This window comes from Candidatus Omnitrophota bacterium (assembly GCA_025453395.1).
Lineage (GTDB): Bacteria > Omnitrophota > Gorgyraeia > Gygaellales > Profunditerraquicolaceae > JAlOQK01.
On sequence record JALOQK010000001.1, the window covers coordinates 229,742 to 272,391 of the forward strand.

1 protein-coding gene and 2 pseudogenes (1 of these 3 cut by a window edge) are annotated in these 42,650 nt (G+C 42.3%); all 3 read right to left on the minus strand.

Translation table 11 applies throughout. From position 1 onward, the window contains the following. On the minus strand, window positions 1-28,519 hold the 5' portion of the coding sequence (locus MUF05_01055; protein MCU0665675.1) for a GNAT family N-acetyltransferase. It extends 16,100 nt beyond the left edge of the window; 28,519 of the gene's 44,619 nt are visible here — the first part of the coding sequence; the start codon lies at window positions 28,517-28,519; the stop codon falls past the left edge of the window. Window positions 28,520-28,633: 114 nt separating this feature from the next. Beyond that, window positions 28,634-30,340, minus strand: a pseudogene (pgi, locus tag MUF05_01060) (glucose-6-phosphate isomerase). Window positions 30,341-30,460: 120 nt separating this feature from the next. Beyond that, window positions 30,461-40,651, minus strand: a pseudogene (locus MUF05_01065) ((d)CMP kinase). Window positions 40,652-42,650: the final 1,999 nt, after the last annotated feature.

Here is a 42,650-nt window from a genome sequence, read left to right on the forward strand (position 1 = left end):
GCAGAATATGACTGTTGAGCGCAAAATCTAATTTTTCTAAATTATGGATTTGGTAGAGGCGGGTAACAGCTTCAAAAGCCGGCAATTTACGGGAAACAAATATAACTCTAAAGAAATACGCCCAAAGCCGCGGCGAACCGCGCACAAAATTATTTGTAATTGCGAATTCTCTGTAAACATTAAAAAATACCTCTGTTTTTTCTTTATTTATTCCGTTTAAGCGATTCCTGCGCCACGCTTTAGAGAAAACTTTCCTAAACTCTACCAAATAATTAGCATCTTTAGCCTGCCTAAGCATATAGCACAAAATCACATCTAACTCCCGAGTATATTTTGCCTTATTCCGCAGCATTCCCCCAATTTGCCCGAGGAAGGTATGGAATCCAGTGAATTCCGGCTCCTCCTCTTTAATTGCAGGCTCATTAATCAGGCCTATTTTCTTGGCATAAATACAAACTGAAGTTTTCTTGCGAATTAATTCCGTTAATTTTTCTTCAATACGTTTATTCCTCTGCCATACCCCGGCGCAACGCATAAGAAACTTTCTATTTTCTGCCCTAAAGATAAAACGCGCTTCTGCCCGGCGCATCTTAAGGAACATAAATGTGAGGCCCAGCACTTCATCGCTATTGCGCAACCTGTAATTTAGCAACAACCTCGCCAAGCCCAGAGAGCGTTCAGCAGTAAACTTTTCCGGTTTCCAAAGGGGATTTAGCTCTTTAGAAATTTCATTGATTTCGCTTTGTAAATTATTTATTTCCGGTTCAACGGCACTTTTAATTTCATTCCTAACTATTTTTATAGCCTTAAGCCATTTTCTGATTAAAACTATCTCGCTAACCCCATTCTCTATGCTATGGCTATTGCCTGCTATTTTTTCCCAGGTTAATCCCCTTTCTTCTGCGCGAGACAATACAGCAGCCGCGCCTTCTTCGCTAGGGACATTCCTATAATTAGCTTTGAGCAACCTGCCAGAAGAATAAGATTTCTCTAGAGAAAAGGAATTAAGCCTTAAAGATAATAATTCCAGCCTTAAATGGCGAATTGCCGAGGCAAGCGGCGCAGCTGCCGCTGATTCGTTATTTTCATCTAATAGTTTTATAGCGGTATTTAATTTATCTCTGATAATCTCGCGGCGTTTTATTTCTCCGGGCTTAAGCTGCGTAAGTTTATCCCTTAATTCAATAAATTTTCCTTGGCAGCCAAGAACAGTTGCTTTCACAGCAGTAAGGTTTTCTTTTTCTTCATCGCTTAATTTTTCTTTCTCTTCAAAATATTTTCTGATTGCTGTACATCCTAAAAGGCGCAAATACCATAATACCAGCATGTCAAGATAGACTGCCAAACGCGCCTGCCCGACTAAAATAACATCATTTCCCGCTTTTACAGCCGTTGTTTTAAATCTTTTTACATTATCGCGGAAAGCATTAAGCTGTTTTAATTTTACATCTTCCCTATAGCACCAAGCTTTTAACGCCTCTACGCTAAGACTTATATTCTCTAATTGCGCTAAACGCTGGGCAACCTCCCTATCCAAGGCAATCCCGCCTAATTGCAAAACTATTTTCTTAATCCGCGCCACGCGTTCATCCCTATCTACTCTCTTTATCCGCCCATTACCTAATTCAATACCCAAATCTGCGCAAAGCGCCTCAAATTTTCTTCCTGATCTTTCAGCATATCTATGCAGCCAAAGGTTTAATGTGCCTTGGCTAAGCCCTATTTTCTTGGCAACGTCTTTTACGCTGATCTTTGCCGGAACAGATTCCTGCGCCGCTTTTTTAATCGCTTCCAAACGCTTTTCTTCCGGCATCGGCCTTCTGCCCGGAGAAATATATTTCTTCCCCGCTCCGCTGCCATCGGCGAAGAATGAATTATACGGTAACCCCGGCTGCCAGCCCATATAACCGGATAAGCGCAAATATTCAAGCGGTGACACTACAAACATATCATCCGGATGATGCCGGATTACGCCATGCCCGCGGCTATCCGGAGGCTTTACAATGCCCGGTGATTTTTTATTGGCTTTATTCAACTTATCGGTTACAGCCTGCATGATTAAACCAAATTTTGCTTTTTGATCAGAAGAAATAAAACCTGCCGCGTTTGCTGCGAATGCGCTTACAACTGTCTTAAAGCGCTCAAGGGTTTGCGCATCATAAACAGCGTTAATTGAGCTGTTAAGTAAAATAATCATCCTGTCGTATGCGCTTTGTAAAACTTCCACATACATAGGCAGTTGCGTTTGTTTTATTTGATACTGGGATAAATTACTCAAAATATTCTGTATTTTTTGTATTGCCCGTTCAATTTGTTCAATCTCTTGCGCTGTGTTCACCTCCTGCTTTAATGCCTTTAAACTTGTAGCGCGGCGCAACAGCTCCGAATGATCTGTCTTTTGCGCTACCGGATTCATTATTTCTAGCGCCTTTCTATATTCTACTATCAATTTATTCTTCTCATTTTTTATCCAATCCGATGTACACTTTTCAAACCATCCAAAAATATAACTCATAACCTTTTCTGCTTCCCTCATATCAACAGCATTATTGCGCACCTTACTTATCATTTCACTGGCAATGGCAATATATTTTTCATTTTGAACCCGATAAAACCTGTTGCGCAGCCAGCAGCCTTGATAGGGCTGAGGCATTTTTTCTATGAATTCTTTAAAAGTGGCGGCTACGGTTAATTCATGCAACACCATTCTCTTATTTGTCCTCTCAAGGCATTCTTGAAAATCTCTAAATTTTATCAGCGCCTCTTTGTTAAGCTTAATTATCTCCCGCAGGATCTGATTTCCGGCAACCCGCATATTCAACTCATCAAGTACTTTTACAAATTTATCCGGGCCTATACGATAGTCTTTAATAAGCCCAAGCAGTATATTTTTAAGAGCAAATTCAGAAAGATAGCCGGCTTGGCCGCTGCCCTGCCCCCCGGAATTCTCCCATTTTATCGGCCCGTCTGCGCCAACACCTTGATGGGGCTGGCCAGAGCTCACCCGGGCAAAAGCGAATTGAGGCGAGTTTTTTTTGAAGAAATAAATAATTCCCGCGAGGATAAGATACGTTACAATTTGCTGACAACTTCCGCCAAAGGCGGGCCCGCCTGCGGCGGGGAAACCACAGGTAACCACATCCTGCCAACCAACAGGCGGGGCATGGAAAAACAGAGCTGAACAAATCTGCTGTAATATAATTAATGTGCCGATTATACCAAGTTTACGGGGACGCCCAGTCTTGCCTTTTACAATTCCAAATGCCTCAATATCCTGCGGACAGTTTTTAAAATAAATCCAGAGCGAATGCTTACTTTTCCCCAAAATCTTAGCGGTTTGATTTCTATCTTTTCCTTTAATTTTTTTTGAAAATTTCTCCAGAAGCTGCCTGATTCCTTTTATGCTCTCCTTAGGCATAAAAGGAATATCCGCCGCAGATTGAACTGCTGTTTCCCGAATGCCAGATGCCAACTGCTGCGCCAATTCTTCGTTTTCCGCGCAAGGCCAGCCATTAACAAGGCCGCTAAGTTCGTGAAAAATAGTTACAAGTTGTAAACAAAGAGGTAAGGAGGCATCCACGAAAATCTGCCCGGGCAGATTAAATCCGGTAAGCCTGCTTCTAATCTTTTGCTTAATTTTGTCAAATGTGCTTTTGTGCAGGAGTATTATGCGTATATCTACCATTTTCTGCTCCAAATCAACCCTGCGCGCCCTAATCAAACATGAAAAAACTTTTTTCCGGTAACCCTCACCCACCTCACGCACGTTGGCAAGCGCGGCGTGGTTTCTGTTAAGCCATTTCAGAAAACATCTCTGCTGCGCAGAAGTCAGCGGCTGGCCGTCTTCAGTGCGGGCTAAATCAGGCGGATTAGAAGGCTTATCGGTTTTCTTTGGCTTATTCTGATTTTTAGGCTTATTTTTATTCGCCGGCTTGCGGCTAAAAAGACAGCATACTGCTAAAACAAACATGCCCAAAAGCCACCCATCAGTCATAATATCCTGATTCAACTTCCAATTGAATCCGGCAAGCAGGATACCGGCAGGGGCATCTAACTTATTAAAAATAACTGATAAAGTTGTCATAAAGGCAATAGAAAATAACAGTTTTAGCGGATGCTGGAACCAAGAGATAAATTTCAGGCCCTGGTGATAATCTTTATTTAATTCTACGGGGGAATTTTGTATTGCCTGAAGGTAAACGGAGAGTTTCCGGGGATGCTTTAAATAATAAATGTAACTAGCAAAACAGGCCTTGAAATGCGAGCCGGTAACAAGCTCATTTAATTCATGCCTGAAGAATTCTTCCAATGCTTCTTCCGGCACAGCGGTAGCAGCCCAAGCAACCTGAATTACATTTCCGACAACTTCGCCTAAATAGGTGCGGTTTTCAGTTAGAAATCTTGAACAGATTGTCCGGCTTAAGAATTCAAAACTAAAATTTTCTACTGACGGGCTATGCTCAAAAGCAGCAAGGTAACTTCTATATTTGGCAAGAAAATATTCCACGCGATTAACAACCTGTCTTTTCTTATACGGAAATACGCCTTGCAATACTTTTTCTTTATTCCAAAGAAAAGTTGCGTTTTTCCCGCTTGTATTCACCCCTACCTTAATATTGTCGGAAGCAGGCAGCGGCTCAACCGGCAAGGTTCCAGGAAAAGTATGCGGGGCTTCCAGCCTAGATAACGCATCAGAGTGCGCAATAATAGCGCTAATTTCTGGATTATTGCCCCAAGCAAACCGCACAAACCCGCCGTGCCAGAAGAAACGCTTCTCAGGATTAATCCCAACCTTATGCAAAAGATCTTCCAGATATCGCCTTTTTATCTTGTTTAACCCTCTAAGATAAGGTTTTTTGTGCTCAGACACCACTTTCAGTAACAGATCATCAATGCGGTCATTGGAAAAATGCACTCCGGATGCGGCAAGAATTAAAAGTAAATAATACGGCTTTAGTTTTTCAAATACCGTATTTTGCATTAAAATCCGGCAGTGGTAAGAATTGTTAAAATGAGCTAAGATCTCCTCTGCTGTCATTCTTTGAAAATCAGCACGATGCGAATTTATATAGTCGGTAAGAATAAACCCAAGGTTAGACGCGGCATCCCCCTTTACGCCGTCTACGCGCAGCATCTTCATTATAATATGCACCAGCTGGCTCTGAACAAAAGATAAAATATCCTCAATACTATACGGATGCGGCGCACCTTGGCCGAGTTTATCTTTCCAGCGCCTGCCTTCAAAAACCCTGCGCGCCTGCGACAAAGAAATGAACCGGTAAAGCGCTCTGCGCGCAGCTACCATATCCTCAAGCTCAAAATAAATTTCCGCGATAAACTGAAGATTAATTAAAGAAAAATACCCGCCTTCAAATAAAGAATCCTCGTAATTACTAACTGCCTGCCGCTTTAACTGCATTGCCTCTTGCGTATTGCCCGAAACCCCTAAGATAAGCGCTTTACTAAATTGTAACTCCGCAAGCCGCGCAAAAACCTGCTGCACTTGGCCCGAGGGGTCATAAATTACATCGCGGTAATTGGGATATTCTTTTTTGTATTCTGCCGCCGCGCTTTCCGCGCTCTTTAATTTTACGTTTATATCACTTAATTCTTTGGACCAGTCTATATCGTAAGCAGCCAACGCCCAATTAAGCCAAAAGCGAACATAAATATTGGTATCCCTGCAGTCCATAAGTTTCTTTTTAAGAAAAGGCTCTGCCGCGGAGTGCCTAATACGGCCTAAACCCTTGATTGCCTCTGCCCGTGCCCCGAAATATGGGTCATCATTAGCTGCCAGCCCTAACATTCTAATAATTTTTTCTTTCTTCTCCTCCGGATGCCCTGCCTGGCCTAAATTATATATTGCTGCCATACGTTCAACGCGGTAGCGCGCTTCCTCTGCCGGATCCCGTATCCCCTTAAACATTTCTTGCTTGCATTCTTCCATTATTTTCTCTGAAATCTCATAAGCGTAAACCCAATTAAATACCGCAAAGCGAAGCGCCGGTAAATACCGCATTTTTCGGCGCTGCATATTGTCTATAAGGCCGGAAAGAATCTGGTCATACTTTTTGGCTTGGTCAAACTTCAGTTTTGCTTGTATTTCCTTAAGGCAGGTAGCATCCAAACATTTTGCTCTTCCACCAGTTAAGGAACAAAAAAGAAAATCAATCTGCTCTATCAAGCCTTCCATTTTCCGCTCAAAATCTTTATTGGTTTTGAAAACAAGCCCCGCAAAACTGCTTATCTTTCCGGAATCTATAAGCTCTTTATGCTCTTTAAGAAGGGAAACGATATTGGCGTAAACGCGGCCGGTAATCCCGCTTGAGATATGCTCATATGAAGTATAACGGTAGCGGCCCTCTAAAAATAAACTTTGCAGTTCTACGCGGCCTAAATAACTTAAACCGATTTGCGCGGTTGAAGAAGGAACAAAAAATACCCCTGCCTTTTTAATAAGGCATCTTTTGGCCTTGGGTGTCGCCACATTATGCGCTGCCTCAACAACAATTTTTCCTTTAAACTTTTGAGCGTAATCAAGGTTAAAACTATGCGGGGATCCGGTTAAAAACAACACATCAGCTCCGGATAGAGCAGATTTATCATTTTCTGATGAGGCGCAATAAATTAACTGCGGATACTCCTTGAGTATTTCTCTTTTGACTTCCGCCATTGGCGCATAGCTATGGCAACGCCTGATACTATCGTCTAAAGCATAAAACAGGCCGTTAGGCAAAGCGCCGTCCTGAACATACATTTCACCCTGATGCGACATATCTTTTGTGCTGTCCCTGCCGACAATCCCTGTAATATCCAACCGGGTTGCGTTTTCGCCAATTTCACGCGGCATTATCGCGTAATCTTGCATCGCCCGCCAAAGCGCCGAGGCATATTCGTTATTGTAACCAAAAATCGCCAAACGCATATTGCCTTTTTCAGCCACATGGCCCAGGTATTTTTTTCTGATATAATCGTCGTGGATTAATGCCCAAAACGCGGCAAAAGGAGCAATTCCCTCAACCCTATGCTCGCCGAAATCCGGGTTAATCCCCGCGCACGGCGGAAGCTCTAACGGCCGCTTAATAGCTTTTGCGGTATGCAAGGCGTATTTGTTAACAACCTCCATATCCTGACGGCTTATGCGCACGCCCGGAGTTACCACATAGCAAAACCCGAGAATCCCGGCAGTAACTAAAGACGCCCCCCATGCCTCTAACACCTGCCTGCGCTTTGAATACTTCTTCATGCTCAGCCGGCAATATGCCCCGCGCCAAGGGCTGACCCCGTTTCGGGAATTATCAATGCTTTCTGACATTAAAGGCACAAAACTTAAAATCTGGCTTTCTTCATTTTGGCTTTTGCCAAAATAAATATCCACTGATCCCTGAGAAATAGTTAACTGCGGATTAGCAAAATTAATATGATACGCTAATAATCCTTTAAAAACCCCTGAAGAAGTGCGCTTATTTGATTCATAAGTAAATGCCAAACGCCAAGATGTATCATGCGGCTTCCAATCCAGCGGCAAATACCGCACAAAGGCATCCGGCTTAAGGACAACGGTCAAAGCAACGCCCATGCGCCGACGATAATCCATATTAGTAGTTTCTATTGCCTTTAATAAATCGCTAACCAATTCTTGGCGAGAAATGCCCTCATTATTTACCGCAAGCAGATCAGCCAGCGCGGACACAGCTTCAATTTCATCTTTACTGCGGCAATTCTTTGTCTTTTTAAATGAAGCATACCCGTTATAAGCCAAATAGCGCAAAAAGCCGTTAATTGCCGCGTGCGGCAAAATAATGGCCAAATACCATAATATAAAATTGTGAATTTTAAGGAAAAATAATATATCCGAGAATATAAAAGTAAAAAGAGAAATAAAATTCTTCTCTATAGAGAAAGCTTTGGAAAATGAATGTTTCCAGTAAATATTCTCGTTGCCAAACATATGCCCGATATGCCAGAGAATTTGCGCAACAATAAAAACATAAAAACCGTTGTAAGAAGCAAAAGAAAAACTTGAAATTAACCCTGTGGCGGCCAGCAACTTGCCGATAACCCAGGCAATGACAATAGGTATTGATTCTACTGCTACCGGGCCCCAGACAGTGCTGTCGCCGTACAGCCACGACATCCAAGGCCATCTTCCGCCAGATGCCTGTAATGCCGCACGTTTCTTTTCTATGTGCTGGACAATGTCACGGGCATTTCTAAGGACTTGGTCCAAGGGCACCTTATTATTAAGTAATTTCACCCCGCCTTCTTTAAGCATATAACCGTTGTTGCCTTCACGCAGAAAAACTAAACTAACCGGCTGACTCTTTTTAGTAACTAAATGTTTGGGCCCTTTATCTATAATAATTGTTATCCGTCGCGGCAGCTGCTTAAGTTCCCCACCTCTTTTTAAATGCGATTTTTCAATGCAACGGATTATTTCATAGGCTTTATCTATATATTGTGTTGATCTGGGCTTAATCTGATCGGCATAAATTATCAAATGCTCTGGCATACCGCTGTTCCAGCCGAATTTTTCAGGATAATTAACCAGCGCGCGCATAGCGTTAATGCTTTTATTCGCGACAGCTGAAATACTGTGTTCCCCGAATTCCGCGGCAAGCATAGTTTTCTCTGCGTTAGAGAAAGCTAAAATATCAATTACATAAGCCCGCGGTTTATGGCGGTCAAATTCAAAACACTGATGCGCGACTTTAGGCGCGTAAAAAGGCACGGCTACAGCTTTAATTAACTGTTCATCTCTTAATATGGGATCAAGAAACCAGATATCCGGCTCTTTTTTATGTATGGCCCTATTCATAAAATTGATAACCCGGCCAGCCCCTACTCCTGATTTGAGAAAACCGATAAGGTTGCCGGGATTAAGATTGCTAAATGCCTTTTCCAGCATAGGAATACGCACAGGGATAGGATCATCTTGGCAAGAAACAAAATACAGCAGATGCTCTGAAGATAGCCCTAATTTTTTAAGCTGCGCGTCAACTAAAAGATGCGTTGAGTCAGTGTCAAAACGAAAAAGAAAATAATCATTCTTTACTTCGCCATCAACAATATGAATGAATAAGAGTTGACCGTGAGAATCAAGTGCCGGTATAAACACGCCTTCTACGCCGTTAAGCGCCACTAAATAATGATGATTGTCCTGCAAATTAAAAAATTCAAAAAGCGGGCTTTGCCAATAGGGGACATGAAATGAGGCAGGCCGCAAGTGAGAGCGCAATTTATCTAAACGGAATTTTTTCTTATAGACAATCCCCTCATCCGGGCACAGGCCGCCTTTATTCTCAGGACCGTTTCCTTCTATCTTATTGATGGACAAAGAATTCTGTTGGAACTGTCCCCATTCTTGCCCTGCCAACGCCAAGGCAGGGGCGAATTTAGGCGAGTATTTTTTGAGCAAATAAATAATCCCGGCAATGATAGAATACATAACAATTTGCTGATAGCTGACAGCTGACAGCTGACAGCTGAATCTGCAGGTAACCATATCCTGCCGTGGCGGTGAATCAGTAAATAGCGCGGATAAGACTTGCGCCAAAACAAGCACCGCGCCGATAATTCCCGGTAAAATAGAACCCAGCCTGCCCGGCAGGCAGGCATCCCCTTTATTTGCTAAGACCTCTACGGCATTAAACGTCTTCTTCTCTACCTTAATATAAACCTTGTTAATCTGAAGCTTGTCGCGCCAATCCTGAAAAGGAACCGGATAACAGTAATACCGGCATTCTTCATCCTCGCCGCAGGGCTGGCCCTTGTTAAGCGTAAGCCATATAAGCTGTTCGCGCTGTATCAGGTTAATATTCCTTAACAATGGATTACCCAACATGGCAATAAAGCCTTTTTCCTTGCTACCTACGCGCACATCTATCGGCTGGCGGTCATTCTCGTTCCAAATAAACGGGCCGGCTTCAAACAGATGGCATTGTTCTATGGATAAAATATTTTGCCCTTTACGGACAACTACCCCGGGGCCAAAAACAGGATAAGCGCTTGTAATATTACCTTTTTCATCCGTAACCATCTCCATGCGTATCCAATCTTTTCCTTTTTCAGACCAAACATAACTAACAAACACATTCTTCGCCCACCAATCCAATTTGCTGCCATCAGGCAGGTCGCGTATAGAACCAAAACGGGAAAGGCTGCGTAATGCCTCGCTTAATAAAACAAGCACTTCTTGCCTGCTAAAATCTTGCGGGAAAAATGTGGTGTAGCCTCTGGATAAAATGCCATCGCGAGGTTCGTTCAAAATATGGCGCGCAAGAATATGCGCTAAAGCAGCAGAAGAACACTTTTTATGATAAGGGATACTGCGCCCGCTTAGACGGATAAAACATTCCAGCCACCCCCGGAAATAATCGGGGTATCCATCTTTTGCAGTTTCTAACTCCCGCAGCTTATCTTTGACAAAATAGACAGCTTTTTCTTCGCCTTCCAAAATATACAGTTTTAGCGCCTGCGCCATTAAAACTTTAGTTTTGTAGATATAGCCGGGATGGCCTGTTGAACCTGCCTTGATTATTACTTCTGCCGCCTTTAAAGCTTCTTCTAACTGCCCCAAAGCAAAGCGTTTATCAAAAATTCTGGACCACACAAAAGACAGCTGCTGCATCGTAACATCCAAAGCTATTGATGCTTCTTCACGTGTCAGGATATAGCCTGCGGGATACAGCCCAAGAACTTCATTTATAGCTTTATCCGCATGATTTTCCGCCTTCATCATATCCCCTATAACTAAATATGCATGAGCTATCTGTTGCAAAACATAGATATGGCATAAATCCTTGGGCAGTTTTTTATATCTGCGTTCCAGCCTTAACAGATTATTCAAGCGGATTAAGGGGTCTGGATTACTTGTCGCATCACTTATTTCTTTCTTGGACACCAAGCCAGGTTGTCCGTTAGGGGGAACTTTTCTCTTCTCATTCTTTATTCTAAAGAACAAATTGTGTTTTTTTATTTTTTTTACCGCTCTCTTATGCTTGAGTATGGGCTTCACCAAAAAATCCAGGCTAACATTATTAACCTGCACAGCCTGCTGACAGACACCAACAAAAGCTAACCTGAATGGATTAAAATAGTAAAGATAATATAGGATTATTAATAATATGCCTATATGTATCGCTGTAATTAATGCGATAGGAACAGGAGTTATACCTATGCCTAAATAAGCAGCGCATAAAATAACAAATGCCAGCAGCAGGCCGCCTTCATTACCACTGTTAAGCCGCGCGCCCACCCAATACCCAAGCGGTATGTCGCTACTTGTGGCCTTGCGCCATCCATATTCCTGAAGCATGTTGCGCGTTGTTTCTTTATCCTGCATTTCTGCGTGATAAAAAATCTGCGGCGCGCCCGGGATGCGATAAGCCCTTTCTATTGAAATTGCGACATCGTTATCCCTACAGCAAAGAATATACTCACAATCAATGTCTGTTTCTTCATCATGCCGCGCCCAAAATTCAAATTCCCTTGCGCTTTGGTGATGCTCTTCTTCAATAAACCCAAGCAAATAATACAGGCTCAATATTTTATAATCTATTTTTGATACTACTTCTTCATTCCAATCAGCAAATTTAGTTACCCGGATTACAAAACGGTTAAGAAATGCTATTAAGTCTTCACCTTCAGCCCGGGCATAACTTTGCGCGCAGCAATTAAGTACAACCTGTCCTTGAAGAGCGCAATAAACCGGACGGCTATCTTGATCCGGGCACATGCCTTGGCTTAAAGATTTTTCTTCTTTAGCCCTAAACGCCGACGGACGGTAAATAATAGGGTATTTGAGGCAAGCAAACCGCGATTTTAAATTAAACCAGAATCTCACCACAGAAACAAACAGGCGCGGCTTCTGCATTTCTTGCAGGTATTGATAATGAATGGAAACAAGATCTTGTATCTCTGCGCAACGCTCTTTATCTACCCAGAAAAATGCCGGCGTATTGAATAAATATTCTTCAGCTTTTTTCTTTAATAACGCCGCATCTTTAATCTTGCCTGCCAACACATACTTATATAGTATCCATAACGCGATATTATTATCAACCATGGCTTCATTTTTACCGCTTGAGCGCCAAGCCAGCGCTTCTACCCATAAAGGAATGCCTGCGCCATCGCAATCGGTAAGAGAAACTCCCTTCGCAGTCAAGCCGGCATAATTTAACCGGGGAGATTCGGCTAACCCGTATAAATCCAGCTTAAACCGGGAGTCCATATTATTGAAACAAGCAATATCATTCTTTATAAATGGCTGATTATGAAAACTCCTTATTTCATGGTCAGGGCAAAGGTTAAAAATAATCTGGCGGGCAAGGCCCGGGCAGGCAGGATAAAACTTAGTTAAAATACGCAAGAAACCGGGATTCATTTTAATTACCGCGTTCAAGCGCTTGTTACCTTTCATATCCAGATAAGGCCGGGCCTCTATTCTAAGCGTATCGCGTTCCTTCATATTTTCAGAACTGATTTCCATTCTCTCCAGCTCAATTTTAAGCTTACTGGCTGCTTGGGAAAGCGAATTAAAAATCATTAGCGCTATACAGCGTTCAGCAGCTGTCAGTTTACGATGAGAATAAATAGGAAGAGAAACTCGCCAAGCGCTAAACTTTTTATGCAGGGATATTTTTATTGCGCTAAACTCCTCTTGCAGCTTTTGTTTCAATTTATCCACAAAAATCTTCTTAACGACTTTTCTAAAGTCTTTAACAATTGAGTTGCAAAAAACAGTTATAGCCAGAAAAACATTTCCACCAGAAAATCCGCAAGTAACTATTTCCGGCGGATGTGCCATAAAATAAGAATACAGCGCAAACGCTAAACTGCCCGCGAAAATAACAAAAGGCAGAATATCGTCTAATTCCACCCGATCTTTTCCAAAGCGCGGAATTAACATGCCGAATAATTCTACTATTTTACCGTTTCCTTTTTCAAGGTAGTCCAATGTCTCTATCCACTGCGTAAAATCTGAATTTTGCAAAGCAATTACCTTTAATAGCGAAAGCAGCTTATCTTCTATTTCTTTAGCGCGAAATCCGCTTTCTCTTTTTTTCCAATCACAGCTGGCACTCTCCTGAAGATCCCAGGCATAAATCCTCAGAGGATTTACTTTAGAAGATTTAAGCGCGATATAAGCTGTCAAATATAAACGGACAATTAAGAATACTTCTTCCTTGTTAAAGCCCTTTAACATAAGCTCTTCATAGGATCGAACATTAAAATACTCTAGAATCTTGCAAAAAGCATTTAACTTAATTAATATATTTTTATCTTGCGCATCCATAACAACCGGGTCTAATATTTTACCCGGAGAAGCAACCGGATTTTCTTCAGGGCCATTTTGAACCTTCATAGAGAAATCAGGCGCCTGAACTACAGTAGTTTCTTTAGCAGAGATTACTGCCATAATATTTCTTGCCTGGGCGCGGAAAGATTTCCGATGGCTCAAACATTTTAAAGACTTAAGCCACTGAGTTTTGTTTGTATCATCGGAAAAATAGGCTTGGACATCTACCGGCTGATGATCAACCCCCTGCTGGTCAATATGCGTGCCCATTCTTAAACCCGCGTTCATGGCTTCAGGGGTAACCACGCCTGAAAGCATTTTTAATGTCTTCGCGATGTAATCATCCGCGTCCCAGCGCGCGTAAGTAGAGTTGTACACCGGAAAGACAAAAAAACAAATCCGGAAGAATTTGCTAAAACGATAGACCCGTTCCAAACTTTGCCTTATCTTGTCCAGCCTTGCTTTATCAATTTGCACTTCAGAAAGGAATTGTTTTATCGATTCGGCTTCAAGAATGGCGCCCCCTGCGGCAAGCTGAGTAATTGCGCTCTCTTTTTTCTTACGGCGTTCATAGTTTTCTCTAGTATGGTTGATCAGCCAGCGTTCCATGCGCCCACGGGTAAACTGTTCATACATTTCATCCGGACGGGTAAGTTTCAACAGATAACAAACAAAACCTCCTATGGCAACAAATATCCCAACCTTTAATACAATATAAAATCCGGCAACAATTTTTTCTAAAGCTGCTACGCGTTCTGCGGTTAACTGTTGAAAAATTTCCTGGAATATGTTTGCGGGATTACCAACCAAAACGTCTTTGAGCCCTGCTATTTGCTGTCCAGCGTATGCCGCCTGAGCGGCGTAACTAAAGATTATAGTGATGAAGATAAGGCTCCCCAGCGCCAATTGCAACTCTGCTGAGTTAGCAAACCATTTAACTGCCGCGTTCGGGCGCAAGAAGGTATCGCGCATCCCTGCCTTTTGCGTTGCCCCCACCCAGGCGTTTTGGGGATCTGGGACATCGGTCATTCTGATTACGCCAAAAGAAAAAATACTCGGGCTGACCGCGTCGTAAAGCCTTTGCCCGTTTTCCACAATGCCTGTATCTATTACCCGGATATAACGTTCGCCTAAATTTTTATTCGCGGCTTGGATATTAAAAGCGCGGACTAATTTCTTATCGGATTTGGTAAATATTCGGGTCGCCTGCCTTAAATCTAAGGCCTTGATAAGCTCTTCTGCCAGGGGAGTATATTTCTCATAAAGACAATTTGTGTCAAAAGGCGCTGCCTCTCCTTTTATTTGAGAGATAATTTGTTCATTGATAAGAGGGGAATTACTATATAAAAACATAGCCGCAAAACACCAGCCGTTTATTCCGGCTGTATTCATCTGCTGTTGTGCCTGCGCAATGACTGCGGGCTGATGCATAAAATAATAAACTCCCGCGGCTATAGCAGCTAAGGCGGAGATAGCAAAAAGCATAAAGAAAAGCGGCAAAATCAAGCAGCCCTTCAAAGGCGCAAGCCTAATCTCTTCTTCCGCAATCTTCTTATAGCGCGGGTCTTGAGAAACTAATTCTATATACCTTGTATTCTTTGCATCCTTCTGAACCTGCACAATCTTTTTATTGGCAGAGCTTATTTCAATAATTTTACCGAACCTGTCTAAAGATGGGGTTTTATCATTTAAAAGCGGCTCATAGATCTGACTTAGTCTTTGTTCGTTTCTGGAAATACCCGTACTCTGCAAGATTTCATGAACAACAAACTGTGTCATAACCGCTACGTCAGAACCCTTAATATAGGCACTATCTATTGCCACCGCGAATTCCGCGTCTTCTCCACTTAAGTTACTACGGAAAAAGCTTACTGCGGGAAGAAGCGTTAGCGCCTTTGAATCTTTGGCCCGAGGGAAACCCTTGTTTTTTGTTTCTATCAAGAATATACGCAACTTAAAGGTTATGTTCTTGGCTTGGCCATCCCCAATTCTTTTTTCTAAAGTAACTTCCCCTTTGTCCAAAATATCTGCGGCTCTGTTCAAATTATTAACCTGCTTCTCATATGCATTAAACGGCCCTAATTTGGATAAAGCACCTGTGGCATTCCTGATCTGATCAACCATAAACACATAATTCATATCACCCGGATCGACACTAATCGTAAATTGCTTACGCATGTTCGCGTTAAGCAATATCTTCATTACATAATCTTTGGCGGTTTTTAAATCCTCTGGGGTGGCCTCCAGATCAAGCGGCGCGCTTTTGGCAGAACCATTGTGTTTTCCATACTTTTCATCAAACTTCTTCCAGAAACCCTGCCCGAAATTCGGACGGCATTCACGATCATTACCATTTATTATCACCCTGAATGTATTCGGGCCGTACCTGCCGTCAATCACAGTTTGCTTTCCATCGCAATTGGTATTCTCAAAAGTTACCACCCAGGCGTCATCTATTCTTGGCCCGTTGCTAACTACTGCTTTCTTCTTTATCACAGGCACAGGAGAATGGTTGGTTGGTGTTGCCGAATTTATCTTCTCAACAGGCAAGACTTGCAGATTCTTTTCCTTGGCGAATTCCTGCAATTGGGCAAGGCCTGTTTTCTGGCAAGCGCTAACAAAACATTTCCACTTGTTAGCATTGTTGCAAATTTCAGAATAAATCTTAATTAAATCCTCCCGATTGCCGGGATGCTTTAAAGCAGAAATTAAATCTTCAACGAATACAGGATTTATTTTAAAATTGCTTCCGGATAAAATATTATTCCAATTACCGCTATTATTTATTAATCTTACGGAAAAATCATTGCCTTGGTATTTACCGCTAATTTCAATCATACGCGTATCTTTACCTGAAGCCCCAGTTTTCACTCCATCCTTATTTATACTACAAGACAAATCATACTCCGCTTCAGCCTGCACAGGCTCTTCTGCCTTAAGCGCTTCTATTTTCGGCTCTTCTATTTTCGGCGTTTCAACCACAGACTCTTTCACTTCTGCAGTTTCTATAACAGGCTTCAGCTGCTCTACTAAAGGCTTTGGCTCTTCTACTACTGCTACTGCGGGCTTTTGCTCTTCTACTATTACTGGCTTTTGCTTTATTACTTCAGCTGCTGCATCCAGATCATCTTTTTGCATCAAAAATTTTACTAAGGCATTATCATCAATCGGCCCGTCCGGCAGCTCTTTACTTTGCTCAACCATGCGTTCCTGCTCAAGAATTCTTCTCTGCGCTTCTGCGCGATTTTTCTCAACAAGATCTCTCTGTATTTTTATGCGATTGCCCTCATGAAGCAGATCTTCAGGAGAAATCTTGCCTTCAGTAGCGCCCATTACATTTAATATCCATTCATCCCTATTCAGCCCATTTTCATGCTGTAACAGGGGATCTTTTATGCCCTTATCAATGTCATTCTTAATCCCGCCCTCATGCACCAAAGAAGTAAAAAGCGGCGCTTTATGGCCTTGATGGGCTTTTGCCATAACCGAGAATGGTAAAATAGGCACGCCATTGCCGTTGTTGGTTGCGCGGGTAGTTTTACCACCGACGTTAAAATATTTTCCTTTCTCCATTACACCAGGCAGTTCAACAACAATAATAACCTTGGCGCATAATTCAAACGGTTTGTCGACACGCGTGTTAATAAATTCTCTAGCCTTCTTGTATTCCTCTAATAAGGCTTCAATAGTTTTAGCATGATCCTTAAGGTATTCTGGATTAAGCTTGCCATTAGCATAAACTTCTTTTTTCCAATCAATGCCGTTATCGGTTTTAACTGTCGAGAATAAGATAAATGTTCCTTTGGCCTTAAGCATTTCCATGAAGATTTTATATTCCCCATTCCCAAATCCCAGATCACTGCCCCGGTCTTGGCTTGTGTGGCTATTTTCAAATTCCAAACGCGCCCTCAACACGTTAAAACAAGGCAGAGAAAAGATTTCCTTGTTGGCAGGATCTGCGAATGCTAATTTCCATTCTTGCCAATGCTCCGTTATCTCACGCGCAACAACAGAAATATGCCTACTATTTTCCGGCTTGCCAAGTTCTTGGGCCAATTTCTCAAAAAATGGGGAATCTTTGGTCCCTGGTAAAAGCACGTTCCATATAGGCTTCACCGTAGTAACAAAAGCAGAAAAATCGTTTAGGCCGTACTTTCCTAATATTGTGATACAGTGTTCTTCTTTCTCCTGACTTCCACCTGTGACTAAACCTGATCCAAAACTAAGCTTGGTGCTACTTATATCTACTTTCCTTATTGTTACCGGCAAATCTTCATCTTTCTTGCTGAATACAGCCGGTTTCGGTTTACGCGGACGATATTCTCCTTGAGACTCCTGATGGGTTATTTGCAATAAAACGCTAAACATTTCCCGCGGCAAATAAAACATCGTCCTCTCGGCACTGCTATTTATTATTGTAATAACCATATCGGAACCAACAGGCTGGATTTTCTCTATTACATACTGTGGCATTTTACTATATTCTTCTTTTATACGATTAGCCTGCGCATCATAAATATCTTTTGTAATCTTTTCTTGCTCAAACAATACGCCTAAAAGACAAGTTTCATTTTCTAATCCTTTTTTATGCTGATCTAACGCAGATAAATGCTCATTAATAGAGCTTATCGCCCCTAACTCATGGACCCAAGGCACCAATACAAGATGCGGCATTTTAGATTTTATGGCTTGCTTAATATATGTAAACGTAATATACGGCACGCCTTCGCAATGCGTTGCGCGCGTCTTTTTATCATTGACAACAAATCTGCCGTCCTGTTCATCAATCATTCCAAAAGGCAACCCTATAACAACACGCAATTCTTTAGCCAAGTTAAATGGCCTAGCCTCCAGGCTATTAATAAACTCATTTAAATCATTTAAGAGGCCTATTAGCTTTGATAATCCATCTTGCGCTAAAGAAGAAGCGCTTGTTATTCCGTTGTGTTCAACTAATTTAGATAATCTCCATTTACCCTCTTCAAGAATAAAGGAAAGATATTTCCCTTGTTCATGTATCGCCTGCATCAAAATATTATAATCATTTACATCTAACCCCCAGTCGCTGCCCCGATCTTGGTTTGGTTTATCTTGCGGCTTGGGATGATTGGGAAATATTACTTTTAATGCATTTATTAGCGGGATATACGCAGCAATTTTCTGCTTGTCGCCCTTATTTTCAGAGACAAATTTAACAGTTTGCGGCCACATCAACTTCTTAAAACCTGCCATTAATTGCTCATACGGCTTGACTTGACCAAGCATTCTTTGTGCTTCCTGCGCGATATCCGGATTTTTCTCTAATTCTCTGGCCTTAACTAAAAATTCCTTGTAGGCAATCATAAATGGGGCAACTTTAAGCAAAAATTTACTTATCTCAAAATCTGCCATGTTGTTGGTAAATGAAGCCTGAAAAACTTTAGACTCTTGAGCCAACTTTGCTAATGAAGCAACCAGCTCCTGAATAAGCGGCGCATACAAAACCTCCGGCTTCTTGGTTACGCTGGCGTTTAAATCCACAGCAATCACTTCCATCTCATTTGATGCCGCAGTAACAGCCGGATCAACAGCCTGTGGCTTAATTTCTTCGGGTTTTTGTGTTTGCGCGGTAGCTATCGAGATTGCTGCCTCCTCTATCTGGGCCGGCTGGCTTGTTGTTAAGCCAGATGTTGCTATGCCATTTTCAGGCTCATGTTTATACTTCTCTTTATCTTGCGCCAAAAGCTTATCATATTCTTCTTCTAGCAGACTTAAATTATTATTATGTTCCTGCCGCCATTTATGGAATAATTCTTTTCCTTTATCTTTCTTAAACTCTTGCGTCATAAGCTGCTCAAGCTCTTTAATCATTTTTTCAAGCAAGAGGTATCTATCATAGTATTTACCAGCGTAGAATACATCGCGCTTTGTTTTCATAAAATCTAAACACTGCGGAATTTTATTCGTGATTTGCCGCTTAAGCCGGGTAATCTGGGCGGTGTCCTCAACCCTTATTTCCACTTGAGCCGGTTGTGCCGGCTTCTGCGGATAGGTTTGTTTTTTGGGCTTCCCGAATGCAAAAAAGGAAAATCCCGCCATTGCCGCTTCCGTGTCCCGGCCCAAGAGCAACCAGAGTCCGATGATGCCGATAGCGAGGAAAATACAAAAGAGTCCCTCTATGGGCATAGCAGATTCATCTGTAACAGGCACCATCTTAACCGCGCCTTTAGGTTCAATAGGAATGTTGTCCCAAACGAGGGTTATTTTTGTACCGGTTGTGGCGGCCTCTTTAACTTTAAGCAAATAAGGTTCTCCTGAATCGCCACGCTTTAAAAGCCACCAAGCGCCGCCAGTTTTTGCTATTGCCCGAGAAACAGACGCAAATATTTGATGCATACCGTTGCCGCGTTTGGACTGCATTGCACCGCTATGAATCATATTACTATTTAATAATACTTCTGTTAAATTAGCTATACCCGGGCCATTATCCTGACCGACTACAATAAACGACTGCGTAGGCTGTTGCGCGTCTTTCTTCAAAATAACTTTAACCTCTCCGCCTTGTCCATGCTGCATAATGTTACTAATAAGCTCGCAAAAAGACTCGCCCACACATAAAGCCACCTGTGAATTTTTCTGCATGAAACTTACGAATTCTTGCTTAACAAAAGCTTTAATATCCCCCATATCTTTCTGGGGAGGAATCCGTAATACATAAATACTGTCTTCTTGAATATTATTAATCGCATCAACTTCTTTCATATTTATGTTTTCTTGAATAACTGTAATTCTATCATGCAGGGCTTGGTTAAACTCTCGGGCAAATTCAAGAAGAAGCTTATATTTTTCTTCTAAAGGCATCCCGGCTTTTAATCCTCTCTTGATTGAAAAATCTTTTAACCAAAACAAAACCTCTTCCGAAGCGCTTAAATCACTAAGCAGGCCGTGGAAATATTTATAGTAGTCGCTGAATTTATGCTGCGGTTTCTTGCCTTGGGAAATTAGTCCGGAAATAGCATCATAAAAACCCTGCGTCCCAATACAGGGGGCCTGGGCCTGATTAAAACTATTATTAAGGTTAAAACTGAAGGGCTGCACACTATTTCTGCCTGTGGAAAGGATACCAACGGCTTCGGTGGCGCTTATTCTTTCAACAAATCTGGAAACCATCTTTTTTATCAAAATCCTCTGGCTTAAAACCGCCTGCCCGCGGCACTGCCCGGTAACAATGTTACATTTGATAAGAGCGGTAAACAGAGAATTAAAGATCAATTTCCGGCGCAGGTCATTATTTTTCCAAACCCGCCCGAACTTCTCAATTGCCGCAAGCAGATTCTCCTCGTCAGGCATGCCATATTGGTCAAACTCAACGATAAAACCATTACCTGTTCCTTTTGCTTCATCAAATTCCTCAATTATTTCCGGCACTGCTCCGTCCCTAACTCCGATTAAGGCCGCGCCGCAGGCCATCATTGCCTTCATAAAGCCTGTGGCGGATGCTTCCATCTTATTTACAGAAAACATAATAAAAGCTGACAAGCCGCGCAGAATCAACTTTGCCACTGAATAATCATATTTGGGTATCTCGCCTAATCTTCCATTTAATCTGGGGTTACTATTACACAATCTGCTTATAAGATCTCTGACCTTATCAGCAAAAATAGATTCAAATTTACGCCCGCCAACCAAAGAAACTATCCTTGACTTAATAAACCTTTTCTGGCGATTATCATCGCCTGCCAAAGCAGAAATAACCCTATCCGCGCATTTATAACCTACCATACGCCGAAGCGCCGCGGCAATCGGCCCATCCCAAACTTGTATATCATATGATGCCAGCCAACCTGACAAGTTTTGGCGCTGCTTGGCTAATATCGACTCAAGCTCATCAAGAAACGCCTCTTTATAGCAATGATTCTCTTCAAATTTATGGCGCAAGCCTTCATCATCATCTTGCGCAAGCTCAAAAAACTCTTTATATGACTTAATAAGCGCTCTTAATTCTTTTGACTGCCAAACATCCGGATGCACGCCGTTAGTGATATGGATGGAATCCATTTCTTCTTCCTTGGGCATAACCTTACAAGAGTGCTCTGGGTGCGTAAAGATTTCATTTCTTAAGATACGAGTTACTTTCTTGGAAACCCCTAAGATCATATCCGAACATTCAGCCGCCAAATAGGCAAGCTGAATACGATCCCCCTGCGCGCAGATACTACGGTATTTTTCTTTGATCCGCCACTTCTGGAAGAAATCAATCGGGAACGTCTTCATCCCTGCCGGGACTACAGTATGGTTTATATGGATAACAAGGGCATTCTTAAATGCCGGATCATCTCCAAATTCATCATCACAGGCCTGCGGAATCATTACCGCGGTATACATTTCATTCCCGATAATAATTAACTGCTCATTTACCTTTGCTTTTTCTTTCAAGTCCCTTAGATGCCTTAAAGCAACCTGGCGCTGAAGGTGCATCTGCATCCCCTGTTGATTGAAATCATCAGGATATAGTCCGCTAAATACATACGCCTTATCGCTTGTATCGTTATAATTAAAACCGCCATCCAGAAGATAAAATACACGCATTCCATTGGGAAGAGTATAAGAATAGGCTTGCGTCTGAACATTGCCCGCTTTCTTATCCCATACTGAAAGATCAGACTCACAAATAAAATCTTCTTTTTCAAGGCAAGAGGTTAAGATTTGAATAAGCTGATCATCCAGCTTCCAGGATACTCCGTCAGCATTATGGATCCAACTGCGGTAAATCGGCATATACATAACTGTATCAATGCCATTATCCTGCCAGCCACGGCCTAAGTCCGGCATAAGAGCCCCCAAACCGCCAGCGCAATTTGACTGGGAAAGCCTGCTTATAAGGTCATTTATTTTCTCATCCGGATATTCTAAAGAAACCATCTTTTCTCTTACCTTTGCCAGCAGCTCTTGAGGAAAAGCCATTTCTTCCTGAAAAGAAACTACTGTGCTTCGGCTTACATCAGGAGCGTGTAGCGCCGCGAAAGAAATAACCCTTTGCGGCAGCTCATGATCAGCTACTAACTCAAACTGGCTGGTTAAGCTGGAGGGAATTTCTTCTATGCGCATCAACGCAAGGCGCGCGCGGGCAGTAATAAGCAATCCTAAGAACTCATCATTTTCAAAACCGCAGATTTTCTTGGAAAGTACCTCTATGCAGGCATCAAGGATTTTAGGGTTGCGCAAGAGATAACGCAGGCTATGGCTTAGAGCCGGCTCTTCTTCGCGCTGTCCTTTTAAGTGAGAAATTGTTTCGTGATAGTAATTAAAATAGCGGAATAATTTCAATGCTTGCGCGTGCTCTGAGTTATCGCGCATTAAACTATATGTATACGAAGTAAAGTTATTTTGCCACTGGCCAACAGCTAAAGACGAATCTATCTGAGGAACAAATATTACAGTAAATTCTTCTAAAGGCGCATCTTGGTTACCTGGAGGAGAACACTCAAGGGTAGATAACCACTCTATGTAATCTTTCCAGAAAGATTCTATTCTAAGAGCTGCCATGCCAGCAAGCTCAACCGGTAAATTATCTATATCGCTTTGGTCAAAATCAAAATTAAAGAGCGTAAAACCTCTGCCACTTGTGTTTGGCGCGATACCAAGCTGAATCTCAATCCTGGGTAATTGTTTTTCCTGATCATCGGGCTTGTTATGCATAGGAGAAAAGTTAATTGGAAGCGTTTTCATTTTGGGCGAAATAAAAACGCCCCTGCGGGCAACATTATTAGTTGCCCGCCCAGGAATTGTTATTGGTATTAAGCGCGGCGTTGATTTTCTCCCTAACAAACAGCCCCATCTCATTGCTGAGCTCAAGCCAGTTACCAGAGCTTGTCTGGCCTTGGACATGGCCGTCGTTATTGACGATAAAATGGTATTCGTGAAACCATTGAGGATAGCGCGCGTTAGCGAAGATGCAGTCCTGGCGAGGCATGATAAGGGTAAACTCAAGGTCCTGTAGGCTTTGCATGCTGCCACCTCCTTTTTATTGAAATGCCGGGACGCCTTCTTTACGAAAGCAACGATTGCACCCCACCAGCCACGGAAGGAGAAGCAACCTGCCCCGGCATTTCGGAAAACTATCAATAAAACTATTGTTAATATAGGCATAAGAATAACCGGATAACTTATAATTGCCCACAATACCACCAACACGGAAACCGGCTCAAAAGAAAAGGTGATTTTTGACTGGCTATTGCAAGAATTATCTGCTATATCATCAATCCACTGCCATTTTTCTTGAGAAGCTACCAAGCTATTATCAAGCTGTTTCAGTATTTTCTCTTTATCCTGTAAACAGCTGCTTTCAGAAAATACAACGCGCACTAAATTACCCGCTGCCAGCTGAAATTGACCGACGAAAACAGCTAATATATTTTCCGGAAAAGAAACCCACTTACTGCCATCGTAATATTCAAACCTGACTAAATTTGGATTAAGCTCATAGATTACTGATGCGGAAAGAATATGCAAATCTTTACCCAATTTAAGCATTCCTGTAGGCTTTTGTTTTTCTCTTATGGAGAAACCTGCCTGTTCTTTAATATTAATGCCGGACTCTTGGGCGATTATATCTCTAACACCAGAAGCTACTGAAGATAACGCGGTGTTCAACTCATTATAGAATGTTTCATCTATGTTCTCGTGGACAGAAGCAATTATATTATTCAATAAAACGTCAACGCCTGTAAGATCATCCCTGCCGGAGTGTAAAATGCTTCTCCAGGCCACATACTTTGGAATAATCTGCGCTGGCATACTTAAGAAAAATTTAATACCCTTGTTTTCGGATAAACAAAAACGCGCTAACCAAAATTCAGGCATCTTCGCCAAATCTCCGCATAAAGATACTTCCACGCCTTTTTGAATAGCCTCAAGACAAACATGATGAATTTGCCTGACCATCTGCGGAACAACCGCATTGTAATAATAGTCAAACTTTTCCCTGTCCATGCGGTTAATACCATACCAAGAGCTTATTAAATCATTGCTCCCGATGCTTATCCAGCTGATGTTATGGCCTAAGATTTCAGAAGATAGAAGCTCTTTCAAAGCCTCTACCGCTTGTTTTGTCTCTACCATAATGCCCCATTTGAACATATCAATATCGGAATAATTCTCTGCGTCTTTTAACTCCCAATCCATAGCTTGGGTGATAAGGCCCTCTATGGCTTTTATGTCGCCAGAGCTTTCTACCATAGGAAACATCACCCTAAAATTTTTATGCCCAAACCAATAAAGGCGCAAATAAACACGTAACTGTTGTACAGCAAGCGCCCTTCCTAAGGGATGCTCCAGATAGAATTTATTGCCCTTATAACGGCTAAATATAAATTGCGGGCATTTATCTTCAGTTACATCAAGCACCCTAAAATCCACTTCTAAACTGCTTGCCTTTAGCACTTCCTGAACACTGTTAAAGATATTTTTCGTAGAGGGAATAAAGATACCAGGATAGAAATACATTTCCGTGCGGAATAACCCGGCGCGTGAAGCTGCGTTTTCTTCCGCTTGCTTTAATTGCTCCGGAGAAATAACGTTGGCGCGCGGCAGGATCGTGTGGCTATCGGCAGCTTCCTTAAGCTTAGTATTATAATAAATATCTTCTTTCTGTTCTTTTTCCATCAAAAGAGAAAACTCCTCTTCCCTGATAGATGTTGGATAAACATATACTTTGCCGGTAGAAAAAATAAGCGCTTCAACATTTTCCCCGGAGTTAACTAAGCTATTACAGCTATTCCTCTGGGCATATCGTTTATCCACAATAATCACCGCAACCCCATCTGACTGGGCGCAAAGCGCGTAATGGCATTGAGTGGTCCCTTCAGAATTGATAATAGCCTTTAGCCTCTTGCCGTAGAACTTTTTTATATCATCATATTGCACAGGCGTTAATATCTTATCTAAGACCAGAATAACCGGCTTCTCTATGTTTGTAGACATACTAAACATCGTCTGGAATTCTACCTTACGGATAATATAATCGGCAATACCGAAAAATTGCTTCTCTATGCCATTTAATATATACTTTTCCTTCTCTTTACGGGAGACAATACCCAGGGAGCCCATATATTTATCATATATATCCATAAGTTGGCTAAATTGAGACAGCGTTTCCGGAGCTAAAAATGCTTCTTCCAGAAAAATAGACCTGTAGCTGTGGTGGCCAAAATCTTCGGGCTTGCCATAATAATCATTAAGCCTTTTTAAGGCCTTGGACAAATATTCACGGTTGATCATAAACCACGAAGCAATAACCTGGTCTTCATCAACAAGATTGTAGCTTTGCAGCTGTTTCAAGAGCTCCTCGGTAATCGCAATAGCTTTAACAAATCTTTCCTTATTCTGTTGATAAATAAGATCGCACAACTTGCTTGAATTGCATTTGCTTTGGCAGATCAACTCCCAAAGCAAATCTTCTAGAACATTGGTGGCCTCTGCGCAAAAATAATCCAAAAGAGTAGTTTCGGCCTTTGAATCCTGCAGCATGTTTATTTGATCAACAACATACCCGATTGACCATTTTGCCTGGGGCTTCACAAACACTTCACAATGTAAAATGCTGGAATACACTGGAATCCTCTCGGAAAGAAGCTGAATCGATCCCATCCCCCTTAAAAATGGGTCTACTACTGTTTTTACTGCTTGGCACAGTGAAGATCTTTGCTGCTCTACAAATAAATCCTGATCAGGGATAAACTGTTCCGGCATAAAGTAAATCTCTGCCCCTGAGCATATTTGAAGCGCGCTAAAAATAGACTGATCGGCGCTTTCTACTTTGCGTATAATATCCCCTTCTAAGCAATATGACTCTAAAATCTCTCTGTCACCGCCGATGATGAAACTTTCGTCTTCTAATAATTTTGCGATATCTGAAGACCGCTCAAGCTTATTTATATTGGCAATGACTTTATCCATAAAAGAAGAAATAATGCCTTTTATTTTCCCGGATAACTCATCTGACGGCAAACTAGCGAAACGTCTGCAGATATAATCAAGATTATTCAGGACTGTTAAGACATGTATGAGCAGGCGGTCGCGCCTGTCACGCTTAACGCGCACCAAAACACCATGGAGCGATTTAGAAATATTACTGCTTAAGATCGGCACTTCACGCTCTGTGTTTTGAAAAGGCTCAATTATTTCTCTAATATCCTGGTATCCTGCAACTTGGACTTGTTTAATGCGCGCCATACGGTGGGTCGAGTTTTCTTCAAGCTCCGCGTATTCATGCGCGGAAAGAACGCTTAGCGATACCTGAAGTTTTTCCTGCGGGAAAAGCTGCAGCCATTTCTCATAGGCTTCTTGCGTAAATACGATACTCAAAACTCCGTATATCTGGAATTTAGTGATATAAATATTCGGCGCGCGGGCAGGCTGCGTTTTTAACAACATGAATTGCACGGGCATAGGAACAACTCCGCTTTGCGTGATATTTCTTGCCTGCTCAGGCAGAACCAATTCGTATTGGCCCTGATCAATTAATTTCTTCACATCTTCACGAGCCTCTTGCGAACCATTGCCAAAGAAGCCTTCTGCGGCAGATGCATCTTTATTAGGGGCAGACTTGGCAAGACCGGAATAGATATCGATGTTTACCATAGTGCCTAAGACATCGCTTTTTATATTAAAATTATGGTAAAATGGGTCGTTTTCTCTGCTTAGTATTGATAAACCTAAACCGTGCGTATAAGCTGTAGAGTAGCCGTGCTTTAAAGCTTTGGCGATATCAACTATCCCCGGGCCTTTATCCATGCAAACCAGTTTGATCCCGCGCAGAGCGCCTGAATCATCATAAAGATACGCCATAATTAAAATACCGCGCTCGGCAAACTTCCAAACATTGCTTCCCAGTTCTCTTGCCGCGAATTCACCCTTAGAAGACATGTCCAGATTATTCTTACACGTCAACATCCCGCACTGCTCTTCTGCTTTATGCACACCTTCTGTGATTTTATCAAGGTAAAACGCTCCGTCTCTGGTTAAGGCAGTATCAAAAACTATCTTCTGCCCCAATTCTGAAGCTATTCTATCAAACGTAAGCTTAGAAATATGTTTTTCAGGATTATCCAACACCCAAAATTCAACGATGGTTTTCTCTTCTTTAAGCCCATCGAGCATCTGCTTAGCCGCCTCAATATTCCCGTGCTTCAGCGTCTCCCAAACTTTATGCAGGAAGTCTGCCTCGGAAACTTTATTTTCTTCTATGGGCGCGTACCGTTGAAAGCCTAACAATTTATAGCCATCTTTTCCGGTACGAATATTAGCTGACTGAATAAGGTGACTTTGCGGCGGGTTACCCCTTAATATAAAAATTACCCCGCCGACACAAAACGCAACACCTAAAATAGAAATTATACTCAATGGCTGGCCAAGGAAGATTACAGAAATCAACAAAACAAATATCGGCGAGGTATTATTAATACTCTTGGCAGTTGACGTCTCAAGATAATCCAATGCCCGGTAAGTCAAAAGAAGAGTAATAACGCTGATAGCGGCAATTGCCAAAATCGGCAGATTAAATATCAGTGAACGGCTTTGAGAAGCTAAACTAGTTAACAACACCATTACCGGCAGAGAAACAGGATAAGCCAAAAATACCAAATCAGTGGCTTTTATAAAAGACCGGGTTCTTTTCTTGACAATTTCCGCCAATCCATAAGCTGTACTGGAAATTGAAGCAAATAACACGCCCAAGGCACTTACTTCTCCGGCTTTATGTGCCCCGGCAAACCAAAGGCTGATGCAGACACCAGATAAAACAATGAAAATCCCTAAAGTCTTCTTGAGCGTTAGTTTTTCTTTCACCCCTAAAAACCCTCTAGCAGCGACAATAACCAAAACCACCGGTGAGCTCTTTACGATAATTTCCGTAATTAAAGCAGAATTATGCCGCAAAGAAAGGTAATCAAATGGAGATGCGATAATCTGCTGTAATAATATCCCCAGAGCAATAATAAAAAGATAATTACGGTTATGCGCTAAGAATTCTTTTGGCTTAGCGAATGAAATTAATAATCTCTTTGTTGCTTGGCGCTCGGCAGGATACAGAATAAGACATATGGCTTTATAAATAGCCAGGCCAAAAAAAGCATAGAGATAATAATTTACCTGTATCTGTAAAGGCGTAATACCGCTCTTAATCAGCGCCTTGGCGCAGAAAGGCTTAATCGCGATTAAAACCGCCGAACAACACACCATTAATGCTCCTTTGTATTTACCCGGTATTTTCCGCCAAATACCTTTTTGCATACCTGTCCCGCCGGTGTTGTCTGATCCGCCGTTGTCGACAGACACATTCTTTGGAGTATTCGCCATTTCTTTATAAGTATTGATAAGTCCAGTCGTGGAAGAATCATGCCCGCTTACATCGGCTGTTGATTCAAGCTGAGGCAGAATGTTGTTTGCAAGCTTTTTGCCAAGTTGGACACCCTCTTGGTCAAAACTATAGATGTTCCAGATGACACCCTGAACGAAGATCTTGTGTTCATACATCGCGACTAACATGCCTAGTGTCCTCGGGGTGAGTTTCTTGGCCAGAATAGAATTAGTCGGACGATTACCTTCAAAAACCTTAAAAGGCGTAATCCTGGCGATTTCTTCATCGCTCAATTCCGGCTGACTGTTCGCTCTTCTCTTCTCATTCTCTTTCCTTAAATCCTGAACAACTTCCTGTGCGCTCTTGCCTTGCAGAAGGGCTTCTGGCTGCGCAAAGAAATTCGAAAGCAAGATCTTGTGATGTTCATCCAAAGCCGCTTTCAGTTCCGCATCGTTATCAAGCTGCTGAGAACTCCTTTGAGCAAAAGCAAGAAAATCTGCGGGGACAAGTTTTGTTCCCTGATGCATTAATTGATAGAAAGCATGCTGTCCGTTCGTGCCCGGCTCTCCCCAGACGATCGGGCCTGTCTCATATTTCACGAGTTTACCGTTACGGTCGACAGATTTGCCGTCAGATTCCATGTCGCCCTGCTGAAAGTATGCGGCAAAACGATGCAGGTGCTGATCGTAAGGCAAGATGGCGTGTGTCTGAGTTTTGAAGAAATTGTTGTACCAAATCCCCACTAACGCCAGGACAACAGGGATATTTTTATCAAAGGGCGTATTCCTGAAATGTTGATCCATCTCATAGGCTCCACACAGCAACTCTTTGAAATTGTCAAAACCGATATAGCAGGCGATGGAAAGCCCTATGGCCGACCAAGAGGAGTAGCGGCCACCCACCCAATCCCAAAATTCAAACATATTAGCCGTATCAATTCCGAATTTTTCGACTTCCTTCTTCGCTGTGGACACCGCCACAAAATGCTTTTTAATGTACTCCTGATTCTTGGCCGCTTTTAAGAACCACTTACGAGCCGTATCGGCATTCTTCATGGTTTCCTGTGTGGTAAAAGTCTTGGAAGCAATGATGAACAGCGTAGTCTCTGGATTAAGGCCGACGATCGTTTCGGCAATATGCGTTCCATCAACATTAGAGACAAAATGAACTCTTAAATTTTTGCGCGCGGCATAGCGCTTGAGAGCCTCAACAATCATCACAGGACCGAGGTCTGAACCGCCGATGCCAATATTGACGATATCGGTAATGATCTTGCCGGTGTAACCCGTCCACAGGCCACTAATAACCTTATCTACGAAAATATTCATCTGCGCTAGGACGCGATTCACTTCCGGCATGATATCTTTTTTATTCACATAAATAGGCGCATTGGATCGATTCCTTAGCGCAATGTGGAGAACGGCGCGCTTCTCTGTTTCGTTAATCACGGCGCCCGTAAACATCGCCTCGATCGCATCCTCAAGCCCAGCCTCTCTAGCCAAATCAATGAGCGTATCCATCACCTTTGAATCAATCCTGTTCTTTGAATAATCCACTAACAGTTCGCCAATACGGATGGAATACTTGTCAAAACGCTTCGGATCCGCCTCAAACATATCACGCATATGCTGCTTCTTCATAAATTCAGAGAGTACTTCAAGTTTTTTCCAAGCCGCGGTCTGGGTTGGGTTGATTTTTGGCATGGTAATTTCATCTGTCCCGCCGTTGTCGAGACTGCTTACTACATAATTTTTAAGAGATAATCTCTGAAGCTGGGCCTTGCAGGAAGGACAAAACTGCGCATTTGTTTTATCAAGCTCAGCTGCGGTTTGGCTCAAGCGCATCACGCAGGCAGGATTTTCGCAGTGTAGACGGGAAGTGCCGGGGTCAGTAAATAACTTGCCGATTAAATGGCCTGTTTCATGAATAATATTTTTAACGATACGTTGTATAAATATATTGTTATTATAATGCTGAAATCTAAACCCTGATAAGATACCCTTGTTTTTACCCAGTAGAACGCGTCCAAAGAGACAATTCCATACTGTTCCTTTTTGTGTTATGCCGGTTATGTCTGCATCGGTCAGATATAAAGTGGGGATATTTTCTTTTGTCCCTTCAAAAAGATACGGGAGAATGTATTGCTGGCGGACTGCATCAAAATATCCGCCTACATTGCTTACCACTTGATCAATTTGAATTGGGGGAAGAACTTCTATGTTAATCTCAAAAGGAAATGCCTGCTGGATCCCGGGGATGACATATTGCCGGATTAAACTTAACAACTCCTCTGCCTTGCCGGGAATTGAAACAGCGGGAATAATTCTTAAAACCGGAGGGCCGCGAGAATGCCTCGTATTCAATAACGCGCTATTTGGCGCAAAATCATCAACTGCCCGGTTTTTACCCGTTTGCCCAATAATATTCAAACTATAGCCACCATTATCAAGCGGGGCTTTTAAACTCTGTAAAAATCCGGGAAGATATTCTTGATAGCAAACATTGGGCTCCAGAGAACAGGCTATATTTTTTATGCTGCCATTTACATTAAGAGCGTCTAAATCTATTATTTTTCCGCTAAATTTTCCTTCGGCATTCGTATTCATTACGATATTAGAAGGCTTGAAATCGCCTATATAAAATTTCTCAGGAGAAAAATTCAACAGGCCTTTACATATCTCTAAACCAACAAGTATAGCGCGGCCTTTTTCTTTTGAAGTTATTTTTTCTTCATCCAAGATTTTATTTAAATCTAACCCTTCCACAAACTCTCTAAAAACAACATTGATATCATTTCTAATCAAACGGGATGGGTCAATATAATGCCAAGGCTCAAAAGAATGCGTAATCGCTATATCTGCCATACGCGGCCGATAGTCCTTTATCCATACTGAATTGCCTAATTTGCATACATAGGGGCAATTAGCCTCTGACAACTCTTTCCATAATTCTATAGATTTTTCAATTCTTCTCTTATCAAAACCTGCGCCAATAGGGTCATGCCTTATTGTGGATAAAGCTACGCCGAATTTTCTGCCTCCAGTTAAACTGACAGTAACTCTATAAATATTCTTATTCTGTCCACTGCCAAACCAACGCAGGTAAACATTGGATAAATCTTTCACCGATAACTCAATATTAAATAAAGTTTCAAGCGCTTTGAGGATAAATTCCGGATCTTCCAAGAGAGTTCTTCTGAGCTGATGTAAATCTTCTGTTATATCGCACCGCGAAGCAAAATCAGCCAGGTTTTCCAACTGCTTGGCAGAAAACTTATCAATTTTTACCAATCGCTCTAAACAGCCTACTACCAACCTCCTAATTACCCAACTCTTGCAATAAATTAAATCTGAAACCCGCTGGATATCTTCTGCATTAGCATCTTTGGGATTCTTATTAATTCTGGAAATTAGACTTAAAGACGCTATTTGATTATCTGTTTTTTCTACATAGCGCAATAAATCACTTGCAACCTGCAGGCCTAAGCGTTCCTGCAGAATTTTATATAAATCCGGGAATTGCCGCGGGATTCCGGCACCAGTTAGAATAATTGCTATCGCCAGCCTTGAGAGGCCCATTTCTTTTCTTTCATGCATTACTTTCGCTACTGTGCAATCGTTATTTAAATAAATCTTTATCTTTGCCTCATCCCAACCCAACTCTCCCCTAGTCTGATCCGAACCATTGCCTAAAAGCTTGTCCTGCATCGCGCCGTTAATTTCAATGTTTATAGCCATATCTTTTTTTGAGAAATAAATTGCTACTTTATCGCTTAAACGCTTATCGCCATTTTCAATTTCACCTGCAAAAATGACTTTATATTCCTCGCCGTTTAATTGTGTAACTATTGAGCGCGCAAAATAATTGACAAAGCCTTCGTTTCCACTAAGAGAATTTCTTTTAATGCCTTTTTCTCCATCATGAGCAGCACAAAATTCTTCTATGCTTGGCGCATTATCAATAATACCCTTAAACGATACAGAAGGCATAACGAATGAAATAAAATCCTCTTTTTCATTTAGTTGTAAAGAAATTGTATTCGAATTAATTATTTGGCGGTTATCGTTTACGCCTTTATTTAGCCAAATCCATGTTTCTCCTTTATTAGAAGAAAATTTGTAAGTAAAACGGCCAGAGAAAAATTCGGGCAATTCTCCTTCAAAACGGTATTTCCCATCGCCAAAGTCATTTACTATGCGCATCGGGATTTCAAACCATGTCTTTGGATTATCCTCTTGGTTGCACCATAAACGCAAAAGGATTTGTTTATCTGGATTCGTTATTTCCTTATTTAACTTTACAGTGAGGTAAGCTCGGAGGTCTCTCTTATTTTCATATACTGTAGTTTGCTCTTCCGGATAGTAATCGCCTTGCCACTGAACGCGTATAGTTTCCCCTGCAGACTCAACGAAACCGCCGTTATCTAAACTATCTTTGGGAAAATTAGAAGCAGTGGATTGCATACATTTTGCTACTTCCTGTTTAAAGTATTTTATAATTGTTACCCGCGTCCCAATCTTTTCTCCCTTGTTATCATCAATATTCTCAAAAATGATTTCATCACTATTCTTCCCCGCATAATATATGCCAAGCAACTCGCCGCTTCCAGTTGTCGTATTGAAATCACCTTCGTCAAAACGCTCGCCATAGCGCCTTTTTAGCCATTGCACTTCTTTATCAATTAAATTTAAACTATGCTGTGGGTTAAAGATTGTTGCGCCTTGATCGGTAATGCTGATTTTCATCCTTTCATCATTCACAGACCACTGAATCGTTACTTTCTTGTTCTTATCAAATTTATTACCGTGTTCCATCGCATTTTTGAATAATTCATGGAAAGCCCAACTTAAACAATTGACTGTGATTTGTTTGTTAAACCAGAGGAAGAATGAGCCGACTAATTCCTCATTGCTGGAAAGTTCAATAACCCCTTCTTTCTCCAGCTTTAAATCTTTAAAATCTTTTTCAGAAGTTATGGCGATTAATTGATTATCTTTAGGGCCTGCGTCAAAGGAGCCGCCGTTGTCGAGAGAAACTATTTCTCTTAAAGCTCCGAAATCTGCCTCGGGGCTCATGCCAGATTCAAAAACATCCCTGGCATCAGTTGGCGCTTCTCGCGGCTGCAGAAATACTTTCCCCAGTGTATCTCTGCCACGGGTATAAACTTGGGTATTTTGATCATGTAAATAGTTGCACACTAAGGTATCTACTGGGATGCGTCCGTTGCGCTGTTCATCTTTGATTTCAAAAACAAATAAAACGATGCCTCTACCAGAAGACGAAGACGCCTCCAAATTCCATTTCTCCTCTATACAATAACCCGAAGAAAGAATCTTTTTCATCTCCCGAGATAAAGCTTCTGATGCGCTAGGACTAATTTCCATTAAAACTACAAGTTCGGTCCAATTTTCTTCTTCCGCAACCCCCTGCCCCCAGCCTTCATAGGGATTATAAATTAAAACCGAGCGTCGGCGATCCTTTTGAAAAGCTAAAAATAAATCGTGCAACAAAATTGCCTGCTCTTTAAATCTTGGCCTTTTCCGATGCTCTTTGACTCCCCGCGGAAGATGCGTATGCGCCCTCCTGACCATCTTAACGAATGTCTGGGCAATATCCGGCCTTTCCTGGCTAAGCTCAGCTATTTCTGGGAAGGCGCTCATGCCAATATCCCAGCTATCGCACTGTCTGATAAGCGCATCCAGGTCTTCGCATGTCAAGGCATTTAAGGTATTGCTTAAGGCACGGCTGGGGGCAACAAATAATCCGTTACACATCCTGCTTATAAATTGATCTTCCATGCCTAATGCTCTGCCTCTTGAAAGAAGCGAACTAAGCTCTCCTGCCCTTCTAAATATCTGCTGGTTCCAAATATAGTGGCGCAGGCTCCCGGAATGAGCCCGAGAGGAATCTAATGGGCCGATAAGGCAATACTTCAAGAAATCCTGCTCATCGACATTATCAATATCTACATTTTCCTGCTGCAGGCCTCTTGCTAATTCGGCGTTTGCGGTATGCTCGGGAATGCCCCACTTGTTTAGAATCTCCCGGCGGGAAGCCTTTCTTCTTAGAAATATATACTGCATATCACCCCTGAGATAATCAAATATGAACAATAACCTTAAACCGGTGAGAGTGTTAGCTAAACCATGCCCCCCCTCAATAATAAGGCGGCAGAAGCTCCAGGGATTGGCATCATCAATATATTTAAATAACTCTTCAAGATAATCAAGAAAACCCAGGATAATCCGGTCCTGGTCGGTAAGCTGACTTTCCCTGGCTTGACTTAAGGCCTGGTGGAATTTATCGAACTGGATATCTCTTAGGGCCGCAACAGCCTGATTAAGGGGTTGGTTAAGTAGCTCAATGTTTGGCACTATCTCGGAAAGCATGATTTTGATGTTTATACCGAAACGGCGCATAATACCCTGCAGTCCAACAGACATACTCGCCCATTGGGTATGGGCTGTTTCTATGTCCTTGAACATCGTTTTTAAGGTTGAATCAGGCATATAGGATTCTTGATTACGGAACTCGAGGCAGAACTTATCCAGTCTGCCCTGCCAAAGAAGCTTGATTAACCCCCGGGATTCTGGACTGATGCCTGCCGGCTCAATGGATACTATCAGCGCATCCAAATAAGTAGCCAGGGCCTCACCCCATCTCCTTTCGGTTTCACGGGATTCAGCGCTTATCTTTTCTCCGGATAGAATCTCAAAGTCTTCAGCAAACTTTGATAAGACTGTCCTTCTTATCGTATCATTTAAACCACCCTGTTCTCCGCCAAGAAGGGTAAATGTCGAAAGCGTCCCTCCGTTGGTTTCATTTCTGTCATGATTAAAAAAATTAAATATGGTCATAAGCAAAGTAGACCTTCTGTTGAATTCATATATCCCGCTATAGATCATATCCAATAAAATCTCGGCTTGCTCCTTCTTAGACATCTTGGTTGTATTTACCATATGGAAAAGCCCGGGATATTTTAAAACACAATCCCAGGTCCTTTTCATTTCTTTTTGGTCGCGCGACACAACATCTCCCAAGGAATCTTTGGGTTTATGATTATTCATACGGCCAGCATATCTGTTCGCTCTTTCCTCGGGGGTAGCCACAAGAAATATATACAACAAAGAATCAGGGATAAAAGTTCTATTAGCCAGAATAATCGGCTTATTCAAAATCTTTATTTGCGCAAGAATCCTCTCGAATGTGGGCTTCAGTATTGTCTCCCGAAAAACGGAATTATTAGCTATCAGCGAGCTTACCTTATCCACACCCACGCTTTCAAAATCTTCCCTGGTCATCTCTCTGCCATCAAGACTAAGAACCACTCTTCTATTCCGAATCGTATGGATAATATTAATCTTGGTTACCATAGAGTTTAATCCGGGCGTATTGAGAATTGCTGGATCATCCGAAACGGAATTTAAGCGCACCAGGCCCAAATCAAGCGCCTTCCAGCCATAACATCTATAGAAATGCCCGACATCAAAATATATGGCATCAAAACCATCTGCTGCTGCCTCGGCAACAGTAGATTTTCCTACGCTGTTTACGCCGGTAAGATTAATTACCGGAGGATCGATTGATAACGCGAAAATACCTGTATATATATAATAAAATTTAACTCCGGGCTGCATTACATAATATCTCCAGCTTTCTTCAAGAAAATCGTTTATCCGCTGATCAGCCTCTGCATCGGGAAGACCAGAAATACCGGCCAAAGAATTCTCAACCTCAATCAAGTGTTGGCATAATCTAGAACCACCCTGCAACAACTGATTGATTTCTTCTTGCGCCCTGGCTGAATCCGGCTTCTTAAGAAAATCCCTCCTGTTTGGGACATCTATCTGCTTGGCGATCCAGGCATCTTCGCTTTTTTCTTCTATTGGTGATAGTATTATATTGGTATGGTTTAAATCGTGTAGCAGGATACGCGAAAGCAGCGTTAACACCGCACGCGGATATTGCTTCCTGCGACTGATAAAATACCCGATTATTTCCCGATCAAAAACAAGGTAAACTTCACCGGTCAGACTAATAAACTTACAGCATACTGCCGGCAAAGGAGCAGAAGATACCTCTATTCTAATCGGCACCGCATCATCAGGAAGGTTATCTTTTACTAATGTGCTACTCAATTTGAGTAAATGGAATAAAAGTACTGCCGGAATATCAACTTCCTCATCCATAATAAAGCGCCCCTGCTTGAAGATTATCCCTTGATACTCTGGTAAAAAGCATTCTTCTTTAATGTGCTCACAGTAAGATTCAGGGCTCATAATCGAATCAAAATAAGTAAACATTGCCTCCGGGCTCATCGCGGATTCAAAATCCTGATTTTTTAAAACAATTATTTTACTGCTTTGATAAAATGCCTCAATAGAGCCCGGTTTCCACCAGCCCTTTAATTCTGGCTGAGCTATCAGTTCCGGCCTATGAAAAGGCACAACTCCAGGATGTAAATGCGCCCCTTCTCCAGCCCCGAAACCGATAATACTGCCGTCTAATCCACCGCGAACTTGAACCAATCTGGCTCCGCGAAATCTTTCTCCTAATCTATTAACCACTCTTCTTATAGCGATATCCTGAAGATGCGTCCTATTAGTTTCTTGAACGCTATATCTTAATCCGCTTCTAACATTGGTAGGAGAATCATCATATACATCCCTGGCGGTACTTAACAGCCATTCAAATTGATCGGGATTTCTTAAAAAATAGTAATAATAAGCATCTTCATAATGCGCAATCGCTTCTTCCCTGGAAGTTATCCTGCTGCCCACCAAATACCTGATCTCCCAGCCGCCCTTACCGCACCATTCATCTAATGTTTCACCGATTGCCTGACGCCGGCTGCCAGAGTAACCCGGACGGTAAAAGCCGCGGGCGCGGATTTGTGCAAAGAACTCCTCCCGGCTTATCTGAAGGATAGGTTTATGAAAAGGAATATCTTTGGCTCTATCTGCTTCCGGGCTCATCGCGGATTCGAAATTCTCTTCATGGCCCATATCGGTAGAAAAAGAATCGGGTAAAATTCCGGAAAGTTCCTGATTGCACAATAATGCCGGCTGAAGATAATCCACCAAGATTCTTCCTGAGGGATCACTCAATTCTCCGCGAACTATAGCTGTCTGTATCTCCAGAAAGAATTCTCTAGCCGAAGCCAAATGCAACCGGATAACCTCTCTTCTTGAAGCCGTATCCACAGCGTTAACTAGATCTTTCATAAAAACAAAATCTATTCGTCTGACCGCATCCACGTATTTTTTCAAAAGCGCTCTTGTTTCCACATCCTGCTGATTCCTCTGTAAAACATAGAGATACTTTACCAGCTTGCGGCACTGCTTTTCCCATTTGGTAAATACCCCCTCTATTGTTGCTACCAGCGGATCCTGAAATCTGGTTTGATAACTTACAAAGTCTATATCCAGCGGCGCATCACAAACAAGACCTGCTTTTTGCGCCAGAACAATATAAGGAGAGCCTTTCTGAAGCCGAAGACTCCCGAAGAGCCGAGCATTAGTCTCAAAAAGCCTGGTTTTTTCAATAAAGACCAAACTCTGTTTTAATTCTTCCACAGTAACCAAGGGATCAAAAAAGATGAATCCCGGCTCCGGCGTAATACCTAGCTGGACAAACCTTTCCAGGGCCTGAGCGTTTTGTTCAACTGTCGCGCCCTTACCGTATCGGCGTAGTTGCGATGGGCTACCGGATTCAATACCCAAGAAAACTCTTTTTAATCCGGCTTCTCTCAAAAGACTGTATACCTGTAGCATCCTCGTTAACCTCTCCGGATGCGCAGGCTGAGATATAGAATCCACTCTTGCCGAAAAATGAGTAATCTGAATTTTATTATCACCTGTTAGCCCCAATTCCTCGTTCATCTTGATTATCCCCTGGGCTAAGGCTGCGGCCCTGTCCATCGTGGCTTTAAAATCCGCTTCGCTACTGGTCGGCCCCATAAATTCCGAATCCACAAAATGGAATTTACGTACGCCTTTCTGCGTAAACACGCGCATCCTCTTTAACAGCTCTGATACGGGTAACGGCCTCCAATTAGGGCAACCGGTAAGCGCTCGTATAGAACAGAAGGTACAAGACGCATGAGGACAGCCGCGACTAGCTTCAATGGCAATATTGGGCTCTTCCGGTATAGTAAATAATTCCGGGGCCTCGTTTTCATCGGGAAGGGCATAATGACTTAAGTCCATAACTACGCGTTCGGTAGTCACTACCCGCTCGCCTATTCTTAATTTAATATTCGGCACGGCGGCATAAAGCCTACGGTCCTTTGACTTGGCGTTCCTGGACATAGTTATAACAATCTCTTGTAAAGGCAGCTCTCCTTCCCCTAAAATGAATACCGTTTCCTGATACAGCTTTCTCTGTATTAACTCATCGGGGGCAAAAGTAGCAACCACATTACCTAGGGTTACTAGCGGAGCGTCTTCCTTCATTTCGGTTTTAATCCGCAGCATAATCTTCTCTACGATATTTAATGTACCCCATTTCATGGTCAAGCCGGCGATATCCGGACGCTCTTCTATAATCCTGGCAGTAACCATGTCTGTAGCCATACGGAATCTTTCCGGTAACGAGATCTGCCTTTTCTGGGCAATCATCTCCTGCTCTATCTGATCAAGATATTTCTGCATATCAATAACCACTACTTGGCAATCTGTATATTTGCGTAAGTGCCCGGCTAAAGTAGCTACTGCAATGGCCCCTTGTCTTTCTGCGGCATACTCCAGAGCAACCAAATTAACCAATACCACCTTTACCTTATTTTTCCAGGCCGCTGCCTTAACAACGCTTAATTGCTTAATCTTTTCCACGGTAACGCCGTCTGTATTAACCTCTTCAGGTATATGGCCCGCTTGTCCAGGCTTACGGCCGATACCCATATAAACCCCTCTAAACGGATAATCTTCATTGTCGCTGCCAGCAGTAACTATTACTTCTCTTGCGCCTCTTAACAACCTGACATCTTCAGCTAATCTAACAGTGGCATCCATATAATCTTGGCTATGATCACTATGGTACGCTTCAATAGTATCAATATAGGCGCCGTACCGAGTAAGAAGATCACGGGCTTTCTGCATCTTCATTGCTAGTCTCTTAGCCTGCCCCTCGGATGTATGCCTTTCTATGTTTGCCGACAAAACAGGATTTAGCGCCAGGTACCGGGAGTGCGCAATACCTAACACTCCGGCATGTGCGTTTACAAACCTACCGACTTCCTGTATAGAAAAACCGTAGTGTCCATTGTTGGCGCTAAACATTTCTACGTTTGCCGGAATGTCGCTAAATTTACGCGGCACTACCTTATCTAATTCCTGGCGGATAAGATTTAAATCCAGGCCGTACTTGCGGTGAAGCGCGGTTATTACTGTTTGACGGGATAACATATTGGTCCTTATGCCTAATAAATCCTGCTCTTCAAGCTGTAGCCACTCTCTCTCCAGCGCAAAGTTACCCTGATAACCGGTCAACCTCTGAATCAAATAATCCACGCGGTTATTAGCCCAAAGAATTCGCTTCTGCAGCTGAAAGCTCATCTCTTCACAACGAACATCTCTTAACCACCTCATAAACGCAGGAGCATCTTCCCTGCCAGATATAGCCGAACCAATAGGAAAGTAAACCAAGAAGTGGTCGTCTTCTGTTTTATAAACTTCGTCGTAAACATCAAGCTCGATTCCGGGGATAACTTCAAATTCGCCTGCCAGTCCGGATTTGTATATCTGATCCCATGCCTGAACCATCTCCTCCATATGGTCTAAAGTAAAATGGTCCGTAATTGTAATTGCCCGCATCCCGCTAAACCAAGCGGCAAAAACTACTCCCGTTGCAGACCTTAAGCCATCCGAATAGAAAGAGTGGTGGTGTAAATCAATGCGTCTTGCGAGGCTGTTATCTTTGGCCAAGATGCCGGATGAAACCGCGCTAAGCAATATCCCTAATGCCTGATGCCGGTCTCGGCGGCTTACCAACCTGTCTTCTCCGATATCAATCATGACAAAAACGGATAGAATCTGCGCATTAGAGTTCTCGGCCCCGACCATCATCAGCTCATTCAAAATATTTTCGCTCTCTTGAGGATTATAAAACAGGGTGTCTTTAATAAACTGACTGTCCTGAATCAGGCTTCGTGTGTCTATATAATCAATGCTACCTTTATATCGGGCCATTATCGCCTGTGCCCGAGGGATCATGCTGCGCCAGCCCGAAAGATTATCGGCCTGCTGCAGATACTGTTTTGCTCTCTGGTTGTCCGGATCAGAAACTAAAATCGCACGGCAGACAGAAATTGCCGCATCATATTCCCCTCTTAGAATATGCTCTTTAATAACTTCCGGCCCCATTTCCTCTGCGCTTTCCGGGCTCATCGCGGATTCAAAGATCTCATCTGTGGCTTGCAACTTAAGAACTATAATTGCCGATGCAGCCCGAGACTCTATAACATTATCTGCTTTAGCGAAGATGCCTGCGTTTCCAATAAGAATAGTATCCCCGCCATTCCCCAATAAGATAGCTCTTTTAACACCCCTATCTTTTAATCCAAGGGAAATCTTCTCAATTGATTCCCCGGTATTAGCCTTGCCATTACCAACTACAGCACCGATAACCAGGTTATCATTTTTATCAAAACCGATAAATATGTGAGTATATCTAGCCCGGATATAATTGATTCTAATCCTTCCGCCTTTTATTTTAAACTCGCCAACACCAGGATATCCCCAAGAGCGCGCTTCTTTATACGAATACCGCCTCATAGTCTCCTGCAATCCAGTAATATCTAATCCTAAAGGTAACTCGAACTCGATACAATTTCTATCTAATGCCTTTTTAACTTCCTCTCTATTTTCATATAAATAACGTAACCCTAGTTTCATGCGGTTGGCAAACTCGGGGAACAAGAAAAGTCCGGACAAATCATCAAACCGATCAAACAACCTCTCGCGTAAATACTCCCTAATATCTGCAACCCCTTCACCTACAATTAACTGGCCATAAAAGGCATACTCTATCTTTTCAGTTACATCATCTCCTGCCAGAAAAACCCCGACATTTCCGTCTTGCGCATGATATGTAAGGCTATCTATGGTGAATTTCTTACTTCCCTGTTTGACTACCCCTTGCTTCCAAACTATAAATGAGGTATATTTTCCCTCCCTGCTTTCAAATGGCTCTCCTGCGCGGTGATAGATTTTACCGTTATGATAAACTACAAAATAATCATTCAAATAAAGATTACCGTACGGTAACGCGAGATAGTCCTGGCCTACTATCTCTCCTTCAATCCTTGCCAGATGCTCAGACATGGGTAGCTGCACATATTTTCTTAAGGCTGTACCGATATCATCCTGAACCACACCGCAAACAACAATCTTATTGTTTGCCCTGTCGTATTGAATTTCTTGATTATAGTCGTCTCTCACCGAGGCTAATACGGTGATAAAATCAGGATTAAAAACTTTAATCTTAATCTTAGAATACGTGTCTTCTGTCTCTATGGTAATTATGTGTTTTCGTGCCGATTTATTTAAATATCGGCAACCTTCGGGTTCAAGAACTAACTCTTCTGCAAAACTACATTCAAAAGACACCCTCTCGCCCTCATCATCTACTTTTCCATCTATATAAAACACGGGTACCCCTTCACCAAAAAGATACTCGACACATAAAGCCATGTAGTTAGGCTCAGTGGTTACAAACTGCCGCCAATACCCGCCCCAACCATTAGAACCAGGAAATCCGTTTAACAATTCCGCTATATAACGCTCTAAGGATTCGGTTAAAAACTCTATATGTATAATCCCTGCCTGAACAATACTCTCCCTAAGTCCGGTTGCTATTGATTGCGCGCTCCAATCCTTTACGCTCACCAATATTCTAGATGGTATTTCAGCCCCTGCCTCCGGGCTCATCGCGGATTCAAAGGCTGTATCGCCTGTGTTTAGCTCAATGTCGGATGTTCCGAAAATATTGGCCAGCGTGTCTTTAGTACAAACT